Origin of the sequence: Microbispora sp. CL1-1 (genome assembly GCF_012034195.1) — a bacterium.
Lineage (GTDB): Bacteria > Actinomycetota > Actinomycetes > Streptosporangiales > Streptosporangiaceae > Microbispora.
This window is the reverse complement of the sequence record NZ_JAATEK010000026.1, coordinates 56536-113905: the sequence shown is the minus strand read 5'-3', so window position 1 is coordinate 113905 and position 57370 is coordinate 56536. Positions and strand designations below refer to the sequence as shown.

At 70.2% G+C, this 57370-nt stretch carries 51 protein-coding genes, 2 tRNA genes, 1 pseudogene and 1 riboswitch (2 of these 55 running past the window's edge); of the genes and pseudogenes, 28 read left to right on the top strand and 26 right to left on the bottom strand.

The features are described from left to right. The 6 genes from HCK04_RS26850 to HCK04_RS26825 form a co-directional block, all read right to left on the bottom strand. Positions 1–2138, bottom strand: the 5' portion of a protein-coding gene (locus HCK04_RS26850; protein WP_312845773.1) for a valine--tRNA ligase. Its footprint begins 442 nt before the window's first position; 2138 of the gene's 2580 nt are visible here — the first part of the coding sequence; the start codon lies at positions 2136–2138; its stop codon lies beyond the left edge, outside the window. A gap of 82 nt (positions 2139–2220) precedes the next feature. Further along, a complete protein-coding gene (clpX, locus tag HCK04_RS26845) occupies positions 2221–3504 on the bottom strand; it encodes an ATP-dependent Clp protease ATP-binding subunit ClpX (protein ID WP_079317756.1) in 1284 nt (427 codons plus the stop codon). Between the two features lie 234 nt (positions 3505–3738). Continuing rightward, entirely contained in the window at positions 3739–4386 is a 648-nt protein-coding gene (locus HCK04_RS26840) for an ATP-dependent Clp protease proteolytic subunit (RefSeq protein ID WP_079317758.1), read from the bottom strand. Positions 4387–4400: 14 nt separating this feature from the next. After that, a complete protein-coding gene (locus tag HCK04_RS26835) occupies positions 4401–5045 on the bottom strand; it encodes an ATP-dependent Clp protease proteolytic subunit (RefSeq protein WP_260617414.1) in 645 nt (214 codons plus the stop codon). Between the two features lie 358 nt (positions 5046–5403). Then, positions 5404–6798 (bottom strand): trigger factor, encoded by a 1395-nt coding sequence (tig, locus tag HCK04_RS26830; protein ID WP_142650169.1) that lies wholly within the window; start codon positions 6796–6798, stop codon positions 5404–5406. Between the two features lie 201 nt (positions 6799–6999). Next, on the bottom strand, positions 7000–7866 hold the full coding sequence (locus HCK04_RS26825; RefSeq protein WP_142650168.1) for a helix-turn-helix transcriptional regulator: 867 nt from the start codon (positions 7864–7866) through the stop codon (positions 7000–7002). Between the two features lie 276 nt (positions 7867–8142). Between HCK04_RS26825 and HCK04_RS26820 the strand changes: the two genes are divergently transcribed. Then, positions 8143–8622 carry an ATP-binding protein gene (locus HCK04_RS26820; protein ID WP_142650167.1) on the top strand — a complete coding sequence of 160 codons (480 nt, stop codon included), beginning with the start codon at positions 8143–8145 and terminating at the stop codon, positions 8620–8622. A gap of 84 nt (positions 8623–8706) precedes the next feature. Here HCK04_RS26820 and HCK04_RS26815 read toward each other — a convergent pair whose 3' ends face one another. Both HCK04_RS26815 and HCK04_RS26810 read right to left on the bottom strand, forming a co-directional pair. Continuing rightward, on the bottom strand, positions 8707–9171 hold the full coding sequence (locus tag HCK04_RS26815; RefSeq protein ID WP_142650166.1) for a hypothetical protein: 465 nt from the start codon (positions 9169–9171) through the stop codon (positions 8707–8709). Between the two features lie 103 nt (positions 9172–9274). Then, positions 9275–9345: transfer RNA gene (locus tag HCK04_RS26810), tRNA-Gly, on the bottom strand. 90 nt (positions 9346–9435) lie between these two features. Here HCK04_RS26810 and HCK04_RS26805 point away from each other — a divergent pair. The 3 genes from HCK04_RS26805 (at position 9436) to HCK04_RS26795 (ending at position 11508) form a co-directional block, all read left to right on the top strand. Continuing rightward, positions 9436–9512 (top strand) — tRNA-Pro (locus tag HCK04_RS26805). 150 nt (positions 9513–9662) lie between these two features. Continuing rightward, positions 9663–10565, top strand: coding sequence for a DUF3626 domain-containing protein (locus tag HCK04_RS26800; protein ID WP_260617413.1), 903 nt, complete (start codon positions 9663–9665; stop codon positions 10563–10565). 181 nt (positions 10566–10746) lie between these two features. Beyond that, entirely contained in the window at positions 10747–11508 is a 762-nt protein-coding gene (locus HCK04_RS26795; RefSeq protein ID WP_142650165.1) for an enoyl-CoA hydratase, read from the top strand. A gap of 4 nt (positions 11509–11512) precedes the next feature. Here HCK04_RS26795 and HCK04_RS26790 read toward each other — a convergent pair whose 3' ends face one another. After that, on the bottom strand, positions 11513–11905 hold the full coding sequence (locus HCK04_RS26790; protein WP_142650164.1) for a VOC family protein: 393 nt from the start codon (positions 11903–11905) through the stop codon (positions 11513–11515). Positions 11906–11955: 50 nt separating this feature from the next. On the opposite strand from HCK04_RS26790, the gene HCK04_RS26785 reads away from it, so the two are divergent. The 7 genes from HCK04_RS26785 (at position 11956) to HCK04_RS26755 (ending at position 19896) form a co-directional block, all read left to right on the top strand. Beyond that, positions 11956–12453: a DUF2087 domain-containing protein gene (locus tag HCK04_RS26785; protein ID WP_142650163.1), complete on the top strand. Its 498-nt coding sequence runs from the start codon at positions 11956–11958 to the stop codon at positions 12451–12453. A gap of 117 nt (positions 12454–12570) precedes the next feature. Then, positions 12571–13929 carry a TrpB-like pyridoxal phosphate-dependent enzyme gene (locus HCK04_RS26780; protein WP_142650162.1) on the top strand — a complete coding sequence of 453 codons (1359 nt, stop codon included), beginning with the start codon at positions 12571–12573 and terminating at the stop codon, positions 13927–13929. Between the two features lie 162 nt (positions 13930–14091). Further along, entirely contained in the window at positions 14092–15825 is a 1734-nt protein-coding gene (locus HCK04_RS26775; RefSeq protein WP_142650161.1) for a SpoIIE family protein phosphatase, read from the top strand. 87 nt (positions 15826–15912) lie between these two features. Then, positions 15913–16479, top strand: a complete 567-nt coding sequence (locus HCK04_RS26770; protein ID WP_142650160.1) for a TIGR03086 family metal-binding protein — start codon at positions 15913–15915, stop codon at positions 16477–16479. Positions 16480–16700: 221 nt separating this feature from the next. Then, a complete protein-coding gene (locus HCK04_RS26765) occupies positions 16701–17504 on the top strand; it encodes a DeoR/GlpR family DNA-binding transcription regulator (protein WP_142650159.1) in 804 nt (267 codons plus the stop codon). Between the two features lie 178 nt (positions 17505–17682). Further along, entirely contained in the window at positions 17683–18741 is a 1059-nt protein-coding gene (gene galT, locus HCK04_RS26760; RefSeq protein WP_142650158.1) for a galactose-1-phosphate uridylyltransferase, read from the top strand. Positions 18742–18811: 70 nt separating this feature from the next. Next, a riboswitch (cyclic di-AMP (ydaO/yuaA leader) is annotated at positions 18812–18950 on the top strand. A gap of 34 nt (positions 18951–18984) precedes the next feature. After that, entirely contained in the window at positions 18985–19896 is a 912-nt protein-coding gene (locus HCK04_RS26755; protein WP_260617412.1) for a hypothetical protein, read from the top strand. 65 nt (positions 19897–19961) lie between these two features. Here the strand turns inward: HCK04_RS26755 and HCK04_RS26750 are convergent, their stop codons facing one another. Continuing rightward, on the bottom strand, positions 19962–20393 hold the full coding sequence (locus tag HCK04_RS26750; RefSeq protein WP_142650156.1) for a hypothetical protein: 432 nt from the start codon (positions 20391–20393) through the stop codon (positions 19962–19964). A 287-nt stretch (positions 20394–20680) separates the two neighbouring features. On the opposite strand from HCK04_RS26750, the gene HCK04_RS26745 reads away from it, so the two are divergent. Beyond that, positions 20681–21193 carry a DinB family protein gene (locus HCK04_RS26745; protein ID WP_142650155.1) on the top strand — a complete coding sequence of 171 codons (513 nt, stop codon included), beginning with the start codon at positions 20681–20683 and terminating at the stop codon, positions 21191–21193. 23 nt (positions 21194–21216) lie between these two features. Here the strand turns inward: HCK04_RS26745 and HCK04_RS26740 are convergent, their stop codons facing one another. Next, positions 21217–22521 carry a M50 family metallopeptidase gene (locus HCK04_RS26740; protein WP_142650154.1) on the bottom strand — a complete coding sequence of 435 codons (1305 nt, stop codon included), beginning with the start codon at positions 22519–22521 and terminating at the stop codon, positions 21217–21219. A gap of 190 nt (positions 22522–22711) precedes the next feature. Between HCK04_RS26740 and HCK04_RS26735 the strand changes: the two genes are divergently transcribed. Further along, a complete protein-coding gene (locus HCK04_RS26735) occupies positions 22712–23317 on the top strand; it encodes a response regulator transcription factor (protein WP_142650153.1) in 606 nt (201 codons plus the stop codon). 5 nt (positions 23318–23322) lie between these two features. Here HCK04_RS26735 and HCK04_RS26730 read toward each other — a convergent pair whose 3' ends face one another. Next, complete coding sequence (locus tag HCK04_RS26730) at positions 23323–24435, bottom strand: PP2C family protein-serine/threonine phosphatase (protein WP_142650152.1); 1113 nt, start codon at positions 24433–24435, stop codon at positions 23323–23325. A 117-nt stretch (positions 24436–24552) separates the two neighbouring features. Here HCK04_RS26730 and HCK04_RS26725 point away from each other — a divergent pair, with 117 nt between their 5' ends. Together HCK04_RS26725 and HCK04_RS26720 are read left to right on the top strand one after the other, a co-directional pair. Beyond that, entirely contained in the window at positions 24553–25782 is a 1230-nt protein-coding gene (locus HCK04_RS26725; RefSeq protein WP_142650151.1) for a GNAT family N-acetyltransferase, read from the top strand. A 38-nt stretch (positions 25783–25820) separates the two neighbouring features. Beyond that, positions 25821–25982 carry a hypothetical protein gene (locus tag HCK04_RS26720; protein WP_168066293.1) on the top strand — a complete coding sequence of 54 codons (162 nt, stop codon included), beginning with the start codon at positions 25821–25823 and terminating at the stop codon, positions 25980–25982. Between the two features lie 20 nt (positions 25983–26002). On the opposite strand, the gene HCK04_RS26715 is transcribed toward HCK04_RS26720, so the two are convergent. Continuing rightward, positions 26003–26473, bottom strand: a complete 471-nt coding sequence (locus HCK04_RS26715; protein WP_142650150.1) for a ribose-5-phosphate isomerase — start codon at positions 26471–26473, stop codon at positions 26003–26005. Positions 26474–26581: 108 nt separating this feature from the next. Between HCK04_RS26715 and def the strand changes: the two genes are divergently transcribed. After that, the gene (def, locus tag HCK04_RS26710) at positions 26582–27070 is read left to right on the top strand and encodes a peptide deformylase (RefSeq protein ID WP_142650149.1); all 489 of its coding nucleotides are present in this window, start codon (positions 26582–26584) and stop codon (positions 27068–27070) included. 4 nt (positions 27071–27074) lie between these two features. Here def and HCK04_RS26705 read toward each other — a convergent pair whose 3' ends face one another. Both HCK04_RS26705 and HCK04_RS26700 read right to left on the bottom strand, forming a co-directional pair. Beyond that, entirely contained in the window at positions 27075–28481 is a 1407-nt protein-coding gene (locus HCK04_RS26705; RefSeq protein WP_142650179.1) for an aldehyde dehydrogenase family protein, read from the bottom strand. 95 nt (positions 28482–28576) lie between these two features. Next, positions 28577–29185, bottom strand: coding sequence for a DsbA family protein (locus HCK04_RS26700; protein ID WP_142650148.1), 609 nt, complete (start codon positions 29183–29185; stop codon positions 28577–28579). A 182-nt stretch (positions 29186–29367) separates the two neighbouring features. On the opposite strand from HCK04_RS26700, the gene pepN reads away from it, so the two are divergent. The 4 genes from pepN to HCK04_RS26680 all read left to right on the top strand — a co-directional run bounded on the left by pepN (position 29368) and on the right by HCK04_RS26680 (position 35589). Continuing rightward, on the top strand, positions 29368–31944 hold the full coding sequence (gene pepN, locus HCK04_RS26695; RefSeq protein WP_142650147.1) for an aminopeptidase N: 2577 nt from the start codon (positions 29368–29370) through the stop codon (positions 31942–31944). A gap of 640 nt (positions 31945–32584) precedes the next feature. Next, the gene (locus tag HCK04_RS26690; protein WP_142650146.1) at positions 32585–33136 is read left to right on the top strand and encodes a LemA family protein; all 552 of its coding nucleotides are present in this window, start codon (positions 32585–32587) and stop codon (positions 33134–33136) included. A 2-nt stretch (positions 33137–33138) separates the two neighbouring features. Next, complete coding sequence (locus HCK04_RS26685; protein ID WP_142650145.1) at positions 33139–34608, top strand: DUF2207 domain-containing protein; 1470 nt, start codon at positions 33139–33141, stop codon at positions 34606–34608. Positions 34609–34617: 9 nt separating this feature from the next. Continuing rightward, positions 34618–35589, top strand: coding sequence for a hypothetical protein (locus HCK04_RS26680; protein WP_142650144.1), 972 nt, complete (start codon positions 34618–34620; stop codon positions 35587–35589). Between the two features lie 5 nt (positions 35590–35594). Here the strand turns inward: HCK04_RS26680 and HCK04_RS26675 are convergent, their stop codons facing one another. Then, on the bottom strand, positions 35595–37022 hold the full coding sequence (locus HCK04_RS26675; RefSeq protein WP_142650143.1) for an amidase: 1428 nt from the start codon (positions 37020–37022) through the stop codon (positions 35595–35597). A gap of 195 nt (positions 37023–37217) precedes the next feature. Here HCK04_RS26675 and HCK04_RS26670 point away from each other — a divergent pair, with 195 nt between their 5' ends. Next, positions 37218–37997, top strand: coding sequence for a nuclease-related domain-containing protein (locus tag HCK04_RS26670; protein WP_260617411.1), 780 nt, complete (start codon positions 37218–37220; stop codon positions 37995–37997). A gap of 208 nt (positions 37998–38205) precedes the next feature. Beyond that, the gene (ilvD, locus tag HCK04_RS26665; RefSeq protein ID WP_142650141.1) at positions 38206–40044 is read left to right on the top strand and encodes a dihydroxy-acid dehydratase; all 1839 of its coding nucleotides are present in this window, start codon (positions 38206–38208) and stop codon (positions 40042–40044) included. 55 nt (positions 40045–40099) lie between these two features. Here ilvD and HCK04_RS26660 read toward each other — a convergent pair whose 3' ends face one another. Beyond that, a complete protein-coding gene (locus tag HCK04_RS26660) occupies positions 40100–40552 on the bottom strand; it encodes a hypothetical protein (RefSeq protein ID WP_142650140.1) in 453 nt (150 codons plus the stop codon). 756 nt (positions 40553–41308) lie between these two features. On the opposite strand from HCK04_RS26660, the gene HCK04_RS26655 reads away from it, so the two are divergent. Next, entirely contained in the window at positions 41309–41803 is a 495-nt protein-coding gene (locus HCK04_RS26655) for a WYL domain-containing protein (protein ID WP_142650139.1), read from the top strand. Positions 41804–41995: 192 nt separating this feature from the next. Here the strand turns inward: HCK04_RS26655 and HCK04_RS26650 are convergent, their stop codons facing one another. From HCK04_RS26650 to HCK04_RS26640, 3 genes are all read right to left on the bottom strand, one after another. Beyond that, complete coding sequence (locus HCK04_RS26650; protein WP_030509608.1) at positions 41996–42220, bottom strand: zinc ribbon domain-containing protein; 225 nt, start codon at positions 42218–42220, stop codon at positions 41996–41998. Between the two features lie 258 nt (positions 42221–42478). Continuing rightward, complete coding sequence (locus HCK04_RS26645; RefSeq protein ID WP_142650138.1) at positions 42479–43294, bottom strand: GNAT family N-acetyltransferase; 816 nt, start codon at positions 43292–43294, stop codon at positions 42479–42481. Positions 43295–43305: 11 nt separating this feature from the next. Further along, positions 43306–43815: an HNH endonuclease gene (locus tag HCK04_RS26640; protein ID WP_142650137.1), complete on the bottom strand. Its 510-nt coding sequence runs from the start codon at positions 43813–43815 to the stop codon at positions 43306–43308. Positions 43816–44114: 299 nt separating this feature from the next. Here HCK04_RS26640 and HCK04_RS26635 point away from each other — a divergent pair, with 299 nt between their 5' ends. Further along, complete coding sequence (locus HCK04_RS26635) at positions 44115–46178, top strand: prolyl oligopeptidase family serine peptidase (RefSeq protein ID WP_142650136.1); 2064 nt, start codon at positions 44115–44117, stop codon at positions 46176–46178. Between the two features lie 10 nt (positions 46179–46188). Here HCK04_RS26635 and purU read toward each other — a convergent pair whose 3' ends face one another. From purU to HCK04_RS26615, 4 genes are all read right to left on the bottom strand, one after another. Then, entirely contained in the window at positions 46189–47037 is an 849-nt protein-coding gene (gene purU, locus HCK04_RS26630) for a formyltetrahydrofolate deformylase (protein WP_142650135.1), read from the bottom strand. A 329-nt stretch (positions 47038–47366) separates the two neighbouring features. After that, positions 47367–49346, bottom strand: a complete 1980-nt coding sequence (locus HCK04_RS26625; protein ID WP_260617410.1) for a tetratricopeptide repeat protein — start codon at positions 49344–49346, stop codon at positions 47367–47369. 205 nt (positions 49347–49551) lie between these two features. After that, complete coding sequence (locus HCK04_RS26620) at positions 49552–50118, bottom strand: GNAT family N-acetyltransferase (protein ID WP_260617409.1); 567 nt, start codon at positions 50116–50118, stop codon at positions 49552–49554. A 21-nt stretch (positions 50119–50139) separates the two neighbouring features. Next, entirely contained in the window at positions 50140–51729 is a 1590-nt protein-coding gene (locus HCK04_RS26615; RefSeq protein ID WP_142650134.1) for a helix-turn-helix transcriptional regulator, read from the bottom strand. Positions 51730–52064: 335 nt separating this feature from the next. Here HCK04_RS26615 and HCK04_RS26610 point away from each other — a divergent pair, with 335 nt between their 5' ends. The 4 genes and pseudogenes from HCK04_RS26610 to HCK04_RS26595 all read left to right on the top strand — a co-directional run bounded on the left by HCK04_RS26610 (position 52065) and on the right by HCK04_RS26595 (position 55809). Beyond that, entirely contained in the window at positions 52065–52325 is a 261-nt protein-coding gene (locus HCK04_RS26610) for a hypothetical protein (RefSeq protein WP_142650133.1), read from the top strand. Between the two features lie 489 nt (positions 52326–52814). After that, positions 52815–53810 (top strand): mechanosensitive ion channel family protein, encoded by a 996-nt coding sequence (locus HCK04_RS26605; protein ID WP_260617408.1) that lies wholly within the window; start codon positions 52815–52817, stop codon positions 53808–53810. A 52-nt stretch (positions 53811–53862) separates the two neighbouring features. After that, a pseudogene (locus HCK04_RS26600) lies at positions 53863–54222 on the top strand (globin); the annotation flags it as partial. Between the two features lie 36 nt (positions 54223–54258). Continuing rightward, the gene (locus HCK04_RS26595) at positions 54259–55809 is read left to right on the top strand and encodes an alpha-amylase family glycosyl hydrolase (RefSeq protein ID WP_142650130.1); all 1551 of its coding nucleotides are present in this window, start codon (positions 54259–54261) and stop codon (positions 55807–55809) included. A gap of 61 nt (positions 55810–55870) precedes the next feature. On the opposite strand, the gene HCK04_RS26590 is transcribed toward HCK04_RS26595, so the two are convergent. Together HCK04_RS26590 and ettA are read right to left on the bottom strand one after the other, a co-directional pair. Continuing rightward, positions 55871–56308 (bottom strand): thioesterase family protein, encoded by a 438-nt coding sequence (locus HCK04_RS26590; RefSeq protein ID WP_142650129.1) that lies wholly within the window; start codon positions 56306–56308, stop codon positions 55871–55873. 75 nt (positions 56309–56383) lie between these two features. Continuing rightward, positions 56384–57370: the 3' portion of an energy-dependent translational throttle protein EttA gene (gene ettA / locus HCK04_RS26585; RefSeq protein WP_142650128.1), read on the bottom strand. It continues 678 nt past the right edge of the window; 987 of the gene's 1665 nt are visible here — the last part of the coding sequence; its start codon lies beyond the right edge, outside the window — the gene reads right to left on this strand; its stop codon occupies positions 56384–56386.

Sequence of the window (57370 nt, the reverse complement as noted above, 5' to 3'; positions counted from 1 at the left end):
TGCTCGGCCGCGGGGTCGATCAGCTCGGGCGACGCCGTAGGCCAGGGAGCGACCACGATCGACTCCCCACCGGTCAGAGCCCGCCACAACTCCTCCGTGACGAACGGCACGAGCGGGTGGAGCAGCCGTAGCAGCGCGTCGAGGACATGCCCCAGAACCCGCTTGGTGTTCTCGGCCACCACGCCGCCCTCGGCGAACTGGACCTTGGCCAGCTCGACATACCAGTCGAAGACCTCGTCCCAGGCGAAGTGGTAGAGCGCGTCGGACGCCTTGGCGAACTCGAACTCCTCGAAGGCCGCGTCGACGCTGGTGACGACCTCCTGCAGGCGCGACAGGATCCACCGGTCGGCCGAGGTGAGCTCTTCGGGCAGACCGTCGGAGACGGCGCCGTTCATCAGCGCGAAGCGGGTGGCGTTCCAGATCTTGTTGCAGAAGTTGCGGGATCCGGCCGCCCAGTCCTCGCTGATCGCCACGTCTGAGCCGGGGTTGGCACCGCGCAGGAGCGTGAAGCGCGTGGCGTCCGCGCCGTACCGCTCGATCCAGTCGAGCGGGTCGACGACGTTGCCGAACGACTTCGACATCTTCTTGCCGAACTGGTCGCGCACCATGCCGTGCAGGGCCACGGTGCGGAACGGCGGCTGGCCGTCCATCGCGTACAACCCGAACATCATCATCCGGGCGACCCAGAAGAACAGGATGTCGTAGCCGGTGACGAGCACGGTCGTCGGATAGAAGCGGGCCAGATCGGGTGTGGCGTCGGGCCAGCCCAGCGTGGAGAACGGCCACAGACCGGAGGAGAACCAGGTGTCGAGGACGTCCTGGTCCTGCTCGTAACCGGCCGGCGGCTCCTCGTCCGGCCCCACGCAGACCATGTCGCCGTCCGGGCCGTACCAGACGGGGATCCGGTGTCCCCACCACAGCTGGCGCGAGATGCACCAGTCGTGCATGTCGTCGACCCAGTCGAAGTAGCGCTTGGCCAGCTCCGGCGGGTGGATGCGGGTGCGGCCGTCACGCACCGCGTCGCCCGCGGCCTTCGCCAGCGGGGTGACGTTGACGAACCACTGCAGCGACAGCCGCGGCTCCACCACGGTCTTGCAGCGGGAGCAGTGTCCGACGGAGTGCACGTAGGGCCGCTTCTCGGCGACGATGCGGCCCTGCTCGCGCAGCGCGGCGACCACGGCGGGCCGCGCCTCGAACCGGTCGAGCCCCTCGAAGGGCCCGTGGGCGGTGATGATTCCGCGCTCGTCCATGATGACGAGCGACTCCAGCGAGTGGCGGCGCCCGATCTCGAAGTCGTTCGGGTCGTGCGCGGGGGTGACCTTGACCGCGCCGGTGCCGAAGGACGGGTCCACGTGCGCGTCCGCGACGATCGGGATGCGCCGGCCGGTGAGCGGGACCTCGACGTACTTGCCGACAAGGTGCGCGTAGCGCTCGTCGGCGGGGTGGACGGCGACAGCGGTGTCGCCCAGCATGGTCTCGGCGCGGGTCGTGGCGACGACGATCTCCTCGTCACCCGAGCCGTAGCGGATGGAGACGAGCTCGCCGTCGTCGTCGCTGTGCTCGACCTCGATGTCGGACAGGGCCGTCAGGCAGCGGGGGCACCAGTTGATGATCCGCTCGGCGCGATAGATGAGCCCGTCGTCGAACAGCTTCTTGAAGATCGTCTGGACGGCCCGGGAGAGCCCCTCGTCCATCGTGAAGCGCTCACGCGACCAGTCAACGCCGTCGCCGAGCTTCTTCATCTGACCGAGGATCCGGCCGCCCGACTCCTCCTTCCACTGCCAGACGCGCTCGACGAACGCCTCGCGGCCGAAGTCGTGGCGCGACAGGCCGTCCTTGGCGATCTCGCGCTCCACGACGTTCTGCGTGGCGATGCCGGCGTGGTCCATTCCGGGGAGCCACAGCGTTTCCATGCCCCGCATGCGGGCTCGCCGGGTGAGCGCGTCCTGGATCGAGTGGTCGAGGGCGTGGCCCACGTGGAGCGACCCGGTCACGTTGGGCGGGGGAAGCACGATGCTGTACGGCTCGCGCCCGCTGCCCGGGTCCGCTGTGAAGTAGCCCGCCGATACCCAGCGCTCGTAGCTCCGGGTCTCGACATCGACGGGCGCGTACTGGGTGGGCAGCTCAGACGTAGTCACGCTGCCCAATTCTAGGGATGTCCGGAAGCCGTCCGAGCCGTCGCCGCACGCCCTGTGGACAACGCCGCGGCGAAGGCCCGTTTCAGGCGGACTTCTCCCTGGGGGTCCGCTGCTGCTTGGCCTGCAGCTGGTCGCGGGGCACCAGGGTCGGATTCACGTGCTCCAGCACGGCCTCTCGGGTGATGACGACGCGCGCCACGTCCTGGCGGGAGGGCACCTCGTACATCACGGACTGGAGGACTTCCTCCATGATGGCGCGCAGCCCGCGGGCGCCGGTGCCGCGCAGAATGGCCTGGTCGGCGATGGCCTCAAGGGCGTCGTCGGAGAACTCCAGCTCGACGTTGTCGAGTTCGAGCAGGCGGCGATACTGCTTGACGAGCGCGTTGCGCGGCTCCGTGAGGATCTGGATCAGCGCGTCCCTGTCGAGGTTGTGCACCGACGTGATCACAGGGAGACGGCCGACGAACTCGGGGATCATGCCGAACTTCAGGAGATCTTCCGGCATGACGTCCGAGAAGATGTCGGAGGAGTCCATCTCCTCCTTCGAGTGGATGATCGCGTTGAAGCCGATGCCCTTCCTGCCGACCCTCGACTCGATGATCTTCTCGAGGCCGGCGAAGGCGCCGCCGCAGATGAACAGCACGTTCGTGGTGTCGATCTGGATGAACTCCTGGTGGGGGTGCTTGCGCCCGCCCTGCGGGGGCACGCTCGCCGTGGTCCCCTCCAGGATCTTCAGCAGGGCCTGCTGCACGCCCTCGCCCGACACGTCCCGCGTGATCGACGGGTTCTCGCTCTTACGGGCGATCTTGTCGACCTCGTCGATGTAGATGATGCCGGTCTCGGCCTTCTTGACGTCGTAGTCGGCGGCCTGGATCAGCTTGAGGAGGATGTTCTCCACGTCCTCGCCGACGTAGCCGGCCTCGGTCAAGGCGGTGGCGTCCGCGATGGCGAACGGCACGTTGAGCATCTTTGCGAGGGTCTGCGCGAGCAGGGTCTTTCCCGACCCGGTGGGGCCGAGCAGCAGGATGTTGGACTTGGCCAGCTCCAGGCCGTCGTCTCGGCCGCGCTCCCCGGACTGGACGCGCTTGTAGTGGTTGTAGACCGCTACCGACAGCGCCTTCTTCGCCTTGTCCTGCCCGATGACGTACGCGTCGAGGAACTCGTAGATCTCGCGCGGCTTGGGCAGGTTGTCCCACTTGAGCTCGGAGGATTCGGAGAGCTCCTCCTCGATGATCTCGTTGCAGAGATCGATGCACTCATCGCAGATGTAGACGCCTGGTCCGGCGATGAGCTTCTTGACCTGCTTCTGGCTCTTGCCGCAGAACGAGCACTTCAGCAGGTCTCCCCCGTCGCCGATGCGTGCCACCCCAGATACTCCTTTGCGTGGGACCGCCCCTGCCGCCGCGGTCGCTTCCGTCCGCACCCTGCTCGCGATCCGGCTCATGGTTCTGAGTCATGATCCGACGATCGCGATCCGGTGCGAAAACGTCATCCCGCTCAGGTTTCGACGTTACCGTCTCTCGGGCCCTCAGTGAGCCCCCTAGCGGTGAGTCGCACCGGAACGTGCCCAAATGGGCACCGTTCCGGTGCGGCAACTCCCTCAGGAAGCGGCGACCGCCGCCGCGCGCTTCTTCCGCGACGGGATGATGTCGTCCACCAGCCCGTACGCCTTCGCCTCCTCGGCGCTGAGGATCTTGTCACGCTCGATGTCCTTGCGGACCTCGTCGGCCGACTTGCCCGAGTGCTTGGCCACGATCTCCTCGAGCAGCGACCGCATCCGCAGGATCTCACGAGCCTGGATCTCGATGTCGCTGCCCTGGCCGCCGCCCTCGGTGTAGGGCTGGTGGATCAGAACGCGGGCGTTGGGCAGGGCGAACCGCTTGCCCGGGGTGCCGCCGGCCAGCAGGACCGCGGCGGCCGAGGCCGCCTGCCCAAGGCAGACCGTCTGGATCTCGGGCCGGACGAACTGCATGGTGTCGTAGATCGCGGTCATCGCGGTGAACGAGCCACCCGGCGAGTTGATGTACATGCTGATGTCGCGATCCGGGTCGAGCGACTCCAGCGTCAGCAGCTGCGCCATCACGTCGTTCGCCGAAGCGTCGTCGATCTGGACGCCGAGGAAGATGATGCGGTCCTCGAACAGCTTGTTGTAGGGGTTCATCTCCTTGACGCCGTACGACGTGCGCTCGACGAAGGAGGGAAGGACGTAGCGGCCGTTGATGTCACCCGGCCGGATCAGCTCACTCATCTGGGAAGCTCCAGTCACGAGACGGCGCCCTCGGAGGGCACCTGGCGGGCGCTGCGCACCACGTGGTCGATGAAGCCGTAGTCCTTGGCCTCCTCGGCCGTGAACCAGCGGTCCCGGTCGGAGTCGCGCTCGATCTGCTCGAGCGGCTGGCCGGTGTGGAAGGCGATCCGCTCCGCGAGAGTCTTCTTCACGTAGAGCATCTGCTCGGCCTGGATCGCGATGTCGGCCGCGGTGCCGCCGATGCCGCCCGACGGCTGGTGCATCATGATCCGGGCGTGCGGAAGCGCGTATCGCTTGCCACGGGCGCCGGCGCACAGCAGGAACTGCCCCATGGAGGCGGCCAGTCCCATGGCGACCGTGCACACGTCGTTCGGCACGTACTCCATCATGTCGTAAATCGCCATGCCGGCGGTCACCGAGCCACCGGGGGAGTTGATGTACATCCAGATGTCGCGCTCGGGGTCATCGGCGGCGAGGAGCAGGAGCTCAGCGGCCAGCCGGTTGGCCACCTCGTCGTTGACCTGGGTGCCGAGCACCACGATCCGCTCGCGCAGCAGGCGCTGGTAGAGCTGGTCCTCGAGGCGGGAGGGGCCACCCTCCGGGCTCCGGGCCTCGAAGCCGGAACCACCGGTCGGGAAGAAGGTCGGCGGGCTGGTCACAGCGTCACCTTCCGATGCGTCGTAATCGATTGGCTTTGCTTGTGACCTTAACGCGCGACGCAGACAGGTCATGCCCGTGCGCCGTACTGTTCGCTGACGGCGCATGTCCCGCCCGGGACGAGGGCCCCGCGCCACATCGCCCGTGTTCCCCGCCCTAACGGCACGGGCCGGGGCATACAGATCCCGGCCGTACGATTTGCTCCCCGACACGCGGTAAGAAACATATTTGCAGGGATTTGCCCGAATATAACCGGAAACCCCCGGCGCACCCGAGTGCGCCAGGGGTTTCACCGTTACCGCGACACCGATCGGCCTCCCGGCCGATCGGTGGCAGAAGTCAGGCGAGAGCCTGGGTGAATCAGCTTTCCTTGGCCTCGTCGGAGGGCTCCCCGGCGCCCGCCTCCTCGACGCCCACGGCCTCCTGCTCAGGGTTGAGCTCGGCGTAGATGGCCTTGATGTCCACCTCGTTGCCGGCCGTGTCGGTCACCTTGGCCGCGTCACCGATGAGGGTCTTGGCCTTCTCGCGCACGATCTCCATCATCGCCAGCGGGAGCTGGTTGTTGTCGGCGAGGTGCTGGGCCAGCGTGTTCGGCGCGACGCCCATCTGCATGGCGCGACGCACCACGAAGTCGGTCAGCTCCTGCTCGCTGACGCCGATCTCCTCGGCCTTGACGATCTTGTCGAGGACGAAGCCCGACTTCAGCGCCTTGGCCGAGGTCGCCTCGTACTCAGCGAACAGCTCCTCCTCGGTGGTCTGCTGGAGGCGCAGGTACGCCTCGCGGCTCAGGCCGCTCTCGGCGACCTGGTGCTCGAGGTTGTGCTTGCGCGCGTCGATCTCCGCCTGGAGCGCGCTCTCGGGCAGCGGGATGTCGATCTTCTCGAGCAGCGCGTCGAGCGCCTTCTCGCGGCTCTGCACGACCTGCTCCACCAGCTTGTTGCGGCGAACCTGCTGGCGGATGCTGTCCTTGAGCTCGTCGAGCGTGTCGAACTCGCTGGCGAGCTGCGCGAACTCGTCGTCCAGCTCGGGCAGCACCTTCTCCTTGACCGACTTGACGTTGATGATCACGTCGGCCTCCTCGCCGGCGTTCTCACCACCGACGAGCGTGGTGCGGAAGGTCTTCTCGTCGCCGGCGGCCATGCCCTGCAGGGCGTCGTCCAGGCCCTCCAGGACCGAGCCCGCGCCGACCTCGTACGACACGTCGGCGGCCTGCTGCTCGTCGAGGTTGCGGCCGTCGATCTCGGCACGCAGGTCCATGACGACGTAGTCGCCGTTCTGGGCCGGGCGCTCGACGCCGGTCAGCGTCGCGAAGCGCTGGCGCAGGGCCTCGAGCTGGGTGGTGATGTCCTCGTCGGTCACCTCGGCGGGGTCGACCACGACCTCGGTGCCCTGGTAGTCCGGGACATCGAAGGCGGGGCGGATGTCCACCTCGGCGGTGAACTCGACCTGCTCGCCGTCCTCGATCTTGGTGACCTCGATCTCGGGCTGGCTGACCGGGAAGACCTCGGTCTCGTCAACGGCCTGGCCGTACAGCTTGGGCAGGGCGTCGTTCAGGGTCTCCTCGAGAACCACCGCGCGGCCGAAGCGCTGCTCGATGATCCGGGCCGGCACCTTGCCAGGACGGAAGCCGGGCACGCGCACCTGCTGCGCGACCTTCTTGTACGCGGCCTGCAGGCTCGGCTCGAGCTCCTTGAACGGCACCTCGACGGTGAGCTTGACCCGGGTAGGGCTGAGCTCCTCGACAGCGGTCTTCACGGGGTGGTCTCCTTGATCCAGCATCTGGTGATCGCGGGCACGTCGTGCACGGCAACCGCGGCACAGTAACGCGCGCCGCGCCCACGTGAGAGGCGCAGGATCACCGTCTCGCCTGCACGCGACCTGTCCGGGCATGCTCGACTGTGGCGGGTGTCCAACGCCAAGGGCAGTCTAGAGCAGATGAGCCCCGGTAGCGACTGATCAGAGGTCTGCCATGATCTGCCGCAACAGGTCCACCGTCTCCGTAGGGGTGGTGCTGACCGCGCAGAGGCGTTCCATGACCTCGCTGTAGCGGTCGACCTCTTCCCGTTTGTCCAGGTAAAGCGCACTGGCGAGCTGCTCGACATACACGATGTCGGGCAAGTCGGGATCCGCGAACCGGAGGATGCTGAAGGCACCGCCCTCTGCGGCGTGTCCGCCATAGCTGAACGGAATGACCTGGATCGTCACGTTCGGCTGGTTCATCAGGTCGATGAGGTGCTGGATCTGACCCCGCATCACGTCGACACCGCCGATCGGCCGGCGCAGCGCCGCCTCGTCGATCACGGCCCAGAACTTGGGACTGTTCTCACCGTCGAGGATGCGCTGGCGTTCCAGCCGCAGGTCGACCCGCCTGGCGATCTCCTCCGGCGCCGCTCCGACCGCGCCGGCCATGATGACGGCCCGCGCGTACTCCTTTGTCTGCAGCAGACCGGGAACGAACTGCACCTCGTAGGTGCGGATGCGCTCGGCGGCCTCCTCCAGGCCGACGTACGCCTGGAACCACGACGGCAGCAGGTCGTTGAACCGGTGCCACCAGCCGGGCTCGTTGGCCCGCTCGACCAGGTTCATCACGACATCGCGCGTCTCCTCGTCCTCCACCCCGTAAAGGGCGAGAAGGTCGGCAACGTCGCGTTCCTTGAATCCGACCCGGCCCAGCTCCATCCGGCTGATCTTCGACTCGGAGGCCCTGATGCACTGGCCGGCCTGGTCGCGGCTGATGCCCTTGCTCTCACGGAGCTTGCGGAGCTGGGACCCGAGAAGGATGCGCAGGGCCGTCGGACCCGATCCAGCCTGGATCTGTATCACGGCGCCTCCCTCTCACCTCGGCTCTGTGTGCCGCCAAGGGACGACCCGCACGACACCCCCAGCCCACACAGTGTCACCACTTCGGGCTCCGATGACAAGGTCTGATCTACGTGTCCCTGACGGTTAGCACGGACAGCTTGTGCGTCTGCACATGACAATTGCACGTGCATTTGGGTCTTGCAGCGACGGGACGCACTGATCCATCATGTCTAGGTGCATATTGGGCCAAAATGTGCACCAGTCCTCGACCTAGGCCAGCGGGAGGTACGGGCAACCATGTCGGACGAGCCCAAACCCGGCGGCCAGCTGACCCGTGACGTGGGATTCGGCTGGTTCCGGAGGGCGGCAGGGGCGTCCGATACGGCGATGTGCCCCCTGGCACCACAGGCAGACTCGGTCAAGACCGCGCGTGATGTCACACGTACGACCCTGCGCCAGTGGGGCCTGTCGGAACTGAGTGACGACGCGGCACTGGTCGTGAGCGAACTGGTGACGAACGCGGTCCGTTACGCGCTGTATCCGGCGCACCGAGCCAGCGCCTGCCCTATAACACTGACGCTCCTGCGCATCGCCCCGCACGTGTTGCTCGCCGTCTCGGATCCCAGCGACCAGGCGCCGTCGCCCACGCAACCCGACTTCGTCTCCGAGCACGGACGCGGCCTCTACATCGTCGAGACCTACAGCCAGGCATGGGGCTGGGACGCACTCGACGAGGGCGGCAAGGCAGTCTGGGCCCTCTTCCGCACCGGCGACTGACCCGCACCACCGGGTGATCTTCAGCTTCCGGGGCGTCACCTGGAGGCTGTTCCACGTCCTCATCAGTTTCTCCTGGCCGGGCAGCTAGGGAAGTTGTGCGCGGAGCGCGAGCCACTGGTCGAGCGTTCTTGCCGTCGGCGTCTCCGACAGGTGACTACGGATGATCTCGGCCGGCGCCAGGAGGTTCTTGCATTGACGGAGGGCCAAGAGCTGCTTGTGAGGCCGCTGTCGCCAGTCGGCTGCCCACTCCGCGGCGTTCTCCAGTTCAGCGGGGAGGGCCGCGAGGATGTCGATGGCGAGGGCATCGGGGTTCAGCAGGGGTGAACGCGTGGAGCCGAGGCTGTCGATCAGATATGCACGCAGGTTGAAGCGCCTCACATTGGCGGCGATGGCGTCCAGTCCTGCGGCCTCGGCTCTGGCGAGCGCGTACATGGCCGTCTCCGCCCACGCTCGCCGTCCTTCGCCGAGCTCGGCCCGACAAGCGTGGAGGCTGTTCACCTCCCACACCCCGAGCCAGTGATTGACGGATTCGGAGGGGTGATCGACCACGAGGTCACTTTCCCACGCGCGCGGTGAAGTGACATGTGAGGCACGGAAGGAAACGTCGAAGGCCAGGCACCCCGTACGGAGTGACCTGGCCTTTCTTGATGAGAGCGGACGACGGGAATCGAACCCGCGTAGCCAGTTTGGAAGACTGGGGCTCTACCATTGAGCTACGTCCGCGCGCGCCCGGTGTCCATCTGGTCTAGACTTCATCCGGTCGTCAGGGCGTAAGCGTACCGGAGTCTCGGACCGCACGCGTACCCGACGAGACGGGGCGTGGCGCAGCTTGGTAGCGCGCTTGCTTTGGGAGCAAGAAGTCGCAGGTTCAAATCCTGTCGCCCCGACCATCGCTCGAACACGTCGAAGGCCGCATCCGGCGACGGGCCGCCTTGAACACCGATTCCGCCCGGGCTCGGTGACCGGACGGCTGGAACCGGCACCGAGCCGGACGGCTATTCGAGATGCGACGGCGGATCGCGTTCCGGCAAACTGCGCGGGTGAGCGCGGACACGTCCATATCGCCACAGGAGCGCGCCCTCCGCCATGTCGAGGCCATGTCGTCGGGAGACCCGCTCGATATCCGGTTGCGTGTGACCCTCAACTTCCACCCCGACCGCTCGGCCAGCGGCCGGGAGATCCTGCTCGGGCTGGCGGACGAGGGCGTCTACGTGTCGCAGTTCGTCACCGGAACGAGCAACGGGGGACTCACCGCTCATCCGGGTGGTGACCGGTGGCGCTGGGAGAGCAGGATCTTCGGTGGCGCCTACGACAACGCGCCCGCGCGGGAGCGCCCCGTCTATGGCGCGCTGAACTTCCGGCGCAGGTCCGTCGGCGCCGCGCCGCGGTTCGGATCCGCTCACTTCCGGCTGACGGCCGAGACTCTTCGCCGCACGACCTTCTGTTATCCGGACAGCTTCTTCGAACCCTCGGCTTTCGGTGTCGCGTCCCGCATGGCGCTGATCGAGCCGGCCGAGGCCGGCGACGCGGACCTCCTGGACGACTACATCGAAGCTCAGGTGCACGGGCCGGTCAGGCTCGACCGGGACGTGGAGGCCCTGGTCCTCGATCCCGGCTATCGCGGGACCTCTGTGGAGGCCGCTGCCCGCCGGTTGCCGTGCCCGGTGGAACGGCATCGCGGGTTCCGCCTCACCGTCGAGCATCTGCGGCGCCACCCTGACTACCGGGGCCAGGAGTACGTGGCGCTCGGCGCGGAGATCGCGGTCGGCGGCGTGCTCGATCCGCGGATCATCGGAGACGCCGCCCGCAGCGGGCGCTACGACGCGCAGGCGCTGAAGAAGGTCTGGCATTGCGTGGCGCGCTTCGGCGCGCCTCTGCCCCCGGCCGGCGAAACTCCTGCCCCGGTCGCCGCCTGCTGTCCGTACGGACCGGAAGGCGGCTGAACGGGACCTTCACCCCCTCGCCGATCCTGAGTGGATCTCCGGGACGAATCCGAGAGCGGCGACCGCTCGTGTCGCCGTCTCCACGTCCTGAAACCAGAGCCTGGGCATCCGGGGCGGGCCGGGGGCCGCACACGTTTCTATAACCTGTTCTCGCCGTACCCCCGGAACATTGAGGAGCACCATGGGCGACCTCGTCCTCGTCGACCGGCCATCCGAGGCCGTCGCGGTCGTGACGCTTAACCGTCCGCGCAAGTACAACGCGATCTCCAAGGCGCTGCTCGACGAGTTCCAGGACACGCTCGGGCGGCTCGCGCAGGAGCCCTGCCTGCGCGCGATGGTCCTCACCGGGGCCGACCCCGCCTTCTGCGCGGGACTGGACCTCGGGGAGCTGGAAGCGGGGGTGAAGATCGGCCACCCCGACTCCATCCTCCCGCTGCGGAACTTCCCGGTGCCAGTCATCGGCGCGATCAACGGCGTGGCGGTGACCGGCGGCCTGGAGTTCGCGCTCGCCTGCGACTTCAGGATCGCCAGCGAACGGGCGCGGTTCGCCGACACCCACACCCGCGTCGGCATCGTGCCCTCCTGGGGCATGACGGCCAGGCTCAGCCAGGCCGTCGGGCAGTCCTGGGCGCGGCAGATGACGTTCACGGGGGACTTCGTGGACGCTCCCCTGGCACTGCGCATCGGCCTGGTGAACGAGGTCGTCGCGCACGACCGGCTGCTGCCCCGGGCGGTCGAGCTCGCGCAGAGCATCGCGACGACGACGCCGGAGACGCTGCGCAGGATCCGGGAGATCTACGACCTCCTGCGCGACGGCACCGGCGCCGACGGCCTGCGGGCCGAGCTGGAGACCGGCCGGGACGGGCTCGCCATCACCAGCCCCGAGGACTTCGCCGCCCGCAGGCGGGCCGTCTTCGACCGGGGCCGGACACAGGCCCGCTGAGGGGTCACTCCTCCTTGACGTACGGGTGGGTGAGGAACTCGATGGAGTGGCCGTCGGGGTCGTCCACGTACACCCCGCGGCCGTGGTGCCGGTGGTTGATCTGCTGCGGCTCCTGGTGCTCGGGGCCTCCCCAGTAGGGCAGGCCCCGCTCGGCGATGCGGGAGAAGATGTCGTCGAACTCGTCCTCGGAGACGAGGAACGCCAGGTGCTGCATGACGATCCTGTCCCGGTCGACGATCGAGTCGGCGTAGTCGATCGTCACGCCGTTGCCGAGCGGGACCGTGGCGAACGGCCCGTACGCGCCGGGCTCGGGCTCGCCGAGCAGCCCGGTCAGGAACCGGGCGGACGCGAAGCGGTCGCTGCTGTGCACGATCGTGTGGTCCAGTTGAGCGGTCACGTCGCCCTCCAGGTTTCCTCCTGCCTTCATCAAGGCAATACCGTGGACGGGTGATCGACAAGCACATCTCCCGCGTGCTCGGACTCCTCGGGCAGGACGACACACTGCGCGTCCTGGCCGGGCTGGTCCTGCGTCCCGGTGAGCCGCTCGACAAGGTCACCGGGCTCGACCCCGACGTGGTGGGCAAGGCCCTGGACCGGCTGGAGCGGGGCGGCCTCGCCGTACGGGACGAGGACGGCTGGCGGGCACGGCCGGAGACCTTCCGCGACCTGCTGCGCACGATCCCCTCCGCGCCGGCGGACCCGATGGACGCGTTCCTGGTGGACGGGCGGCTCGTCTCGATCCCGGCGAAGAGGGCCAAGCGGCTGATGGTGCTCGACTACATCGCCCAGGTGTTCGAGATCGGCGTGCGCTATCCGGAGAAGGAGGTCGACGTGGCGCTGCGCGCGTTCCATGACGACTACGCCGCGCTGCGCCGTTATCTGGTGGACGAGGGGTTCCTCACCCGGGAGGCCAACGTCTACTGGCGCTCGGGGGGAACCGTCTGACGCGGCCGTCTGACGCGGCCAGTCTGACGCGGTCGTTTGACGCGGTCGTTTGACCGGGTCCGGCCACATCGGCAGACGCCCTTTCCCGATGGGCCCGCGGCGCGGAGACTGGGAGTCATGGGCGAGCCGACCAGGGTCCTTCTCGACGAGTCGCGGATTCCGCGGAACTGGTACAACGTCGTCCCCGACCTGCCCACGCCGCCCCCGCCGGTGCTCCACCCCGCGACGCTGCAGCCGGTCGGCCCCGACGATCTCGCCCCGCTCTTCCCCTCGGCGCTGATCGAGCAGGAGGTGTCGGGTGAGCGGTTCGTTCCCGTGCCCGACGGCGTCCTCGACGTCTACCGCCTCTGGCGGCCGACGCCCCTGATCCGCGCCCGGCGCCTTGAGCGTGCCCTCGGCACACCGGCGCGGATCTACTACAAGTACGAGGGCGGCAGCCCGTCGGGCTCGCACAAGCCCAACACCGCGGTCCCCCAGGCGTACTACAACGCGCGGGAGGGCGCGCGGAGGCTGACCACCGAGACCGGCGCGGGCCAGTGGGGCTCCGCCCTGGCGTTCGCCTGCGCCCAGTACGGCCTCGACTGCGAGGTCTGGATGGTCCGGGCGTCGTACGACCAGAAGCCCTACCGGCGCACGCTGATGAAGATCTACGGCGCGACCCTGCACGCCAGCCCGTCGGCGGTGACCACGGCGGGCAGCAGGATCCTGGCGGAGGACCCCCACTGCACGGGGTCGCTGGGCATCGCCATCAGCGAGGCGGTCGAGGTCGCCGGTCAGCATGACGACACGCGATACGCCCTGGGCTCGGTGCTCAACCACGTCCTGCTGCACCAGACCGTCATCGGCGAGGAGGCGCTGGAGCAGCTCGCCGTCCTCGGCGAGACCCCGGACGTGGTGATCGGCTGCACCGGCGGCGGCTCCAACTTCGCCGGGCTGGCCTTCCCGTTCCTGCGCGAGAAGCTCGCCGGGCGCATGAACCCCGTGCTGCGCGGCGTCGAGCCCGCCGCCTGCCCGTCCCTGACCCGGGGCTCCTACGCGTACGACTTCGGGGACACGGCGGGGTTCACGCCGCTGATGAAGATGCACACGCTGGGGCACACGTTCGTGCCCGACCCGATCCACACCGGCGGGCTGCGCTATCACGGCATGTCGCCGCTGCTCTCGCACGTTTACGAGCTGGGCCTGGTGGAGGCCGTGGCCGTCACGCAGACCGACTGCTTCGACGCGGGGATCCGCTTCGCCAGGGCCGAGGGGATCGTGCCGGCGCCCGAGCCCTCCCACGCGGTGGCCGCGACGATCGCGGAGGCGCTGCGGTGCGCGGAGTCGGGCGAGGAGAAGGTCATCGTGATGTCCCTGTGCGGGCACGGCCACTTCGACCTGCCCGCCTACGAGAGCCGTCTCGCCGGGCGACTGGAGGATTTCACGCTCCCGCAGGAGCGGATCGACGCGGCCCTCGCGCACCTGCCCGCCGTCTGATGTGACGCATGCTCACTGATATCCGTTTCGTCCCTTGACCGGCGGGTACGGCTGCGCCATCGCTCCGTCATACCGACCGGAGCTCTCATGTCAAACGGCTGAAATGCGCGGTATCAGCTCCATACGATTCTGGGACACCATCCGCTCTCTCCGGAGAATTCGTTGAACCGGAACTGCGTCATCAAGGACCCCGCCCCGGGCAACCGGGCGCAGTGGCGCCGCAGCAGCGCCGCGTCCGCGCACGAGCGGCTGGCCTTCCTGAACGAGGCGAGCCGGCGGATCGGCAGCACGCTCGACCTGTCCGAGACGAGCCGGGAGCTCGTCGACATGGCCGTCCCCCGCTTCGCCGACGCGGCGGCGGTGATGGTGCAGGACCGCCTCGTGGCGGACGGCGAGCTGTCGTCCCGGCCGGTGGACGGCACCACGCTCGTACGCAGGGTCGCCCTGGCCGTGGCGGGCGCGGATCCGGACTCCTGGGTGAAGACCTTCCCCGTGGGCGAGTCGATGGTCTATCCGGCGATCCTTCCGCAGGCCCAGTGCATGGCCGTCGGCAAACCGCTCATGTATCCGGCGCTCGACAAGGAGAGCGCCCGGCTGATCGGCGCCAGCATGGACCGGGAGGAGGCGGTCGCCTCGCTCCTGACCGACTCGTCGTTCCTCGCGGTGCCGCTGCGGGCGCGGGGGCGGGTGCTCGGCTGCGTGATCTTCACCAGGCATCCGGGAACGCGGTCGTTCGAGGAGCAGGACGTGGTGGTGGCCGAGGACCTGGCCGCCCGCACCGCCGTGTGCATCGACAACGCCCGGCTCTACACCAGGGAGCGCAGGACCGCGCTGACCCTGCAGAGCAGCCTGCTGCCCGTCGAACTGCCGCAGGCGCTCGGCATGGACATCGCCACCCGTTATCTGCCGGCCAGCGACCTGATGGGCGTCGGGGGTGACTGGTATGACGTCATCGCCCTGCCCGGGTGCCGTACGGCCCTGGTGGTGGGCGACGTCATGGGCCACGGCACCAGGGCCGCGGCGACGATGGGCCAGCTGCGCACGGCCGCGCGTACGCTCGCGAGCCTCGACCTGCCGCCCGACGAGGTGCTGTTCCGGCTCAACCTGATGAGCCAGGACCTCGACCCCAGCCAGATCGCGACGTGCATCTACGCCGTCTATGACCCGGTGACACGCAACTGCGCGCTCGCCCGGGCCGGCCATGTGCCGCCGATCCTCCTGCACCCCGACCGGTCGACCGAGATCATCGACCTGCCCGCGGGCCTGCCTCTCGGCATCGGCAGCGACCCGCTGGAGTCGCGCGAGATGGTCCTGCCGCCCGGGAGCGTGCTCGCCCTCTACACCGACGGCCTCGTGGAGAGCCGGGAGCGGGACCTCGACGCCGGGATCATGGGGCTGCGCCGTCTGCTCGCCGGTCCGGTCGAGGACCTGGAGGACATGTGCGACGTGATCATCAGCAGCCAGCGGTCGGGGCATGAACGTGACGACATCGCCCTGATGGTGGCCCGGGTGCGCGACCTCGACCCGGACGAGGTGGCGACCTGCCCGCTGCCGTCCGACCCGCGGTTCGTGTCGCACGCCCGCCGCTTCGTCCGCAGCACCCTGCAGAGGTGGGGGCTGAGCGGCCTGGTGGACAGCACCCAGCTCATCGTGAGCGAGCTGGTCACCAACGCGCTCAAACACGGCTGGCCGCCGATCGAGCTGCGTCTGCTGCGCGGCCGGACGCTGGTGGTCGAGGTCGTCGACGGCTCCCCCGCCGCTCCCGCCCCGCGCACGGCCACCCCCGACGAGGACACCGGCCGCGGTCTGCAGCTCATCAAGCGGTTCGCGTACCGGTGGGGCACCCGGCCCACTCCGTACGGAAAGATCGTCTGGGTGGAGCAGCACCTCCCTTGACCCGGGCGTTCCCTCCCTGTCGAGCGTGTATGACTGATCGTTGAGAAGAGTTACGTTCGAATCGGGAGTTCGTGGCGAGGAGGGGACATGATCGACATCCGTGACGCGTACCGCAGGGCGCTGGATGGCTTCGGGGCCCGTCTCCATCTCGTCCGCCGCGGGCAGTGGGAGCTGCCGACCCCCTGTGTCGACTGGGACGTCCGGGGGCTCGTCAACCACGTCGTGGCCGAGAACCTGTGGGCCCCCGAGTTGCTGTCCGGCCGTACGGTCGCCGAGGTGGGGGACGCCTTCGAGGGCGACGTGCTCGGCGACGACCCGGTCAAGGCGTTCGAGGCGTCCGCGCAGGGAGCGGTCCAGGCGGTGTACGCCGAGGGCGCCCTGACCAGCGTGGCCCACCTGTCCTTCGGCGACGTGCTGGGCGAGGAGTACATCACCGAGCTGTTCGCGGACGCGCTGATCCACACCTGGGATCTGGCACGTGCCATCGGCGGGCCGGAACGGCTCGACCCCGAGCTCGTCGCCTCATGCTCGGAGTGGTTCGAGAAAGCACGGGAGGACTACCGCGAGGCGGGAGTGTTCGGGGACGAGCAGGGCGTCCCGGCCGACGCCGACCAGCAGACCCACCTGCTCGCCGCCTGGGGCAGGAACCCCTAAAGAGTGCCTATCGGCCGGTGGGCCGCTTGCCGTGGTTGGCCTTCTTCTTCTTGCGTGCCTTCGACTTGCGTGCGCGTCTGCCCATGACGACCGCCTTCCGTCGAGTACGGCTTTCGCCCACTGTCCTCCCTGGGACCACGGGCGGCAAGAGGCGTACCCCAACTCAACATGTCTCCACGTTCGTGAGGCATAATTTGTTTGAATCTGTAGAGGAGTGGTGGATGCTGGCCCAGCAACGGCAGCAGGCGATCCTTGAGAGGGTACGCAGGACCGGCGGGGTGCGCGTCGCGCAGCTCGTACGCGACCTCGGGGTCTCGGACATGACGATCCGCCGCGACCTGGAGGTCCTCGCGGAACGCGGCCTGATCGTCAAGGTGCACGGCGGGGCGACCGCCACCGGCACGGGCTCGACGGAGGAGCCGGGCTTCGCGGCCAAGTCGGTGCGGCAGCAGGCCGAGAAGGAGGCCATCGCCCGCAGGGCCGCCCTGCTCGTGCGGCCGGGCAGCTCCGTAGCGCTCTCGGCCGGCACCACGACCTGGACACTGGCCCACCATCTGGTGGACGTGCCCGAGCTGACCGTGATCACCAACTCGGTGCAGGTGGCCGACGTCTTCCACCGCGCGGGACGGCCCGACCAGACCGTGGTGCTGGTGGGAGGCGTGCGCACGCCCTCCGACGCGCTGGTCGGCCCGGTGGCCGTGGCGGCCGTCCGCTCCCTGAACGTCGACACGCTCATGCTGGGCGTGCACGGCATGAGCGTCCGGGCCGGTTACACCACGCCCAACCTGCTGGAGGCGGAGACCGACCGCGCCCTCATCGCGGCCGCCCAGCAGCTCGTGGTCCTGGCCGACCACACCAAGTGGGGGACGATCGGCTTCAGCACGATCGCCGCCCTCGACGAGGCCGGCGTGGTCGTGAGCGACGTCGGCCTGCCGGAGGAGGCACGCGACGCGCTGTCGGAGCACGCCGGCGAGCTCCTCCTCGTCGATCCGTCCGGGGAGACCGAGCTGGAGACCGCGCTGTGACGCCGGCCCGCCGCACGTCCTCCGACGCCTGTAGTAAACCCGGTGCATCCCCCGGCCTCCGCGCGCCCGCCGTGTCCCCCTTTCGCAAACCCGCACCGACCCCCTTGTAAGCCCGCTCCGACCCGGGACACCGCACTGTGAAAGCCGGAGATCGCACCGTGAAGCTGGAGACCGCTCTGTGAAGCGCACCATCACCCATCTCGCCGACGGCCGTGAGCTGATCTACTTCGACCGGCGCGACGACGCCGACCACAGCGCCATCGACACCAGGGACCTGCCGCCGCGCCCGCTCGCCTCCGAGCTGCGCTACGACCCCCTGATGGACGAGTGGGTGGCCGTCGCCCGGCATCGCCAGACACGCACACACCTGCCGTCGGCGGAGGAGTGCCCGCTCTGCCCGGGTCATCCCGGCTCGGAGATCCCCTCGCCGTACGAGGTGGCGGTGTTCGAGAACCGCTTCCCGTCGTTCAGCTTCAACACGGGCTCGTACGAGCAGGTGGGCGGGCTGAGCGAGGTGCGTCCGGGGATCGGGCGCTGCGAGGTCGTCTGCTTCACCTCCGACCACAACGCGTCGTTCAGCTCGCTGAGCGACGAGCAGGCCGAGCTGGTCGTCGAGGCGTGGGCCGACCGTACGGCCGAGCTGTCCTCGCTGCCCGGCGTGGAGCAGGTCTTCTGCTTCGAGAACCGCGGCGCCGAGATCGGCATCACGCTGCCGCACCCGCACGGGCAGATCTACGCCTATCCGTACGTCACGCCGCGCACCCGGCAGATGCTGAACGCCGCCGCCCGTCATCAGGGCGGCAACCTGTTCGCGGATGTCCTGGCCGCCGAGCGGAAGGGCCCCCGGGTGGTGGCCGCCAACGAGCACTGGACGGCCTTCGTGCCCGCCGCCGCGCGCTACCCGTTCGAGGTGCACGTCTACCCGCACCGCCAGGTGCCCGACATCCCGGCGCTGTCGCCGGAGGAGCGAGCCGCGTTCGCGCCGCTCTACATCGAGGTGCTGCGCCGCCTGGACGGGCTGTTCGGCGCCGTCATGCCGTACGTCGCGGCCTGGCACCAGGCTCCTGTCACCTACCGGCGCGACCTCGCCTACCTTCACCTGCAGCTTTTCACGATCCGGCGGGCGCCCAACAAGCTCAAGTATCTGGCCGGATCGGAGTCGGCCATGGGCGCGTTCGTCAACGACGTGCTGCCCGAGGAGGCCGCCCGGATGCTTCGCGAGGCGATAACGGCCTGATCTCCGATTGATTGCGGCTTTGGTGGCAGCGACGGTTTCTTTACCACTAGTATCCCTGACACCGGCCGTCACAACCGGTACGCCTAATCCCGGGCGCCCCGCCCGGGAACCGGGGACCCAATCACGCACCTGGGGTCAAGGCAGTCGCCTGCCCGGGCTCCTCCAGCCCGAACCCGTCAGCTAACCCGGTCGGCAGATGGAGAGGAGTGGGCTCTGCCCCGCGCATTCCCCCTGGCTGTCGGCGTGCTCGCCTCCGCCGTCCTCGTGTTCGGTACGGCGGCGCCGGGCGTCGCCGAGCCCAAACCGACGGAGAAACAGCTCAAGAAGGAGCTGTCGGACCTGCGGCAGAAGGTCAACCGGCTGATCGCCGACTACAACGCCAAGCGTGTCGCCCTCGCCAAGGCCCGTGAGGAGGAGAAGGCGGCTCGCGACCGGCTGGCCAGGGCCCAGGCCGACTACCAGGCCGCCAGCGACGCCGTACGGCAGATGGCCGGGCTGCGCTACCAGACCGAAAGCGCGATGGCGCTGCCCGACATGAACACCGCCGCGCTCAACTACCAGCTCAAAGAGGAACAGGCCGCCCGGCTCGCGCACTTCGACCGGGTCCGCGACGCCCGGCAGCAGGCCGCGGACGCCGCCAAGACGCTGACCGCGCAACTGAAGGCGCAGGCCGAGGCGGTCGCCGTACAGCGCAAGGACGCCGAGGACCTCATCGACGAGATCAAGGACAAGCTCGACGCGCTGATCCCGATCGCGCCGGGAAAGCTCCCGGGTGGGTCGTGGGCACCGGAGCTGCCCAGCGGTGCCGACAACATCACGCCCCGGATGAGGTTCATGCGCACCGAGGTCGAAAACCACTTCAGCCTGCGGTTCCCGGTGGGCTGCTACCGGGCGGAGAACAGCGGCGAGCATCCTCTCGGGCGCGCCTGCGACTTCATGATGAGCTCGGGCGGCGCCATGCCCTCCCCCGAGATGAAGGCGCTCGGCGACAGCCTGGCCGACTGGGCCATCAAGAACGGCCCCAAGCTCGGCGTCATGTACGTGATCTGGCAGCAGCGCATCTACAACCTCGGCCGTCCCGGCTGGCGGCTCATGTCCGACCGCGGCGGAATCACCGCAAACCACTACGACCACGTACACATCTCGATGTACTGACCTGCCAGGGCACTCGCGGGGTGGGCCGGCCACCTCGGCGAGCGAGGCGGCCGGCCCGCTCCGGGTCAGGCCGGGATCTGCTTCTCGTGCCAGGTGTAGTAGAGGTAGGTGCTGCCGGGCCCGGTCAGCGTGCCGTAGACCTGCCAGAAGGTGTTGGTGCCGGGCGAGAAGCGGAAGATCTTGTCCCCGGGCCTGTCGTCCACGATGACCTGCTGTGACCCCGTGGGCCCGATCCGGACCTCGATCGTGAACGTCTCGTTGTCGGGGATGTCGAGGCAGACCTCGTGCGTGTACGCCGTCGGACCGGCGATGTTGTAGAGGCGATTGTCCACCGCCGGCGACTCGACGTTGGTGGGGACGTATTTGTTGACGACGTAGGTGTACCCGCCCGTGGAGCAGTCCACTGCGGAGGTGTCCGCGAGCGCGGGGCCGGCGCCGGTGAGCGTGACGCCGAGAACGCCGGCGGCGACGGTGAGAACGGAGATGGTGCGCTTCATGCCTCTCCTCATCCGTACGGTGTGACGCTTCAACCAAGTAGTTGAAGGCTGAACTGATTTTGATCACATTCGCCACAATTACACAAGTCTGATCAATTACCTGTCCGAATCCGAGTCAAGACGGCCGGGTTCGGCCTCCCGTCGGGTGCAGGCCCGGCGTGCGGCCCGGCCTTCGGCTACGTCATGAACCGCGCTCAGGAGGGGGGTGCCGGGACGGGCAGAACCGCCGGGTGCCTCCGCCCGCTAATCGGGGTGACTACGCGCCGGGTCCGGGGGAGGATGCCGGGATGACCGACACACGTATCGATCCCCCCGTCGTCGCGGGAGAGCGCGAGATGCTGCGCGCCTGGCTGGACTGGCACCGTGACACCCTCGCCGTGAAGTGCCGGGGCCTCACCGAGGAGCAGTTGCGGCTGCGCTCGGTGCCGCCCTCCAGCATGTCGCTGCTCGGCCTCGTACGGCACATGGCCGACGTCGAGCGGGCCTGGTTCCGGAGGCGGCTGAACGGCGAGGATCTTGGCGGCATCTACTTCAGTGCCGACGACCCGGACGGCGAGTTCGACAATGTGGACACCGCGTCGGCCGAGGAGGCCTTCGCGACCTGGCAGGCGGAGATCGAGCAGGCGCGGGCGGCCGAGGAGGCCTGCGCCGACCTGGACGCCATGACGAAGGCGTCCACTCGTGACGGCGTCCACTACTCGCTGCGGTGGATCATGTGCCACATGATCGAGGAGTACGCCCGCCACAACGGCCACGCCGATCTGCTGCGCGAGCGCGTCGACGGCGTGACGGGCGAGTAGCCCCCGACGGCGAGTGGCCTCCCTCAGCCGGACAGGCGGACCGGGTTGACGAGGTCGGCGTAGATGAGCAGGCCGCCCATGACGACCAGCAGGGCCGCCATGACGTACGTCAGCGGGAGCGCCTTGGCCACGTCCACATAACCGGGGACGGGCCTGCGGCGCACCCGCGCGAACGCCCGCTTGACGCCCTCCCAGAGCCCGCCGGCGATATGGCCGCCGTCCAGCGGCAGCAGCGGGATCAGGTTGAACATGCCCACGGCGAGGTTCAGCCCGGCGAGCAGGTTGATGAAGATTTCGATCTTGTTCTCGACCGAGAGGTCGGAGGCGGCGATCTCACCGCCGATGCGGCCCGCCCCGACGATGCCGATCGGCCCGTTCGGGTCGCGCTTCTCCCCCGAGAACGCGGCGTTCCACACGCCGACCATCTTCTTGGGGATGTTGACCATAGCGACGGCGGTGCGCTCGGTCAGCTCCCACATCTGCCCGACGACATAACCGGGGCCCTTCTTCACCACGACGGTGGTCGGGCTCACTCCCAGGAAGCCGACGTTCTTCTCGATCTTGTCCGGGTCGGTGAGCGAGGGCATGTCCTGCGCGATCAGGTCGACCTGGAGGTCGGTCCGCTGCCCGCCCCGCTCGATGCCGAGCGTGGTCACCCCCGCGCCGTGCTCCCGGATCAGGCGCTGCGCGGCCTCCCAGTCGGTGACCGGCGTGCCGCCGATGGCGACGATGTGGTCTCCGGGCCGCAGACCGGCCTTGGCGGCGGGCGTCAGCGGGTCGCTGTCGCGGCAGTCCCGGTGGTCCGCCTCGGCCGCCGGGATGGCGCACTTGGACACCGAGGCCACGACGGGGGTCAGCTCACGGACGCCGAAGCCCATCATCACGACCGCGAACAGCACGAACGCGAGCACGAAGTTCATCGCCGGGCCGCCGGTCATGATGATGACCTTCTGCCACCAGGGCTTGCGGTAGAAGACCCGGCCCTCGTCGCCCGGCCGGATCTCCTCGGACGCGACCGCCCGCGCGTTCTCGATCAGGCCCTGCCAGGGACCGGTGGAGACGCTGCGCAGCTTGCCGGGCTCGTCGGACGCACGCGGCGGCAGCATGCCGATCATGCGGATGTAGCCGCCGAGCGGCACCCACTTCACGCCGTATTCGGTCTCGCCCCGCTTGCGCGACCACATGGTGGGCCCGAAGCCGACCATGTACTGGGTCACGCGTACGCCGAAGAGCTTGGCGGGCACGAGGTGCCCGATCTCGTGAAGGGCGATCGAGACCAGCAGACCGACGAAGAGGATCACGAATCCGGCCGCGAAGAGCCAGCTCATCAGCGCGTACCCCCGAATCGGAGAAGGTGCTCTGGCAGACGAAGCACCCTTCGAGCGTAGCCCACCCGCACGAGGGCGAAGACTTTTCCGGCGCCGGTTCGGCTTGCCCGTGTGTGACCGGTTGGGGACACTTCGTTGACAGTACGCAGTTGGGCGATCACCCTGTGAAAGACGTCAAGAGGGGAGCATCTTGATCCGGATCCTGGTGGCCGAACACCTTCCGTTGGTGCGGCGCGGCCTGGTCGCGTCCCTCGATGGGGAGGACGACCTGCGGGTGGTCGCGGACGTCGGGTCGGGCGAGGACATCGTGCCCGCGGCACTCGACGTACGGCCGGACGCCGCCGTGGTCGACGCCGACCTCCCCGGGGTGGACGGGCTCACGGCCGCCGCGCGGCTGGGAGAGAAGGCCCCGCGCTGCCGCGTGATGCTGCTGTCGGCGCAGCCCAGCCCGGGGCACATCAAGCGGGCCTTCGCGGCGGGCGTCCTCGGCTACCTGGGCATCGAGGTGGCCCCCGAGCATCTGGCCGACGGCATCCGCCGGATGGTCGCCGGACGCCGGGTCGTCGACTCCGAGCTCGCCGTCGCCGCGCTGGAGGCCGCCGACTGCCCGCTGACGCCGAGGGAGCACGAGGTGCTGCGGCTCGCGGCGGGCGGCGGGCGCTCGAAGGACATCGCGGCCGAGCTGGGCCTGTCCGTCGGCACCGTGCGCAACCACCTGTCGCGCATCCTCGTCAAGACCGGAGCGCGCAACCGCGTCGACGCCATACGGATCGCCACCGACTCCGGCTGGCTGTAGGCGGCTCAGGGGCGCCAGATCAGGACGAGCGCGCAGTCGTCGTTGTGGCCGGAGGACATCGCCTGCACGAGCTGCCGGGCCTTGTCGCGGAATCCCGACGGCAGCAGCCGCTCGGCCTCGCCGAGCAACCGGTCGAGCCCGGCGTCGATGTCCCTGCCCGGCTGCTCGATCAGCCCGTCGGTGAACAGCATGAGCGCGTCGCCCTTGCGCAGCACGCCGCTGTCGGTCTCGCAGGCGAGATCGGGCACCACGCCGAGCACGACGCCCTTCGCCGTGGAGACCCGCCACGTGCCCGACCCGGAGTCGAACCGGACCACGGGCGGGTGCCCCGCCGAGGTGATCGTGTACTCCCCCGTGGACAGGTCGAGCTCCAGGTGCACGGCCGTGACGAACCCCTCGTCGCCGAGCTGGCGGTGCAGGTAGGAGTTGCACGCCGCGAGGAAGTCGTCCACCGAGCCGAGCAGGCCGCCGAAGGTGCCCGACAGCATGAGCGCGCGGGTTCCCGCGTCCACGCCCTTGCCGGAAACATCGACGACCGCCAGCTGAACCCGGTCGCCCTCCCGCATCGAGACGACGAAGTCGCCGCCGAACGACGATCCCCCGGCCTGCTTCAGCACCACCTTGCCGCCCCAGTCCTTGGGCAGCGGCGGCAGCTCGCTCTGCCGCTTGAGCCGGTCGCGCAGCTCCAGCAGCATCGCGTCGCCGCGCAGGCCCTGGACGCCGAGCTTGCCCCGCGTCCGCGCCATCGTCCAGGCGAGCGCTGCCGTGAAGGCCATCGTGATGAGCAGGCCGGGGCCGACGCTGAGCACCCCCCTGACCGGGCCCATGTACGTCAGGGCCGCGACGACCACGCACAGCAGGAGCGCGAGACTGCGCAGCCGGAGCTGGAGGCCGCCGATCAGCGTGAAGAGGATCAGCAGCGAGGGCGAGAACCAGTACGCCGACACGTCCGCGTCGAGCACGCCGACCACGACGGTGAGCGTGACGAGAGCGATGAGAAGGTAGCGGTCCTTCGACCACACCTTCCTGACGAAGCGGACCAACGGCACCAGGAGTGGCACACGCGCCAGGAGCGCGCGCAGCCGAGGAGGGATCAGCGGCGCCGGACGGGAATTCATGATGGCCTCGACTGTATCCGGACATCCCAGGTAGCGATACCTGCTTGACCAACGTCTAGATCATCCGGCACGGATATTGGCTCGCCTCGCGCGGCGGCCGGCTTCTACGGTGAGACGATGAGCCTCACCGTGCGCGCCATCACGGATTCCGAATGGCCGGCCTACTCGGACGTCCTGTTCGAGGCGTTCAACTCCTCCTATCCTTCTGAGATCCGCGAGCGCTGGCGGGAGCTCGCGGAGATCGACCGCACGATCGCGGCCTTCGACGGTGACCTCGCGGTCGGCGGCGCGCAGATCCTGTCCTTCTCCATGACCGTGCCGGGCGGGCCGATCCCCGTGGCCGGCGTCACGTCGGTGGGCGTGCTCCCCTCGCATCGCCGCCGCGGCGTGCTGACCGCCCTCATGACCCGGCAGTTGCACGACCTGCACGAGAACGGGCGTGAGGCCGTCGCCGCGCTCTACGCCAGCGAAGCCGGCATCTACGGACGCTTCGGGTATGGCAGGGCCGCAGACACCTTGTCCTTCCGCATCCCCACCCACGACTCGGCCTTCACGCGCTCGGCTCCCACCGATCCGGCGCTGCGTCTGCGCCTGGTCCCGCCTGCGGACGCGCTGCCCGCCCTTCAGCGGGTCTACGACGCCGTACGGCCGGGCCGTCCCGGCCTGTACGGGAGGTCCGGCGGGTTCTGGCGCAATGAGATCCTCCCGGACACCGAGCACGACCGGGGCGGGATGGGCCCGCTGCGCTGCCTCGTCGCCGAGGACGCGACGGGAGCGCGCGGCTACGCGCTGTTCCGGGCGAGGGGCAGGTGGAGCGAGCACTCCGTGCCGGAAGGAGAGGTCCGGCTCCTGGAGCTGATGGCCACCGATCCCGCGGCGTACGCGCTGGTCTGGCGCGGCGTCCTCGACCGCGACCTGTGCGCGGTCGTCCACGCCGGGCGGCGGCCGGTGGACGACCCGATCATGCACCTGCTGGCCGATCCCCGCCGGCTCAACGCGATCTGGTTCGACGACCTGTGGATCCGCCTGGTCGACGTCGACCGGGCCCTGGCCGCCCGCGCGTACGCGGCCCCCGCCGACCTGGTCCTGGAGGTCGTGGACGAGATCTGCCCGTGGAACGCCGGCCGCCTGCGCCTCGTCACCGACAAGGGATCGTGCGAACCGACGGACGCGCCCGCCGACCTCACGCTGCCGGTCGACGTGCTGGGCGCGGCCTACCTCGGCGGGCGGCCCCTGCGGGCGGCGGCGGACGCCGGGCTGGTGCGCGAGCACCGGCCGGGAGCGCTGCGCGAGCTGTCGGCCGCCATGATGTGGGACCCGGCTCCCTGGGGCTGCCGGGTGTTCTGATCTCCGCAGGGCCGCCGCGACCGCGTAGGCTTCGAGGCATGGCGCTGCAGAGTTTGCAGATCACCGCGATCACGGCCATGCGGGCCCGTGACGTGTCCCGGCCGACGCCCGAGCAGCAGGAGGCCGCCGACCAGCGGCCGCTGCGCGACGAGACACCCCGGCGGGAACCCCGCCGGGGCCGGGACAGGGACGCTCGCTAGACGTACGGCGCTGGAGGCGCTCAGGCGGGCAGCGGCGGCAGTTCGCCGGTGGCCTCGTATTCGGCCAGCTGCCGGATCCGCCGGGCGTGTCGCTCGGCCCCGGAGAACGGCGTGGCCAGGAAGATCGCGACGAACCTGGTGGCCTCCTCCGGCGTGTGCTGCCGGGCGCCCAGGCTGATCACGTTGGCGTCGTTGTGCTCGCGGGCGAGCTTCGCCGTTTCCTCGTTCCAGGCGAGGGCCGCGCGCACCCCCCGCACCTTGTTGGCGGCGATCTGCTCGCCGTTCCCCGAGCCGCCGATCACCACCCCGAGGCTGCCAGGGTCGCCGGCCACGCCCTGCGCGGCGCGCAGCACGAACGGCGGATAGTCGTCCTCCGCGTCGTAGACGTGGGGACCACAGTCCTCCACCTCGTGGCCCTGCTCCTTGAGCCAGGCGACCAGATGATTCTTGAGCTCGTAGCCGGCATGGTCGGCACCGATGTAGACACGCACGGCACAAGTTTCCCAGAAAGGCTCTGGCGGGGACGACCCCGGGCTCCACTAGAGTAATAGCCGATATGGGCCTGCGTCCCTTACACCCTCCGGCCTGACAGGAGTGTCATGCACGAGCTTCGGTATGTCGGCGACCCGGTCCTGCGTACCCCCGCCGAACCCGTGACGGACTTCGACCGCGAGCTGCGCCGGCTGATCGACGAGATGTTCGCCGTCATGTACCAGTCCGACGGTGTCGGGCTCGCGGGGCCGCAGATCGGCGTGGGCCTGCGGCTGTTCGTCTACGACATCAGCAACCGCAAGGGACACGTGATCAACCCGGAGCTGACGATCGACGACTCCGAGCCGGTCATCGAGGAGGAGGGCTGCCTGTCGGTGCCCGGCAAGGAGACCGGCAGGCCGCTGTACGCCCCGACCCCCCGCGCCGCCGGGGTCACCCTGCGCGGGGTCGACAAGCTCGGCCGGCCCGTCTCCCTGAAGGCCCGCGGCATGCTCGCCCGGTGCTTCCAGCACGAGTTCGACCACCTCGAAGGCATGCTGTACGTCGACCGGCTGGGCAAGGACGAGCGCCGCAAGATCCTGCTGCAGACGCCCTGACGTCCTACATCAGGATGGCCTTGATCTCCAGGAACTCCTCGAGGCCGAACTCGCCCAGCTCGCGGCCGATCCCGGAGTGCTTGTAGCCGCCGAACGGCGCCATCGTGTTGAACCGGCCGCCGTTGACCGACACCTGCCCGGTGCGCAGGCGGCGGGCGACCGCGAGCGCCCTGCCCTCGGTGCCCGCCCAGACCGCCCCCGACAGCCCGTACGGCGTGCCGTTGGCGATCTCGACCGCCTCGTCCTCCGAGGAGAACGGGATGATCGACAGCACCGGGCCGAAGATCTCCTCCTGCTCGATGGCCATGCCCGGCGAGACGCCCGCGAAGATCGCGGGCTCGACGTAGTAGCCGCGCTCCATGGGGTTGTCGGTGCCGCCGAGCACGAGGCGGGCGCCCTCCTCCTGGCCGCGGTTGATGTACTTGACGACCCGGTCGCGCTGGGCGGCGGACACCAGGGGCCCCAGCCGTGTGCCCTCGGCGAACGGGTCGCCGGGGACGTAGGCGCCGGCCGCCTGCACGGCCAGCCCCACGGCGTCGTCGTACTGGTCCCAGTGGACGAGCATCCGGGTCAGCGCGGAACAGGTCTGGCCCGAGTTGAGGTAGGCCCCCGCGACGCCGCTCTTGACCGCCTTCTCCAGGTCGGCGTCGGGCAGGATGATGTTCGCCGACTTGCCGCCCAGCTCCAGCGCCACCCGCTTGACCGTCTCGGCCGCGAGGGCCGCGACCCGGCGGCCCGCCCTGGTCGACCCGGTGAACGAGACCATGTCGACGTCCGGGTGGGCGGCGATGGCCTCGCCGACCACCGGACCGTGGCCGCTGACCATGTTGAACACGCCGGGCGGCAGCCCGATCTCGTGGAAGATGCCGGCCAGCGCGTACGCCGCGAGAGGCGCGACCTCGCTCGGCTTGAGCACGACGGTGCACCCGGCCGCGAGGGCCGGAGCCACCTTGCACACCACCTGGTGGAGCGGGTAGTTCCACGGCGTGATCGCGCCGACCACGCCGACGGGCTCCCGCACGACGAGCGAGTTGCCCACGCGGCCGGCGTCGAACTCGTACCGTTTGGCGAGGTCGGCGTAGGAGGCCAGCACCTCGGCCGGCATCAGCGTCTGCACCTTCAGCGCGAGCGTTAGCGGGGCGCCCATGTCGGTGGCGATCGTGGCCGCGATCTCCTGCGCGCGTTCCTGCAGCAGCCCGGCCGCCGCCCCGAGGAACGCGGCGCGTTCGGCCGGTTCCAGGGCCGACCACGACGGGAAGGCGGCACGGGCGGCGGCGACGGCGGACTCGACGTCGGCGGGTGCCCCGGCGGGCACCCGGTCCACGACCTCCTCGGTCGCGGGATTGACGACGTCGACGGCCTCGCGCGAGGCGGACGGGACCCAGGCTCCATTCACGTAGAGGTGACGCATGTCACTCATCCTTGCGCCTCGGCTGTCAGATGGCGAGTCTTCCGGCCGAAACCTTTCCAGCGGATTCTCGCGAGGGTGAAGGAGCCTGTGAAGTCTCAGGTGAAGATCGGGTCGCGGGTCCTCGACCTCTTCAGCTCGAAGAAGCCGTCGGTGCCGGCGACGAGCAGAACGCCGTCCCACAGGCGCGCGGCGGCCTCGCCCCTCGGGATGGGCGAGACGACGGGGCCGAAGAACGCCGTGCCCTCGACGGCGATGACGGGGGTGCCGACCTCCTGGCCGACCAGGTCGATGCCCTCACCGTGCGAGCGCCGGATCTCCTCGTCGTACTCGTCCGAGTCGTGCGCGGCCGCCAGCGCGGGGTCGAGCCCGGCGGCGGTGAGAGCCTCGGCGATCGTGTCCAGGCCGCGGTCGCGTCCCTCGTCGTGGAAGCGCCTGCCGAACTCGGTGTAGAGGGTGCCGAGCACCTCCTCGCCGTACTTGTCCTTGGCGGCGGCCAGCACTCGCACCGCGCCGAGCGTCTGCTTGACCCGCTCGGCGTAGTCGGCGGGGATGTCCTTGTCCTCGTTCAGCACGGCCAGGCTCATGATGTGCCAGCGCACGTCGATGGGACGGAGCGCGGTGACCTCGTGGATCCAGCGCGAAGTGATCCACGCCCAGGGGCAGGCGGGGTCGAACCAGAAATCGACAAGCTTTCGGTCGGACACTGTGACACCCTCTCGTACGGACTATGGTTCCCTCGGTCGTCAACCCGGGCAGGAAATCTCCTATTCCAGGTAGGAGCGATCTCGAATCCGCCTTGTCGCCGCGGCGTGGCAGGATTCATGCAATCCCTGCCGCGACGGGGCGGCGGGGGCCGGGGGCGTTGATCATGCGATGAGGAGCGGGTGTGGCAGGGAATCTGACACGGGACGAGGCTCGGGAGCGTGCTCGGTTGCTCACCGTCCAGTCCTACCAGGTCGAGCTCGACCTGACCGAGGGCGAGGAGCGGTTCGAGAGCATCACGACGGTCCGCTTCACGTCGGACCGTGAGGGGGCGGACACGTTCATCGACCTCCACGGCGCGCACGTGCGGAAGGTCGTGCTCAACGGCCGGGAGCTGGACGCCGGCACCTACGACGCCGAGAAGGGCCGCATCCCGCTGCCGGGGCTCGCCGCGCAGAACGAGCTGCGCGTGGACGCCGACTGCTCCTACATGCGCACCGGCGAGGGCCTGCACCGCTTCGTCGACCCTGTCGACCAGCAGGTCTACCTGCACAGCCAGTTCGAGACGGCCGACGCGCACCGCATGTACGCCTGCTTCGACCAGCCGGACCTCAAGGCGACCTTCGAGCTGACCGTCCTCGCCCCCGCCGACTGGGAGGTCGTGTCCAACGCCGCCCCCGACGCGGTCGAGGCGCTGGAGGAGCACCAGGGGCGGCACGGCACACTGCAGGCGGCCAAGCGCTGGCACTTCCCGCCGACTCCCGTCATGTCGACGTACATCACGGCCCTCATCGCCGGGCCGTACGCGGTCGTGCGCGACGAGCACGACGGGATCCCGCTCGGGATCTACGTGCGCCGCTCGCTCGCGCAGTATCTCGACCCCGAGAACATCTTCGAGGTCACCAAGCAGGGCTTCGACTTCTTCCACCGCGTCTTCGGGCTGCGCTACCCCTTCGGCAAGTACGACCAGCTGTTCGTGCCGGAGTTCAACGCGGGCGCCATGGAGAATGCGGGCGCGGTGACCTTCCTGGAGGACTACGTCTTCCGCTCGCGCGTGACCGACGCGCTGATCGAGCGCCGCGCGGAGACGATCCTGCACGAGATGGCGCACATGTGGTTCGGCGACCTCGTCACCATGCGCTGGTGGGACGACCTGTGGCTGAACGAGTCGTTCGCCACCTACATGTCCGTGCTGTGCCAGGCCGAGGCCACGCGGTGGGGTCAGGGCGCGTGGACGACGTTCGCCAACGTCGAGAAGGCCTGGGCCTACCGGCAGGACCAGCTGCCCTCCACCCACCCCATCGCCGCCGACATCCCGGACATGCAGGCCGTCGAGGTCAACTTCGACGGCATCACGTACGCCAAGGGCGCCTCGGTGCTCAAGCAGCTCGTCGCGTACGTGGGGCTCGACAACTTCCTCGCCGGGGTGCGCGACTACTTCAACGAGCACGCCTGGAAGAACACCACCCTGCAGGACCTGCTGTCGGCACTGGAGCGCACCTCCGGGCGTGACCTGTCGTCCTGGTCGAAGGAGTGGCTGGAGACCTCGGGCGTCAACACGCTGCGCTCGTCGTTCACCACCGACGACGAGGGCCGGTTCCTGAGCTTCGACGTGCTGCAGGAGGCCACGCAGGAGCACCCGACGCTGCGCTCGCACCGCGTCGCCATCGGCCTGTACTCCCTGCGCGACGGCGTGCTGACCCGGACCAAGCGGGTCGAGCTCGACATCGTCGGCGCGCGGACGTCCGTGCCCGAGCTGATCGGCGAGGTCCAGCCCGACCTCGTGCTGGTGAACGACGACGACCTCACGTACGCGAAGATCCGCCTCGACGACCGGTCGCTGCAGACCCTCGTGAACGGCGGGATCAGCGCGTTCGCCGAGTCGCTGCCCCGCGCGCTGTGCTGGTCGGCCGCCTGGGACATGACGCGCGACGCCGAGATGGCCACCCGCGACTACGTCAAGCTGGTCGTCTCCGGCATCGACTCGGTGCGCGACCTCACCGTCCTGCAGACCGTGCTGCGCCAGGCCCGCCAGGCCGTGCAGCAGTACGCCGACCCGGCGTGGCGGGCCACCGGCCTGAACGAGCTGGCCGGCGCGCTGCGCCGCCTCGTCGCGTCGGCCGAGCCGGGCTCGGACCACCAGCTCGCCTACGTCAACGCCCTCGCGGCGACCGCCGTCTCACCCGAGGACCTGGCGTTCCTCAAGGGCATCTTCGACGGCACCGCGGTGCCCGAGGGCCTGGCCGTCGACGCCGACCTGCGCTGGACGCTCATCCAGTCGCTCGTGTCCGGCGGCGTCCTCGGCGCCGCGGAGATCGACGCCGAGCTGGCCAGGGACGCCACGGCGACCGGCGAGCGCTCGGCCGCCACCAGCCGGGCCTCGATCCCGACCCCGGAGGCCAAGGCCGAGACCTGGGCGACGATCGTGGGCGGGAAGCTGAGCGGCGCGCTGCTGCGCGCCACGATCCTCGGCTTCATGGACCCGCAGCACCCCGAGCTGCTGGAGCCGTACGCCGACCGCTACTTCGAGGAGGTCGGGCGGATCTGGAGCGAGTGGACCTCCGACATGGCGCAGAACTTCGCCATCGGCTGCTACCCCGCGCTGCTGATCAGGCCGGAGACCGTGGCCCGCACGCAGGAGTACATCAGCACCACGCAGCCGCCGCACGCGCTGCGGCGCCTGCTGCTGGAGGGCGCCGACGGCGTCAGCCGGGCGCTGCGCGCCCGGGAGCGGGACGCCGCCGCCGGATCCGCCGCCTGATCCGCCTGTCCGATCCGCTGGCTGATCCTGGCCTGATGCCGGTCTGATCCTGACCGGACCGGCGTCGGGCCGCACGATCACGACCCCGAGGGCCCCGGCACACCGCCGGGGCCCTCGGGCGCATCAGAGGACATGCGGGCGCAGCAGGGGTCCCGTGCGGCGGGCGTGTCGCCGCGGACGCGTAGGGGCCTCGGGCGTGTGGCGCGGCCAGCGCAGAGGCGAGGCGCGGGCGGATGGCGTGGGCGTGTCGCCGCGGACGCATAAAAGCCTCGCGCTTGTGGCGCGGACGCACATAGGCGAGGCGCGGGCCGGGCGGCGCGGGGGCGCCGGCTGGGCTGTGGCCGGCGAGCGAAAGCGGGCCTGTGGCGGGCGCGCCGGCGAGGCTGTGGCGGGCGCGTGAAAGCGGGCCGCAAGCCGGATGCAAGGCACCGGGAGTGCGATGGGGATGCCAGGACCGTTCGCCGCGGCGTCCACAGGACCGTTCACGACCCTTCACCGTGCCCCTCACCGGGCCCCTCACCGGGCCCCTCACCGGGCCGCTGAAAGGGCCGTTCACAGGATCTTCGACGGAACCTTCGCTTGGGCCCTTCACCGGGCGGACGGGCCGGGCTACCGTCCGTCCAGGAGGCCCGTGAACGCCATGATCCCTATGCTCGTCGCCCTCGCCGTCGTGGCCGTCCTCGTCGCGACGGTCGTCTCCGCCTACAACCGCCTCGTACGCGCCCGCAACAACGTCGACAACGCCTGGGCGCAGATCGACGTGCAGCTCAGGCGGCGCTACGACCTGATCCCCAACCTCGTGGAGACCGTCAAGGGCTACGCCGCCCACGAGCGGGCGACCCTGGAGGCCGTCGTCGCGGCGCGCTCGCAGGCCATCGGCGCACAGGGCCCCGAGGAGCGGGCCGCGGCCGAAAACCTGCTGTCCGGCGCGCTGAAGAGCCTCTTCGCGGTGGCCGAGGCCTATCCCGACCTCAAGGCGAGCGCCGGCTTCGCCGAGCTCCAGGAGGAGCTGGCCACCACGGAGAACCGGATCGCCTACTCGCGGCAGTACTACAACGACGCCGTCCTGACCTACAACAACGCCATCCAGACGGTGCCCGCCAACCTCGTGGCGGGCATGACCGGCTTCACGCCCCGCGAGTATTTCCAGGCGCCCGGCGAGGAGCGCGGCCCCGTCCAGGTCGGGTTCTGACCATGGCCTTCTGGGCGGCCGCGGCGGCGGCGACCGGGCTGTGGCTGCTGCTCCTGCTCGCGCTCGCCGCGGCGACGAGAAACCCGGACGTCGAGCCGGGCCCGGCCACCGGAGTGCTCGCGGAGCACTCCCCCGCGGTGGTCGACCTGATCACCGGCGGCTGGCGGCTGTGCGACGAGGCGGCCTCCGCCACCCTGCTCGACCTGGCCGCCAGGGGCGTCGTGGCCGTCGAGGAGATCGGCCCCGAGCTGTCCCTCGTACGGCTGCGCAAGGACCCCGGCGGCCTGCGGCCGTACGAGCGGCTCGTCTACGACCACGTGCGCGCGCTGGCCGTGGACGGCGTGGTGGCGACGGGGGCGCTGGCCGAGGGCTCGCGCGACCTGCGCCGGTGGTGGAAGAGCTTCCGCAGGAAGGTGATCGTCGAGGCGCGGGAGCAGGGCCTGTCACGGCCGCGCTGGAGCCGGGGCCACGCGCTGCTCCTCGGCGCGGCGGCGGTGGTCCCCGCCGCGGCGATCGGCATCGCGGCCGGTGCCGGCGACGCCGGTGCGGACCACAACGGCGGGCCCGGAGCGGCGATCGTGTCCTTCGCCCTGCTCGTGATGTTGATGGGCAGGCTGAACGGGGAGCGCGGCACGGCCGAGGGGGCCGCGGCCGCCGCGCACTGGCTGGGCGTCCGCGAGCACCTGCGGGCGACGGGACGGTTCGCCGAGCAGCCCGCCGCCTCGGTCACGATCTGGGGCCGCCACCTCGCGTACGCCGCCGCGCTCGGGCTCGCGCCGCGTGCCGTCGGGAACCTCCCGGTCAGCACCCCCGCCGACGACAACCGGGCCTGGTCCGACTATGGCGGGATGTGGCACGTCGTGAACGTCCGCTATCCCTCGCGCCTGCTGTGGGGCCGGCCGCCGGGGACGACGATCGTACGGGGTCTCGCGGCCGGCTGGTTCGCCGGGTTCTTCACCTGGATCCTCCTGGTGGCCGCCGCCGCGTTCGGCGTGTGGCCGGACGGTCTGGTCCTGCCCGCCGCCCTCGCCGTAGGCCTGGTGGTAGCGGGCCTGCCGGTCGTCTACGCGATCGGCGACCTCGGCGGCGCGGCGACCGTCGAGGGCCGGATCGTACGGCTGCGCCGATTCCGCGACGGCAGCAAGGGGGACGACACCGCCAAGTGGACCTACTGGTGCGCCATCGACGAGGGAGGCTCCCGCGACGTCAGGGCGATGTGCCTGAGCGAGGACCTGTGGCGCCGTCTGCGGGAGGGCGACACGGTGCGGGCCGTGGCGGGGCGCAGGCTCGGCTGGATCAGGCGGATCGACGTGATCGAGGACTCCCGGCTGCGGGCCTCCTACGACGACACCGGTGAGCACCTGGTGGACGCGCCGGAGAACCTCGGCGAGGTGCGCATCCTGCCCGACCGCCCCGCGCGCGCCTTCCGGGCCGAGGACGGCGGGGCCGATGCCCCCCGGCGCCCTGAGTAAGGTCGTCGGGTGCACTCAGCCCACGACCTGTTGATCGCCCTGGCCGGGAGGTACTCGTTCGGTGACGTCGGCGCGCTCGCGCCGGCCGTGCTCGGAGATGGGGACCAGGCGGCCCTGGTCGCGTCGGTCTGCGAGTTCGGCCAGCGGTTGCTCACGCTCGACGCGGAGGACTTCCACACCGTGATCGACGCCCAGACGGTGCCCGCCGACCTGCGCAGGCGCGCCCGCGCGTGCCACATGCCGCAGACGCCCCGGGAGCAGCCGCGCGGCGCGCTCGACTCGCTGCGGCCGGCGTACGCACTGCTCCTGGAGGTCGTCGAGGCCCGCTGGAGGCGGCGCGAGCTCAGCTCGATGATCGCGGCCGTGCACATCTGCAGCGAGTATCTTCCGCTGCTCGCCTTCGAGCCCGCACTCGGACACGCGGGCGACCCGGCCCGGTGGCCGGAGGGCCTGCGCGCTCCCGGCAGCCGGTTCGGGGCCATGCCCGACCGGGACTGCGATCACACCAGGGCGGAGCGGTCGGCGGCCGAGCGGACCCTGCGGGTGGCCGTGGAGCCGCCACCCGGCTGGCGGGCCTACTTCGACCGGCAGCACAGCCAGGTGGCGGGGGCGCTCGCCACCTGCGCGGGCCGGTGCCGCACCCCCTGCTCCGCCCTCGACTGGGTGCCGGACCTCGACGACCTGTCCGCCCGCTGCCGGATCGCGCTGACGTTCGCCGACACCCCGCTCGTACGGCTGCGCCACGCGGCCCCGGTCGGCCACGGCTTCGGCGTGCCGTCGCCGGAGGAGGTGCTGGAGGCGTGGGAGCGCAGCCGCGCCGCGCTGGCCAAGCACGAGGCGGCCGCCGCCGTCACCGCCGACGACGGCTTCCCGCTGCCGGGGTTACCCTCGCTGTTCTCCGCCGTGGCGGCGGCGCCGGTGCGGCCGGCCACACTGCTCGCCGACGTCGCCGCCCACATCGTGAACCTCCTTAAGGACTGACCGCGTCACCACATCGGCGGCCTGCGGTCGCCCCAGAATCCACCGACGGACGCCTCCACCTGGGACGACAGCGAGATGAGCGTCCCCTCCTCGCCGAACCTGCCCGCCAGCATGACGCCGATGGGCAGGCCGTCGGGCGTCCAGTAGAGCGGGAGGTTCACCGCGGGCTGGCCGCTCACGTTGTAGATGGCCGCGAAGGGTGCGAAGCGCATCATCCGCTCGAACGTCTCCTCGGGCGACTCGACGTCCTCGAACCAGCCCACCGGCACGGGCGGCTGGGTCACGGTCGGCGACAGCACCGCGTCGTACGCGTCGGTGACGAGCAGCGCGAAGCGGGTGGCGAGCTGGAGCGTCCCCTGCGCCTGGAGGAACTCCGGGGCCGAGACGGCGCGGCCGCGCTCGCGCAGCCACGCGGTGAGCGGGCGCAGCTTCGGCTCCAGCTCCTCCGCCACGGGGTGCATGCACGAGAAGCTGAACCACATCTTGACGAACTCGGGCACCACGTCCGGGCCGAACGGCGGCGCGATCTCCTCCACCTCGTGGCCGAGCGACTCCAGCACCGCCGAAGCGCTCTCGTACGCCGCCAGCACGTCGGGGTGGACCTCCGCGCCGGGCACGGCGGGGGTGGCGAACCTGGCGATCCGCAGTCGCCCCGGCTCGCGCCCGACGTAGGCCGAGAACGACCCGAGCTCGGGCGCCGGCGCGTGGTAGAGGTCCCCGGGGTTGTTGTGGGCCATGACGTCCAGCAGCGCGGCGGCGTCGGCGACGTTCCTGGCCAGCGGCCCGTTGGTCGACAGCCCCGCGAGGTCGGGGATGATCGGGCCCGCGGAGATGCGGCCCCGGCTCGGCTTGATGCCGAACAGGCCGCAGACGGAGGCGGGGATGCGGATCGAGCCCGCGCCGTCGCTGCCCTGCGCGGCGGGCGCGAGTCCGGCCGCGACGGCGGCCGCCGCTCCCCCGCTCGACCCTCCGGCCGACCGCGTGATGTCCCACGGCGTACGGGCCGGCTCGTGCAGGTAGGTCTCGGTGTAGCAGGGCATGCCGAACTCGGGGGTGCTGGTCTTGCCCAGCATGACCGTGCCGGCGTCTCGCAGGCGCTCGACCACGCTGTCGTCCGCGGGTGCGACGAACCCCTCGTACGTGGCCGAACCGAAGTGCAGCGGCACGTCCTTGACGAAGTTGAGGTCCTTGATCGGGATGGGCACGCCCAGCAGCGGGGGCAGGTCCCCGGTGTCACCGGCGGCCAGCCGGGCCTCCTGCTCGCGTGCCTGGGCGAGGGCCCGGTCGGCCGTCACCGTGACGAACGCCCCCAGGCCGGGGTCGAGCCGCTCGATGCGCTCCAGGTAGTGCTCGGTGATCTGAACAGGAGAAAGTTCACCCGTACGTACGGCTGCCGCCTGCTCAAGAGCGGTAAGATCGTGAATGTGCGCCACGCTACCGAACGGTAGGCCTCTGGGCCGCGGATATCTAGAGAAGATACCCGCACTTCCGAGCAACGAATCAGCTCAAGCAGGCCACAAAAGTATGAACCATCCAACACTAGGCAAGCCGCTGACGGCTCAACTACCGTGAGTGATGTGGATACCGGTCTAGCGCCAGAAGACGGTCACGATACGTCACCTATATGGGTGGGTGACCAATCGTCAGAGCAGGCGGAACGCCCTTCGGCGCCCCCTGAGGCGCCGGCGACTCCGACGTACGCTCCGGTCGAGCGAACGTCGCTGATCAGCCTGTGGCAGGACACGCGATATCGCCACCTGCGCAGGCGGGCCGTGATCGCCGTCGCGGCGGGCGTGGTGTTCGGCGTGCTCTTCGGCAGCTGGCGGCTCGGGCTCACCGCGGCCATCCTCGCGTGCGTCGCCGACGCCGTCTATCGGGCGAGGACCGTCTCCACCATCCCCGCGTGGCGGCGCGCCTCCGCGGCCGAGCGGCAGACGGAGGCCCAGCTCAAGAAGCTGGAGCGCAACGGATATAAAACGCTGCACGCCCGGGCCATCCCCGGCAGCGAGGCGCAGATCGACCACCTCGTGGTCGGGCCCACCGGCGTGTACGCGGTGGACTCGGAGAAGTGGGACAAACGGCTGCCCGTACGGGTCCAGTCGCACCGCAAGCTCTTCCACGGCCCGTTCAACCAGAAGCCGCGGCTCGACGAGGCCCGGTGGGAGGCGGCGCAGGCCAGCGACCTGATCAGCAAGGCGCTCGGCCGGGAGATCACCGTGGTGCCGTCCCTGGCCATCTACGGTCCGCCGATCCCGTGGCGCATCCTCAACATCCGCGAGGTGGACGTTTTCTCCGGCGGGCTGGTCCGCAAGTGGATCACCAAGCGGGAGAGGTCGCTAACCACATCGGAGATCGACGCGATCTACCGGGCCGCCGAACGCGTGCTGCCCGCGCGCTACCCCGAGTAAAGCGCGGCACCCCAGGTAGAGCGCGTCGCGAGCGAAGCGCGGCATCCCAGGTAGAGCGCGTCGCGAGCGAAGCGCGGCGAGAGCGTGGCACCCCGGAGCGAGCCGGTTTCCGGGGGGACACGTCCCGACTCGTGGACAGCGGGTCTCGGCAGCCGGGCAGTGGTCGTACCATTTGAAGACTCAGTAGTCTCCGGATGGGGGTCCCTCGATGCCCGCTCTCAGGTCCCGCACTGTCACTCACGGCAGGAACATGGCCGGCGCCCGTGCGCTGCTTCGGGCCACGGGCGTAGCGGGCAGCGACCTCGGCAAGCCGATCGTCGCGATCGCCAACAGCTTCACCCAGTTCGTGCCCGGCCACGTGCACCTGCGCGAGGTCGCCGACGTGGTGGCCGGCGCGGTCCGCGAGGCGGGGGCCGTCCCGCGCGAGTTCAACACGATCGCCGTCGACGACGGCATCGCGATGGGCCACGGCGGCATGCTCTACTCGCTGCCGTCCCGCGAGCTGATCGCCGACGCCGTCGAATACATGGTCAACGCCCACTGCGCCGACGCGCTGGTCTGCGTCTCCAACTGCGACAAGATCACGCCCGGGATGCTGCTCGCCGCCTTCCGGCTCAACATCCCCACGATCTTCGTGTCCGGCGGCCCGATGGAGGCCGGCAAGATCCCCGGCCGCAAGCTCGACCTGATCGACCCGATGATCGCTTCGGCCGACGAGAGCGTGTCGGACGCCGACCTCCTGGCGATGGAGGAGAACGCCTGCCCGACCTGCGGGTCCTGCAGCGGCATGTTCACCGCCAACTCCATGAACTGCCTCGCCGAGGCGATCGGCCTGGCCCTGCCCGGCAACGGCACCACGCTGGCGACCCACAAGGCCCGCAAGGCCCTTTTCGAGGACGCCGGACGGCAGATCGTCGACATCACCCGGCGTTACTACGAGGAGGACGACGAGGCGGTCCTGCCGAGGAGCATCGCCACCCGCGAGGCGTTCGAGAACGCGATGGCGCTCGACGTCGCCATGGGCGGATCGACCAACACGATCCTCCACATCCTGGCCGCCGCCCGCGAGGCGGGCGTCGACTTCGGGCTCAAGGAGATCAACGAGATCTCGCTGCGCGTGCCGTGCCTGTGCAAGGTCGCCCCGGCCACGATGAAGTACCACGTCGAGGACGTGCACCGGGCGGGCGGCATCCCCGGCATCCTCGGTGAGCTCGACCGGGCCGGCCTGCTCCACCGCGACCTGCCGACCGTCCACTCCGCCTCCATCGCGGAGTACATCGCCAAGTGGGACCCGAAGTCCCCCGAGGTCACCGACGAGGCTTTGGAGCTGTGGCACGCCGCCCCCGGCAACGTGCGCACCGTCAAGGCGTACTCGCAGGACGCCCGCTGGGAGTCGCTCGACCTCGACCGCGCCGAGGGCTGCATCCGCGACCTCGACCACGCGTACACAAAGGACGGCGGCCTCGCCGTCCTGTACGGGAACATCGCCCAGGACGGCTGCGTGGTCAAGACGGCCGGCGTGGACGAGTCGATCTGGCGCTTCTCGGGCCCGGCGGTCGTGTTCGAGTCGCAGGAGGCGGCCTCCGAGGGCATCCTCGGCGGCAAGGTCAAGGCCGGCGACGTGGTCGTCATCCGCTACGAGGGCCCCAAGGGCGGCCCCGGGATGCAGGAGATGCTCTACCCGACGAGCTTCCTCAAGGGCAAGGGCCTGGGCAAGGCGTGCGCGCTGATCACCGACGGCCGCTTCTCCGGCGGCACGTCGGGCCTGTCGATCGGCCACGCCTCCCCCGAGGCCGCCGAGGGCGGCGCGATGGCCCTGATCGAGGACGGCGACATCATCGACATCGACATCCCGGGCCGTTCGATCGAGCTCAGGGTGGCCGAGGACGTGCTGGCCGCCCGCCGCGAGCGGCTGCTGGCCGACCTCGGCGGCTACCGGCCGCGCGACCGGCAGCGTCCGGTGTCAGCCGCCCTCCAGGCGTACGCCGCGCTGACCACGTCGGCCTCGACCGGCGCGTCCCGCGACCTGTCCCAGCTCTCCCGCTAGACCCGGGAAACGCGTGGGGCCGCCTCCGAGGAGGCGGCCCCACGTTCTCCTGCCGTCAGCTGTAGGAAACCGTCTGCACGCTGCAGTTGGTCATCCACGGACCGGGATAGACCGGGGCCGTCGTGCAGCCCCAGGTGGCGGTCACGGTGGTGGTTCCCGCGGGGATGCTGACGCTGCCGGCGGTGCCGGCGAAGTCGTACGAATGGCCCTCACTGCATATGGCGGAGACGCTGACGGACGTCGTCCCGCTGGGCAGCGTCTTCGTGAACTGCCACGCGTGCGTGGCCGGGACCGCGACCAGGCTGCTGTAGGGCACCCCTACGACGGAGATGGGGTACCAGTCCCTGGTGTCCCCGAAGCTGTTGTAGTTGAGGCAGTCCACTGTGGCGTTCAGCGTGACGGTGTCGGCCATGGCGGGGCTGGGCGCGAGCGCGAGGCTCAGCACGCCGGTGGTCACGAGCGCCGCACCGAGCGCGAGCACTCTCCGGGCTGGATTCGCAGCGAACATTGGTGTCCCTTCTCCCTCATTTCAACAACGAATGCACCATCTCCCCCAGGAACGGTCAATCTCCGGAGTTTTCGGAAGTCCGGAATGTCGGGCCGGCTGAAAATGCGCCGAGCCGGGGGCCCGAAACGCACCGCCGGCCCGCCCGGATAACCGAAATCCGATATGCAGCGGATGATCGCAGAGATTTCAGGCACGATTCGGCGAAATGTTTCGAATGCCCCGCTCATGGTGATTTCCGGGTGGAGCCCGGTCTCTGAAAGTTTCAGAGCGTCGTCCGCCCACGACCACCGCGAAGCCGTCCGGCTCTCATGGTTCACCGCCGTTGCCGGGCCGCCCACAGGTGATGCGGGGCCGTGTGGAAGCCGTGCCGGACCGGGCGCAGGCGGCGAACAGGCCGCCATCACGCCGGTCTTCGCCGTCGTCGGCCTTCACGTCACCAGGACCGTACGGCCCGGCGAGGGGATGCACGCCGGGAGGGTGGCCGTGGCCGTGGGGCTCGCCGGGCGGATGCGCGCCGCGATGTGACGAGTCGTATGGCACGGCAAGGGGATTGCACGCCAGGATGCGGCCGTGGTCGTAGGCCACGGGCGGGCGGATGCGCGGCGCGGTGACGACAGCGGGCGGGGACGACCGGTTTCCTCCGCAGGCGGTCGGGCGTCCCGGACAGAAAACGGTGGCCGGAAGGACAGGCCACCCTAGCGCCGTTACCGAGCACGCGTTCGGAAAAATGTCAGTGCTCGTCGCTATTGTCGAACTATGGCCAACGTCATTCGGCACTCGCTGACCGCCGAGGAACTCGCCGCCCTCGCCCTGTCGCTCGCTCACCTCGGTGCCGGCCCGCAGTCGGTCACCGCCCGGCGCGGTCTGCGCCACGCTTTCGAGCACCTCGATCTGGACGACGACGTCATCGCCACGACCCTGACCACCCTGACCACTCCGCTGCCCACCGACGTCGCCCGCCGGGCGCGGGCGGTGGCCAACGCGATCACCGCCCGCCTGGTGATCCGCATCCAGTATCACGACGCGGCGGGCCGGATGACGGTCCGCGACGTCGAGCCGGTGACCTGCCTGGTCCACGGCGAGTTCTGGTATCTGGTGGGCTGGTGCCGCATGCGCCGCTCGATCAGGGCGTTCCGCTTCGACCGCATCCTGGCGGTGGAGCCGACCGACCTGCCTGCGCGTGCTCACCTGCCGCAGCGCTACCTGCCGTTCCAACGCCGCTCGCGGGCCCGCCGCCCGTCCGCGGCCTGACTCGACAGCCCGGCTCCGGTCCCTGAACCGGCGGCCCGGCTACGCCGCCCGCGGGCGTGGCACCCACGCCCGCGGGCCGTACGGCCACCCGCGCCGGGCGGCCGGAATCAGCCCGGAGCAGCCCAAGGAGCCCCAAGGCAGCCTGGAGAAAGCCCCGGAGCTGCCCGGTGAGAGCACGGGGACGGACGCGGCTCAGCCGCCGCAGCAGCCACCACCGCAGCAACCGCCGCCCGCGCCACCCGACGGACGGGCGGCGGGAGCCCCGGACGCCCTGCCCGTGACGGCCACGGTGGACAGCAGCTTCACGGTGTCGTCGTGGCCGGAGGGGCAGACCGCCCGGTCACCGGCCTCAGCCATGGGACGGTTGAGTTCGAACGTCGACCCGCACGCGCGGCAACGGTAGTCATAGCGAGGCATGCGTCCAGATTAGAGCCCGGCCCGGCGTAAGCGGGCGTCCCCGGGCAGGCGGCGCAGCCGAAGTAGGTGGTCACATGGCCGGCCATAGACCGGCGACCGAGCCGCCTGCAGGAAGGACGACGACCCGGCGTAAGCGGGCGTCCCCGGGGAGGCGGCGCAGCCGAAGTAGGTGGTCACGCAGCCGGCCATAGACCGGGCACCAAGCCGCTGCCAGGAGGGATGACGACCCTGCGTAGGCGGGCGTCCCGGGGAGGCGGCTCAGGCGAAGTGGATGGTCGCGTAGTCGGCGATGGGCCGGAAGCCGAGCCGCTGATAGATGGAGTTGGACGTGGGGTTGTCCAGATCGGTGAACAGCAGCACCTCGGTGGCGCCGTCGTCGAGCGCCTTCCTGCTGGCCGCGTGGGCGACGGCGCTGCCGTACCCGCGTCCGCGCAGCTCGGGCGGGGTGTAGACGGGCCCGATCCGCGACATGCCGGCGATCGGCGCGGAGACACCGGCGATGGAGACGGACCGGCCGTCGTCCTCCCACATGATCAGTTCCTCCCGGTTGACCCGGGCGGCGACGACCGGAGTGGGGTCGGCCGTGCGCTCGGCATGCGCCTCGTGCTGGAACTCCCGGATGAAGCTCACGGCCGTCGGCAGGTCGCCGGCGCCCGCGACGCGGGGCTTCCCCGGCGCGGAGGAAGCCCGCAGCGCGCCGAGGCGATAGAGCCGCTCGGCCCGGCGGCGGGTCTCCGGCCGCCACCACGCGGCCGCGAACGCCTCGGCGACGGCGATCGGACCACCGACCGCGGGCACGTCGTGGTCCAGCTCGATCAGGTCGCGTGCCAGCAGGGGAAGCGCCGCGAGCGGAACGTCGCCCAGCGCGAGCGGATAGGGCGGCGTCTGGCAGGCCGCCCCTGCCACGGTGTCGCCGTCCTCCAGCCAGGCCAGCAGGGGATCGACCGTGAACTGACCGCTGCGGATCCCGCGCAGCACGGTCAGCATGACCGTGCTGCGGACGGGATCGCGCAGCAGCCAGGGCTCCGCCGCCGCGGCGTACTCCTCCACGTCGGCGGTGATCGTCCACCTCATGACGTCGCCCGTCAGGCCGCCGTCTCCGACAGGTAGGGCGCCCACTGCGGATCACCGTCGAGTTGCGCGCCGATGAGCCGCCAGTGCGCGCCGTGCGGCACCACGGGGGCCACCCGCAGCGCCCAGCCGAGCTCCTCCAGCAGCTTGTCGGCCTTGCGGTGGTTGCACGGCGTGCACGAGGCGACGCAGTTCTCCCATGTGTGAGGGCCACCCCGGGATCGCGGGATGACGTGATCGATGGTCTCGGCCCGCTGGCCGCAGTAGGCACAGCGGAAGTTGTCCCGGCGCATCAGCGCGGCCCGGGTGAGCGGGATGCGCGTCCGGTAGGGGATGCGGACATAACGCCGGAGCCGGATCACCGATGGGACGTCGAGCGTGCGCGTGGCCGAGCGCAGGACCGCGCCCCGGCCGTCGCGGTGGACGACGTCCGCCTTCTCTCTCAGCACCAGAATTACGGCCCGGTGCAGGGAGAGCGTGGTCAGCGGTTCGTATGTGGCGTTCAGGAGCAGGACTTGGCGCATCAGCCGGCCTCCACAGCGGTCTCGGCTGTGCGCCTGGGTTGTGGTCCCGTCGGTTGGGACCCGGATGCTTCCGTCACAGGGACCTCCGCCGGACGGCCCAGCGGATCGTCACCACGGCACCGCCCTTCACCAAAGTGTGGCCTTGTCGGCGGCCCCCGCGCCACCCCATAAAGGGTCTGTGAGGTGAACGACTGGGACGCCTGCTGCTTCTATGCCCAGGTGTTCACCCCTTTATTCCCGTCTTGGCCGGGTACGGACGATGTACCGCCGCAGGCGTCCGGCTGTTTTAAAGTGCCTGCATGAGCCGAGTGCCGTACCCGCCAGCCCGCCGTGACGACATCGTCGACGATCTCCACGGAACGCCCGTCCCCGACCCGTACCGGTGGCTGGAGGATCCGGACGATCCGGCGACGAAGGAGTGGCTGGACGCGCAGGAGACCCTCTTCAGGTCCGCCGAGCTCGAAGGGCGCGACCACTTCCGCGAGCGCATCGCCGAACTCCTGCGTTCCGGGTCGGTGGGCACGCCGTCCTGGCGCGGCGAGCGCCGCTTCTTCACCCGGCGGGCCCCCGACCAGGAGCACCCGGTCCTGTACGTCGCGGACGGCGGCGGCGAGCGGGTGCTGCTCGACCCCACCGCCCTCGACCCCTCGGGCCTGACCACGCTCGACTCCTACCAGCCGGACAAGGAAGGCAACCGGCTGGCGTACCAGATCTCGGTCGGCGGTGACGAGGAGTCGCGCCTGTACGTCGTCGACGTGGCGACCGGAGAGATCATCGAGGGGCCGATCGACCGCTGCCGCTACTCCCCCGTGGCCTGGCTGCCCGGCGGGGAGGCGTTCTACTACGTGCGCCGGCTGGCGCCCTCGCTGGTCCCGGCCGGCGAGGAGCAGTATCACCGCCGCGTCTACCTGCACCGCGTCGGCACCTCTCCCGACGACGACGTGCTGATCTTCGGCGAGGGCCTGGAGAAGACCAACTACTACGGGGTCTCGGTCTCCCTCGACGGCAGACGGCTGTCGGTCTCCGCCTCGCGGGGCACCGCCCCGCGCAACGACCTGTGGGTGGCCGACCTGGCCGCCTCGTCGCCGGAGGCGCCGGAGCTGGTCACCGTGCAGCAGGACGTCGACGCCCAGACCGGGCTCCACTTCGGCCGCGACGGGCGGCTCTACGTCTTCACCGATCTCGACGCCCCGCGTGGGCGGGTCTGCGTCACCTCGCCGGAGACGCCCGGCCGTGAGCACTGGCGCGACCTGATCCCCGAGGACGCCGAGGCGGTGCTGTCCGACTTCGCGATCCTCGACGGCATGGCCGAGCCGGTCCTGCTCGTCGGCTGGACCCGCCACGCGATCGGCGAGATCTCCGTCCATGCCCTGGAGAGCGGCGAGCGGATCGGTGAGGTCCCGCTGCCGGGGCTCGGCTCCATCGGAGGGATCTTCGAGCGCCCAGAGGGCGGGCACGAGGCCTGGTTCAGCTACACCGACGGCATCACCCCGACCGCCGTGTACCACTACGACGCGCTGACCGGCGATACCTCGCTCTGGGAGGCGCCGCCTGGCGCGGTGGAGGTGCCCGAGGCGACCACCGAGCAGGTGGTCTACCGGTCGAAGGACGGCACCGAGGTGCGCATGCTGGTCACCTCGCGCCCCGGCTCCGGGCCCCGTCCCACGATCCTGTACGGCTACGGCGGCTTCGGCGTCCCGCTGACCCCCGGGTTCTCCGCCACGACGCTGGCCTGGGTCGAGGCGGGCGGCGTCTACGCGGTCGCCCAGCTTCGCGGCGGCGGCGAGGAGGGCGAGCAGTGGCACCGTGACGGCATGCTCGGCAACAAGCAGAACGTCTTCGACGACCTGCACGCGGCGGCCGAGCACCTCATCGCCACCGGCGTCACCACCCGGGACCAGCTCGCCATCTCGGGCGGGTCCAACGGCGGGCTGCTCGTCGGCGCGGCGCTCACCCAGCGCCCCGACCTGTACGCGGCGGTCGTGTGCTCGGCGCCGCTGCTCGACATGATCAGGTATGAGAAGTTCGGTCTCGGGGCGACCTGGAACGTCGAGTACGGCTCGGCCGACGTGCCGGAGGAGTTCGCCTGGCTGTGGAGCTACTCGCCGTACCACCACGTGCGTGAGGGGGTGTCCTACCCGGCCACGCTGTTCACCGTGTTCGCGTCCGACACCCGTGTCCATCCCCTGCACGCGTGGAAGATGGCGGCGGCCCTGCAGCACGCACAGGCGGGCGACCGGCCGATCCTGCTGCGCAACGAGACCGAGGTGGGGCACGGCGCCCGGGCCGTGAGCCGGTCGGTCGAGCTCTCGGCCGACCAGCTCGCGTTCCTGGCCCGGCACACCGGCCTGAAGGTCGGCTGAGGCGCGGAGGTCAGCGCGGGAAGATGACGGTCTTGTGGCCGTCCAGCAGCACGCGGTGCTCCGCGTGCCAGCGGACGGCCCGGGCCAGCGCCTGGCATTCGAGGTCACGGCCGATCGCGGCGAGGTCCTCGGGCGAGTGGGTGTGGTTCACCCGCGCGACCTCCTGCTCGATGATCGGCCCCTCGTCGAGGTCGGGCGTCACGTAGTGCGCCGTGGCGCCGATCAGCTTCACGCCCCGCGAGTACGCCTGGTGGTACGGTTTGGCGCCCTTGAACGACGGCAGGAACGAGTGGTGGATGTTGATCATCCGCCCGGCGAGCTTGGCGCACATCTCCTGCGAGAGCACCTGCATGTAGCGGGCGAGCACGACCAGATCGGCCTGATAGTGGTCGACCAGCGTGAGGATCTCCGCCTCCTGCCGCGGCTTGGTGTCCGGGGTGACCGGCAGGTGGTGGTAGTCCACGCCGTACGACTGGGTGAGCGGGCGCAGGTCGGGATGGTTGGACGCGACGCCCACAATCTCGATCGGCAGCAGGCCCGAGCGCACCCGATAGAGCAGGTCGTTGAGGCAGTGGTCGAACCTGCTGACGAGCACAAGCGCCCGCGTCCGCACCGCGAGGTCGAAGAGCTGGAACTCCATGGCGAACTCCGACGCGAGCGCGGCGAACGCCACCTGCAGCTCGTCGACGGCGTGCCCGCTGGAGAACTGCACGCGCATGAAGAACCGCTCCTCGACGGGGTCGCCGAACTGCTGGCTCTCGATGATGTTGCAGCCCTTCCCGGCCAGCAGCCCGGAGACGGCCGCGACCACTCCCGGCCGGTCCGGGCAGGACAGGGTCAGCACATATTCAGCGCTCATGCTCAGATCCTCGAGGGGTGACGGTGTCGGCTACAAGGGTAGGGCCACCCGGTCGCCGAACGCGGGCCTGGCGGCGAGCGCAACCCGGGACACGCGGGCTGCGCCGGCGGAGCAGGCGAGGACGCCGGGAGCGGACCCCGTAGCGGCGGGCCGGATCGGTGAAGGCCGGGCCGGGCAGGTTGACCGGTGGAGGCCGGGCGGGCAGGCAGGCCGGTGGAAGCGGGGCCGAGCAGGGTAGACCGGTGGAGGCCAAGCTGGGTCTGTGGCGGCGGGGACGGCGGACGACCGGGTGGCCGTCCGCCGTGAGCGCTCCCCCGCCGTGAGGGGACCTAGCCCGCCTTCTCGTGCCGCTCCAGCGCCGCCCGTACGTCGGGGTCGTCCGGGGCCAGGGCCAGCGCCCGGCGCAGGTCGAGCATCGCCTCCCGGCCCCGCCCGAGCGCGTCGAGCGCGGTGGCCCGGTTGAAGTACAGCGCCGCGTCCTCGCCCAGCTCGATCGCCCGGGTGAGGTCGTCTACGGCGCCCCGCGCGTCGCCGGTCTCGAACCGCAGGGTCGCGCGGTTCGCCCAGGCCGAGGCCAGGCGGGCGTCGGCGGCCAGCGCCGCGTCGAAGGCCAGGGCGGCCTCCGCGTAGCGGCCCGCCTCGGTCTCCAGCTGCCCCAGCACGCCGTGCAGGTGCGCGTTGCCGGGGTCGAGGGCGAGCCCCGCCTCGACGTCGCGCCTTGCGGCCTCGTGCTCGCCGAGCATCTCCAGCACGCCGGCCCGGTTGACGTACGCGTCGAGGTAACCGGGGTCGAGCTCGATCACGTGGTCTAGATCGGCCCGGGCGCCGTCCAGGTCCCCGGCGGCCAGGCGCAGCTCCGCCCGGTTGTAGTACGCCTCGGGCAGCGGCGGGCTCACCCGCATCGCCGTCTCGTAATCGGCCAGCGCCTCCTCCGTACGTCCTATCTCGAACAGCAGGTTGCCCCGGTCGAGATAGTTGTCGGGGAAGCCCGGGTCGATCGCGACGGCGCGGTCGAAGTCGGCCAGCGCCTCCTCCGTGCGGCCGAGGCGTGCGAGAAGCTGCGCGCGGTTGCCGAACAGCACCATCCGGTGCACGGGGTGGGCGTCCGGTGGAAGATCGCGCTCGGCCAGGTCGATGGCCGACTGCACCAGGCCGAGTGCTTCGTCGGTCCGCCCTTCCCGCAGCTCGATCAGCGCGCGGCCGTTCTGGTCGAACCCGAGCTTGAATGCTCGGGTCCGCCGGTCGGGCAGCAGCGTGGAGATCGCTATCGCCTCGTTGATCCAGGCCCTGGCCCTGACCAGGTCGCGCCGCGCCGGATCGCGGTCGCGCGCGTCGAGCATCGCCGTGCCGTATGCGGCGGCGGCATGCACGGCCGGATCGACGCTGACCCTGCGCGCCTGGTCGTACAGCTCCTGCGCGTGCGCCCGACGGCCCAGCCCCGCCAGGGCCGTCGCGGTGCGGTGGGTGAAGCGCCACCACAGGTCGGACCCCGGCTCCACCAGCCGCAGGCCGCGCGAGCCCAGCTCCACGACCGCGTGCAGGAACCCCTCGGTGACGCAGTGGTCCACCGCGGCCCACAGTGCCCGCGCCGCCGCGTCGACGTCGCCGCCGTGCTCCAGGTGGTACGGCACCGCGCCCAGGGCGTGCTCCGCCGCCGCGGGGTCGGCCATCAGCTCGGCGGCGCGCCGGTCGTGCCGGAGCGCCCGTTCCTCCGGCGGCAGTGACAGGTAGGCGCGGTAGGCCCGGGGGTCGTCGGAGGTGCCGTCAGAGGTGACGTAGTCGTCGGGCGGGCCGCCTTGGGCCCGCGCCTCCACCACGCGCGCCCCCTCCCACGTGTCCTTCCACGCGTCGTTCCACGGGGGTTCCGGGGAGCCGAGGGCCAGCGTCAGATCCGGCACCCGACGCACCAGGACGCGCAGCAGCTCGCGGTCGGCCGGGTCCGCCTCGTGCAGGTTGTCCACCAGCAGCGTCCGCGGCCCTTCGAGGCAGTCGCGGACGAACTCGGCGATGCCGTTGGCGATCCGGAGCGTACGGCGCGGCGCGGGCACGAGAATCCGCTCGTCCTCGGTCAGACGGGCCTCGATGGTCTGCCGTCGCGCCGGCACCAGAGGGCGCAGGCTCGGGGCGACGGCGCGGATCTCGATGTCGTGTTCCGCCACCAGGCCCGGGGAACGCTCCAATGCGACCGGGACAAGGGCGCGCAGGATCGCGCCACCGATCGTGTACGGACCGCGTAGCCGCCGGTGCCCGTTGACGACGGGCGCGACGGAAGGCGGCGCCTCCATGACGAGCGCGCGGAGGGCTGCCACGCGGTCCCGGGAGAGGTCTCCCCGGACCCAGATGTGGCTCGGGTGGACCCTCACCCCTTGTGGATCACGCTTGAGGTGCCGCTGAGCTTGGTCGTCCCCGGCTTACGGATAATGATCTTCTTCATCATGCCTCTTTCCCCACTCTTGCGGACAAGGCACAAGTATTCGCACAGATCAGCTATCCGCCAAGGGATGGAAGCATTATCTATCGGGAGAAAAGTGGCGAGACAACGGCATTTAGCTGCTTCTCGATATAAATCACCACGTTGTCGCCACGTACCTCGCGTCGCAGCTCCCGCCACCCGGATTTGCGGTAGAGCTCCAGCGCGGCCACCTGACGCATGGTGGTGTCGCCGCGCAAGGTGCTGTAGCCGAGCCGGCGCGCCCGATCCTCAAGCTCCTGAGTGATCCGTGCGCCGTAGCCGCGCCGCTGGTGATCGGGGTGGACCCGGAGCCGGCACATCTCGGCCGTGTCGGCGTCGATGCGCCGCAGGCCTCCCATCGCGACGAGCCCCGCACCGGGCACCTCCCCCACCAGGAAGTCGCCCCCGGCCCTCAAGTAGACCTCGGTGATCCGGGGGAAGTCGTCGTCGTAGTAGACGCCGTCACCGGGCACGACACCCACCTGGGCCAGGCCCATCTGATGGAGGGACCACACCGCGTCGAGGTCGGACCAGCGGTATCGCCGGATCCTCAGCGGCGCGGGCCCGTTCTCCCCGCCCCTCACGGGATCTCCCGGCTCGAGATCTCCCGCCAGCGCGTCTCCTGCCACACGTCCTCCTCGGTACCCACGTCACCCGGCATCCTGGAGCAGCTCCGGCGGCACCTCGACCCGGCTCTCCTTGAGCATCTCGCAGAAGGCCTGGAGCCTGGGCGAGTCGCCGTGTTTGGCCCTGATCTCCTTCACCAGGTCGTACGCCGGTCTGAGCAGCAGGTCGGTCCGGTAGTCCTTGTCGACCAGCTCGATGGCCTCCTCGCCCAGCTTGAGCGCGGCGTCGACGTCGCCGTCGATGAGCCGGCACATCGCCCGGTCGAACCGGATCAGGGTCTGGTCGAGCAGGTCCTCGTCCGTGTACTTGTCGAGCGCCTGCTGCAGGATCACGTCGGCCTCGACCGTCTGCCCCAGCTTCACCAGGACGTCGCCCTGGTAGAAGTAGAGCTGCCGCTCGGTGTAGCCGAACGCCGGGTCCTCCCGATCGCTGTCGGTCATCTGCTGGAAGGCCGCCCTGGCGCGGTGCAGGGCCCGCTTGGCCTGCTCGACCACCTCGTGGCGCGAGCCGTTGACGCCGGCGATCTTCGCCAGCGCCCTCGCCTCGACGACGGGCGCCATGGTCCGCGCGGCACAGGGGGTGTGGCCGGCCAGGTCGCGGCTCTTCTTCGCCAGGGTGAGCGCCTCACGCGGGTCGCCGTAGTAGAGCGGCACCAGCGCCTCACGGGCGGTGACCCAGGCCCGCAGCGCCCGGTCGCCGGTCTCGTCCGCCGCCATCCGGCCGGTGCGGAAGAACGAACGCGCCATCCGCTGGTCCCCGAGGTCGATCATGATCATTCCCGTGAGCCCGGCGAGCTGGGCGGCCATCCGGCACAGCCGTTCCTGCACGTCGATGGGCTGCCGGTGGTCCAACGCCTTGCGCACGGCGGTGAACTCCAGCATGACGTCGCAGAGCAGCCGTACGGGCGGGGTGTTCATGTACTGCCGCCCGAAGCCGAACGTGGCCTGCTCCCACTGGTCGAGCATCGCCGGCGAGACCGTGGCCATGACCATCGTCTCGTCCATCCGCCGGCGGAGGTTCTCCACCGCGCCGAGCACCTCTTCGTTGAGCTCCTTGAGCCCGACCGACCCGACGGCGCCGCCGGCGAGGAGCTTCAACAGCGTCCTCCGTAGCACGTTCTCGTCCTCCTCGCCCCCGTCCACCGGATGGGTGCCGCCGCCCGACGGGGCGGGCGCACCCCACGGGGCGGGTGAAGTGATATGTCTGTCCTGCTCCGACTCCCCGCCACCCGATTCGCCCGGATGTCCGTGGCCGCAGATGCACGGGCTTTCGAACCCGAGGGCCAGGGGCTCCACCCGGTAGACCGAGCACAGATAGTGGAGGTACTCCGGGCCGGGCCGCTTCATGCCCGACTCGTACGCGGACAGTAGCGTCTCGCCGATGCCGGGGACGGCTTTTCCGTCCTTCTCGAAGAGAGCGCGCACCTGCTCGATCACGTCGGCGAGCGCCACACCATGCGAGAGGCGATGTGCCTTGATCCGAGTCGTGCCGAACTGTGGTCCGCAGTCTTTGTGGATTTCCTCGGCGATCTGGGCCAGGCTACGCCCGGCGGCCAGGCCCCGCGCCCGGATCCGGCGCGCGATCTCCGTCTCCCTGTGTTGCCTGCCGGACATTCCGGCCCCTCTCTCGTGGCCGGCCGCACTCGCAGCCCGTGGTCTCGAGCGGTCCTCGCTTCGTGACGGAGAGTGACTTACTCGTCGCACTCCGCCGACACCATAATGATGGACCATAGTTGGCGCGGCCAAGCCCCCAACATGAACGTGCCGACTAAGGATCGTCTACCGATAGGGGTTTTCTTTCAACCAACATGGGTTTTCCTCCACCTCAGCGCCTCCTGGCCATCGTTGACCCGAGCAGTTCCGTGAGCCATCTTGGGCGCACCAGAGTGAACAGACGGGAACGCAAAGTACACATTCCGTCCGCGAACGGAAGTGAAGGAGGACCTACGGTGGGGGAGGACGATTTCCGGCGCCTGGAATATCTGGTGGCCGAACTCGATGCGCGGGGTCTGCTCGCGCGAGTCGTGCGCACCCCGTCGGGCCGCGCCTACGTACGCGTGATCAACCCCGACGCGACGAGCCTCACGGAGAACGTCGTCTGCCAGGCGGCCGACTACTGGTGGTCCTGGGGTGAGCGGATGCACCGGGCGGACGACCCCGCCGGAGCGGCCACGAAGGTGGCCCGCGTGCTTGCCGCGGTGAGCGAGTAGGGGAAGGCGGCGGCCCCGAGGTGAGAACCGGCGAGAGCGCAGGCGCCGTGGGCCGCCGCATCCACCGCGGCTTTGAAGGGGTGGGCAGGACGCCCGGTGCGGAGCGTGGTCGTCGCGCCGCCCCGGTGCGACGGCGACGCTGCGGCGTCCCGCCCGCCCCGACCCCGCCCGCGCCCCGCGGGCGGGCCGACCGGTTCGCCGGTCGCCACGAACGGCCGTCCGGCCCTGTCGAGCAGGTGGGGCCGGACGGTGATGGGGGGGATCCCCACTTGGAGAACGGCGCCGGGCGCGCTTCCGGGTGCGCGCCCGCGTCCTGCCACACCGTCACTGGAGCGTGTCCGGTCCGCCCTCCGCGGCCCCGGACGGGACGCGCTTCCGTCTTCCCCGGCGATGTGACGGAGGCCGGATCAGTCGGCAGTATTGGCTTCGTCCGAGAACTGCCGCTGATCCGATCCGGGGGGGATCCACCTCGTGTTACCGCTGTCGCCCGTGACGCCGACTCCTGAGCCGACCGTCGTGCCGGACCTGGACGTGCTCGGGGAGAAGGTGTCGCAGGCGTGCCAGAACAACGACGGCATCTTCTGCACCGTCCTGAACAGCGCCTTCCCCGAGCGTGACTTCCCCGCCTGGGTGCAGCTCGTGGCGGGCGTCGTCGACGTGCTGATCCTCATCGCCCTGATTCTGGCCGGGGCGCTGGTCATCCGTAACGTCGTTCACCGGCTGATCACCCGGCTCACCATGCGGGCCAGTGTGGGCGTGCTGCCGGAACGGCTGCGCGGCAAGAGCGTGCTGACGAGCACGGAGGCCGCAGCGGCGATCATGACGGAGCGTCGCAGGGCGCGCGCCGAGACGATGGGCTCGGTGCTGCGGAGCCTCGCGTCCGTCGTGATCCTGGGCACCGCGGCCTTGATGGTCTTCGCGAAGCTCGGGGTCGAGCTGGCGCCGCTGCTCACGAGCGTCGGCATCATCGGTGTGGCGGTCGGCTTCGGCGCGCAGGAGCTGGTCAAGGACTTCATCGCCGGCATGTTCATGCTGCTGGAGGACCAGTACGGCGTGGGCGATGTGATCGACACCGGGGTGGCCGTCGGCACGGTGGAGGCCGTCACGCTCCGCATCACCCGCCTGCGCGACTCCGACGGCAAGGTCTGGTACGTGCGCAACGGCACGATCACCCGGATCGGCAACGAGTCGCAGGGCTGGTCGAGGGCCGTCGTGGACGTGCCGGTGCCGTACGACAGCGACGTGGCCACGGTCCGCGAGCTGCTGAACGACCTGGCCCGCGACATGTGGGAGGACCCGGACTACCGCGACACGGTCCTCGTCGAGGAGCCGCAGGTCTTCGGCCTGGAGTCGATCTCGGGCTCGTCCGTCATCTTCCGGGTCAGCGTGAAGACCGTGCCGGCGCGGCACCTGGAGGTCGCCCGTGAGCTGCGCCTGCGGGTGAAGCGGGCCTTCGACGAGAAGAGCCTCACGTTCGCCGCCTGACCTTACCGATCGGTACCTGTCTTAGGCTGAATCCGTGACCAGCGAGCAGACCCTGTCCTTCTACGAGGCGGTCGGCGGCGAGGAGGTCTTCGAGCGCCTCGTCCGCCGGTTCTACGAGGGCGTCGCGGAAGACCCCCTGTTGCGCCCGATGTACCCCGAGGAGGACCTCAGCGGCGCGGAGGAGCGGCTGCGCCTGTTCCTCATCCAATACTGGGGCGGCCCGCGGACCTACAGCGAGCAGCGCGGCCATCCCCGGCTGCGGATGCGGCACGTGCCGTTCGTCATCGACGAGGCGGCGCGGGACGCCTGGCTCAGGCACATGGGAGACGCCGTGCGCTCCCTCGGCCTGCCGGCCGAGCGCGAGAAGGAGCTGTGGGACTACCTCGTCTACGCCGCCCACAGCATGGTCAACGCATAAGCGACGGAAGCAGCGGGCAGCCCAAGACTCATGGAAACAACCCCCTGGTGGCGTGATGCCGTCGTCTATGAGATCTACGTCCGCAGCTTCGCCGACGCCTCCGGCGACGGCGTGGGCGACCTGGCGGGAATCCGCGACCGCCTGCCCTACCTCGCCGAGCTCGGCGTCGACGCGATCTGGCTGACCCCCTTCTATCCCTCCCCCATGGCCGACGGCGGCTACGACGTGGCGGACTACCGCGACGTCGATCCGCTGTTCGGATCACTTGCCGACTTCGACGACCTGGTCGCCGACGCGCACGCGCACGGCCTGCGGCTGATGGTGGACATCGTGCCGAACCACAGCTCGTCGGCCCACCCGTGGTTCCAGAAGGCCCTGGCGTCCCCCAGGGGCTCCCAGGAGCGCGAGCGGTACATGTTCAGGGACGGCGGCCCGGAAGGCGGCGGAAGCGGCCACGGAGAGCCGAACAACTGGCTCTCCACGTTCGGGGGCCCGGCGTGGACCCAGGTGCCCGACGGGCAGTGGTACCTCCATCTGTTCGCACCCGAGCAGCCCGACTTCAACTGGCGCAACCCCGAGGTGCGGGAGGAGTTCCTCGACGTCCTGCGGTTCTGGCTCGACCGGGGGGTGGACGGCTTCCGGATCGACGTCGCGATGGGCCTGATCAAGGCGGAAGGGCTGCCGGACACCGATCCGGGCTTCAGCTCGCGGTCGCCGATCTGGAGCCGGCCCGAGGTGCACGACGTCTATCGCGACTGGCGGCGGGTGCTCGACTCCTATCCCGGCACCCGCGTCGCCATCGGCGAGGTCTGGACCGACTCGGCCGAGGACCTCGCGTTGTATGTGCGGCCCGACGAGCTGCACCAGAGCTTCAACTTCGCCTGGCTTGAGGCCCCCTGGTCGGCCACGGCCTTCAGGAAGGTCATCGACGACACCCTCAAGGCCGTCGCCTCGCCGACCTGGGTGCTGTCCAACCATGACGTCGTACGGCATGTGACCCGCTATGGCCAGGGGTCGCTCGACCCGGGGGCCGGCCTGGCCCGGGCCCGTGCGGCGCTGCTCGCCATGCTCGCCCTGCCGGGGTCGGCCTACCTCTACCAGGGTGAGGAGCTGGGGCTGCCCGAGGTCACCGACCTTCCTCCGGAGGCGCGCCAGGACCCGATCTTCGCGCGGTCGAACGGCGAGGTGCCGGGCCGCGACGGCTGCCGGGTGCCGCTGCCCTGGTCGGGCACCGAGCCGCCGTACGGCTTCGGATCGGGCGGGTCGTGGCTGCCGCAGCCGGCCGATTGGGCGGACCTCACGGCCGAACGGCAGGCGGCCGACCCGTCCTCGACGCTCTGGTTCTACCGCCGGGTGCTGCAGACGCGGCGGGAGCTGCGCGGCACGCTGCCCGACGCGATCACCTGGCTGGAGTCGCCGGAGGAGACGCTGTTCTTCCAGCGGGGCCGCCTGATCTGTGTGATCAACTGCGGTGAGGGCGCGGTCGCGCTACCGCCCCACGACCGGGTGCTGATCAGCAGCGGCCCGCTCGACGGCACCGCGCTTCCCGCCGACACGGCGGCCTGGCTACTCACCGAGTGATCCCGCCCTCGCCCCCGCACCGGCCGCCGGCCTCGGCGCCTGCTCCGGCCACCGCGGCCGGTCACGGGGCGTCGGCGAGAAACCGCCTGAGATATGCCAGCTCGTCGTCGTCGAGCCTGCGGGGGCGGGCCTCCGCGGCGTCGTAGGCGACCAGGACCGTGCGCGCCTCGGCGTAGAGCGTCTCGTCGTCGCGGATCTCGTACGCGAGGGTGAAACGCACCCGGGAGATCTCGGTGACCCACATCTCGACGCGTACGGGATCGGTGCGGAAGGTCAGAGGCCGCCGATAGTCGATCTCGTGCCGGGCGACCACGAGGTCCTGCCGGCGGCCGCCGGCTTCACGGGGCCGCTCCCACAGCATGGACACCCGCGCGTCCTCAAGGTAGTCGAGGAAGCGGACGTTGTTGACGTGGCCGAAGCTGTCGATGTCGGCGAAGCGCACCTTGCGCTCGAAGACGAAACGGGTCGACTGCTCTGGAGGATTGCGTAGCTCGGTCACCGGTCAAACCTAACGGGCCCCCGTTCCCGGCACGGAGGCGGGGACGGGGGCCGTGTGAGGCGGAAGGAACGCGGCTCAGTCGCGGGTGAGCTTGCGGTAGGTGACGCGGTGCGGGCGGGCGGCGTCCGCGCCCAGCCGCTCGATCTTGTTCTTCTCGTAGTCGGCGTAGTTGCCCTCGAACCAGAACCAGTTCGAGCCCTCTTCCCACGCCAGGATGTGGGTGGCGATGCGGTCGAGGAACCACCGGTCGTGCGAGGTGATCACGGCGCAGCCCGGGAAGTCGAGCAGCGCGTTCTCCAGGCTGGACAGCGTCTCGGTGTCGAGGTCGTTGGTGGGCTCGTCCAGGAGCAGCACGTTGCCGCCCTGCTTGAGGGTGAGCGCGAGGTTGAGCCGGTTGCGCTCGCCACCGGACAGCACGCCCGCGAGCTTCTGCTGGTCGGGGCCCTTGAAGCCGAACGCCGCGACGTACGCTCGCGAGGGCATCTCGACGTTGCCGACCTTGATGTGGTCGAGCCCGTCGGAGACGACCTGCCAGACGTTCTTGGCGGGGTCGATGCCGGCCCTGCTCTGGTCGACGTACGAGATCTTGACGGTCTCGCCGACGGTGATGGACCCGGTGTCCGGGGTCTCGGACCCGGTGATCATCCGGAAGAGCGTGGTCTTGCCGACGCCGTTCGGGCCGATGACGCCGACGATGCCGTTGCGCGGCAGGTCGAAGGACAGCTCGTCCATGAGCAGCCGGTCGCCGAAGCCCTTGCTCAGCTTCTCGGCCCGGATGACCGTCGTGCCCAGGCGCGGGCCCGGCGGGATCTGGATCTCCTCGAAGTCGAGCTTGCGATACTTGTCGGCCTCGGCGGCCATCTCCTCGTAGCGCTGGAGACGGGCGCGGCTCTTGGTCTGGCGGGCGCGCGCGTTGGAGCGCACCCACTGCAGCTCCTCCTCCAGGCGCTTCTTGCGCTTGGCGTCCTTCTGGCCCTCGACCTTCAGACGCGCGGCCTTGGCCTCAAGGTAGGTGGAGTAGTTGCCCTCGTAGGGGTAGCACCGGCCCCGGTCGAGCTCCAG

What these genes read in the sequence shown, in the direction of transcription:
- HCK04_RS26840 (WP_079317758.1), bottom strand. Translation starts at nt 4,386, where the DNA reads ATGAGTGAGCTGATCCGGCCGGGTGACATCAACGGCCGCTACGTCCTT.
- HCK04_RS26820 (WP_142650167.1), top strand. Translation starts at nt 8,143, where the DNA reads ATGTCGGACGAGCCCAAACCCGGCGGCCAGCTGACCCGTGACGTGGGA.
- HCK04_RS26795 (WP_142650165.1), top strand. Translation starts at nt 10,747, where the DNA reads ATGGGCGACCTCGTCCTCGTCGACCGGCCATCCGAGGCCGTCGCGGTC.
- HCK04_RS26780 (WP_142650162.1), top strand. Translation starts at nt 12,571, where the DNA reads ATGGGCGAGCCGACCAGGGTCCTTCTCGACGAGTCGCGGATTCCGCGG.
- HCK04_RS26770 (WP_142650160.1), top strand. Translation starts at nt 15,913, where the DNA reads ATGATCGACATCCGTGACGCGTACCGCAGGGCGCTGGATGGCTTCGGG.
- HCK04_RS26765 (WP_142650159.1), top strand. Translation starts at nt 16,701, where the DNA reads ATGCTGGCCCAGCAACGGCAGCAGGCGATCCTTGAGAGGGTACGCAGG.
- HCK04_RS26750 (WP_142650156.1), bottom strand. Translation starts at nt 20,393, where the DNA reads ATGAAGCGCACCATCTCCGTTCTCACCGTCGCCGCCGGCGTTCTCGGC.
- HCK04_RS26745 (WP_142650155.1), top strand. Translation starts at nt 20,681, where the DNA reads ATGACCGACACACGTATCGATCCCCCCGTCGTCGCGGGAGAGCGCGAG.
- HCK04_RS26740 (WP_142650154.1), bottom strand. Translation starts at nt 22,521, where the DNA reads ATGAGCTGGCTCTTCGCGGCCGGATTCGTGATCCTCTTCGTCGGTCTG.
- HCK04_RS26730 (WP_142650152.1), bottom strand. Translation starts at nt 24,435, where the DNA reads ATGAATTCCCGTCCGGCGCCGCTGATCCCTCCTCGGCTGCGCGCGCTC.
- HCK04_RS26725 (WP_142650151.1), top strand. Translation starts at nt 24,553, where the DNA reads ATGAGCCTCACCGTGCGCGCCATCACGGATTCCGAATGGCCGGCCTAC.
- HCK04_RS26720 (WP_168066293.1), top strand. Translation starts at nt 25,821, where the DNA reads ATGGCGCTGCAGAGTTTGCAGATCACCGCGATCACGGCCATGCGGGCC.
- def (WP_142650149.1), top strand. Translation starts at nt 26,582, where the DNA reads ATGCACGAGCTTCGGTATGTCGGCGACCCGGTCCTGCGTACCCCCGCC.
- HCK04_RS26705 (WP_142650179.1), bottom strand. Translation starts at nt 28,481, where the DNA reads ATGCGTCACCTCTACGTGAATGGAGCCTGGGTCCCGTCCGCCTCGCGC.
- HCK04_RS26690 (WP_142650146.1), top strand. Translation starts at nt 32,585, where the DNA reads ATGATCCCTATGCTCGTCGCCCTCGCCGTCGTGGCCGTCCTCGTCGCG.
- HCK04_RS26685 (WP_142650145.1), top strand. Translation starts at nt 33,139, where the DNA reads ATGGCCTTCTGGGCGGCCGCGGCGGCGGCGACCGGGCTGTGGCTGCTG.
- ilvD (WP_142650141.1), top strand. Translation starts at nt 38,206, where the DNA reads ATGCCCGCTCTCAGGTCCCGCACTGTCACTCACGGCAGGAACATGGCC.
- HCK04_RS26660 (WP_142650140.1), bottom strand. Translation starts at nt 40,552, where the DNA reads ATGTTCGCTGCGAATCCAGCCCGGAGAGTGCTCGCGCTCGGTGCGGCG.
- HCK04_RS26655 (WP_142650139.1), top strand. Translation starts at nt 41,309, where the DNA reads ATGGCCAACGTCATTCGGCACTCGCTGACCGCCGAGGAACTCGCCGCC.
- HCK04_RS26650 (WP_030509608.1), bottom strand. Translation starts at nt 42,220, where the DNA reads ATGCCTCGCTATGACTACCGTTGCCGCGCGTGCGGGTCGACGTTCGAA.
- HCK04_RS26645 (WP_142650138.1), bottom strand. Translation starts at nt 43,294, where the DNA reads ATGAGGTGGACGATCACCGCCGACGTGGAGGAGTACGCCGCGGCGGCG.
- HCK04_RS26640 (WP_142650137.1), bottom strand. Translation starts at nt 43,815, where the DNA reads ATGCGCCAAGTCCTGCTCCTGAACGCCACATACGAACCGCTGACCACG.
- HCK04_RS26635 (WP_142650136.1), top strand. Translation starts at nt 44,115, where the DNA reads ATGAGCCGAGTGCCGTACCCGCCAGCCCGCCGTGACGACATCGTCGAC.
- purU (WP_142650135.1), bottom strand. Translation starts at nt 47,037, where the DNA reads ATGAGCGCTGAATATGTGCTGACCCTGTCCTGCCCGGACCGGCCGGGA.
- HCK04_RS26615 (WP_142650134.1), bottom strand. Translation starts at nt 51,729, where the DNA reads ATGTCCGGCAGGCAACACAGGGAGACGGAGATCGCGCGCCGGATCCGG.
- HCK04_RS26595 (WP_142650130.1), top strand. Translation starts at nt 54,259, where the DNA reads ATGGAAACAACCCCCTGGTGGCGTGATGCCGTCGTCTATGAGATCTAC.